At 66.5% G+C, this 55,367-nt stretch carries 54 protein-coding genes, 1 tRNA gene and 1 pseudogene (1 of these 56 running past the window's edge); 35 read left to right on the forward strand and 21 right to left on the reverse strand.

Annotation, left to right across the window (positions count from 1 at the left end; all coding sequences use genetic code 11):
- From NA2_RS21250 to NA2_RS08530, 3 genes and pseudogenes are all read right to left on the reverse strand, one after another.
- Window positions 1–725 (reverse strand): annotated as a pseudogene (locus tag NA2_RS21250) (hypothetical protein); the annotation flags it as partial.
- 109 nt (window positions 726–834) lie between these two features.
- On the reverse strand, window positions 835–2,142 hold the full coding sequence (locus tag NA2_RS08525) for a surface lipoprotein assembly modifier (RefSeq protein WP_008596206.1): 1,308 nt from the start codon (window positions 2,140–2,142) through the stop codon (window positions 835–837).
- 95 nt (window positions 2,143–2,237) lie between these two features.
- A complete protein-coding gene (locus NA2_RS08530; protein ID WP_008596208.1) occupies window positions 2,238–3,263 on the reverse strand; it encodes a transferrin-binding protein-like solute binding protein in 1,026 nt (341 codons plus the stop codon).
- Between the two features lie 174 nt (window positions 3,264–3,437).
- Between NA2_RS08530 and NA2_RS08535 the strand changes: the two genes are divergently transcribed.
- On the forward strand, window positions 3,438–4,565 hold the full coding sequence (locus tag NA2_RS08535) for a helix-turn-helix transcriptional regulator (protein WP_008596209.1): 1,128 nt from the start codon (window positions 3,438–3,440) through the stop codon (window positions 4,563–4,565).
- A gap of 242 nt (window positions 4,566–4,807) precedes the next feature.
- Here NA2_RS08535 and NA2_RS08540 read toward each other — a convergent pair whose 3' ends face one another.
- Genes NA2_RS08540 through NA2_RS08555 form a run of 4 tightly spaced genes read right to left on the reverse strand, consistent with a single transcriptional unit; the run spans window position 4,808 to window position 8,516 of the window.
- Entirely contained in the window at window positions 4,808–5,539 is a 732-nt protein-coding gene (locus NA2_RS08540) for an ABC transporter permease (protein ID WP_008596210.1), read from the reverse strand.
- Window positions 5,540–5,541: 2 nt separating this feature from the next.
- A complete protein-coding gene (locus tag NA2_RS08545) occupies window positions 5,542–6,252 on the reverse strand; it encodes an ABC transporter permease (RefSeq protein ID WP_008596211.1) in 711 nt (236 codons plus the stop codon).
- A 6-nt stretch (window positions 6,253–6,258) separates the two neighbouring features.
- On the reverse strand, window positions 6,259–7,089 hold the full coding sequence (locus NA2_RS08550) for a transporter substrate-binding domain-containing protein (RefSeq protein WP_157188173.1): 831 nt from the start codon (window positions 7,087–7,089) through the stop codon (window positions 6,259–6,261).
- A gap of 5 nt (window positions 7,090–7,094) precedes the next feature.
- On the reverse strand, window positions 7,095–8,516 hold the full coding sequence (locus NA2_RS08555) for a M20 family metallopeptidase (protein ID WP_008596213.1): 1,422 nt from the start codon (window positions 8,514–8,516) through the stop codon (window positions 7,095–7,097).
- Between the two features lie 103 nt (window positions 8,517–8,619).
- Here NA2_RS08555 and NA2_RS08560 point away from each other — a divergent pair, with 103 nt between their 5' ends.
- Window positions 8,620–9,570, forward strand: a complete 951-nt coding sequence (locus NA2_RS08560; protein WP_008596214.1) for a LysR substrate-binding domain-containing protein — start codon at window positions 8,620–8,622, stop codon at window positions 9,568–9,570.
- On the opposite strand, the gene NA2_RS08565 is transcribed toward NA2_RS08560, so the two are convergent.
- The 4 genes from NA2_RS08565 to NA2_RS08580 form a co-directional block, all read right to left on the reverse strand.
- The gene (locus NA2_RS08565) at window positions 9,551–10,291 is read right to left on the reverse strand and encodes a GntR family transcriptional regulator (RefSeq protein ID WP_008596216.1); all 741 of its coding nucleotides are present in this window, start codon (window positions 10,289–10,291) and stop codon (window positions 9,551–9,553) included. The two genes, NA2_RS08560 and NA2_RS08565, sit on opposite strands and share 20 nt — an antisense overlap.
- Before the next feature lie 95 nt (window positions 10,292–10,386).
- Window positions 10,387–11,292: a DMT family transporter gene (locus NA2_RS08570; RefSeq protein WP_008596218.1), complete on the reverse strand. Its 906-nt coding sequence runs from the start codon at window positions 11,290–11,292 to the stop codon at window positions 10,387–10,389.
- 7 nt (window positions 11,293–11,299) lie between these two features.
- Entirely contained in the window at window positions 11,300–12,319 is a 1,020-nt protein-coding gene (locus NA2_RS08575; RefSeq protein WP_008596219.1) for a histone deacetylase family protein, read from the reverse strand.
- A gap of 37 nt (window positions 12,320–12,356) precedes the next feature.
- A complete protein-coding gene (locus NA2_RS08580) occupies window positions 12,357–13,664 on the reverse strand; it encodes an MFS transporter (RefSeq protein WP_008596220.1) in 1,308 nt (435 codons plus the stop codon).
- 330 nt (window positions 13,665–13,994) lie between these two features.
- On the opposite strand from NA2_RS08580, the gene NA2_RS08585 reads away from it, so the two are divergent.
- From NA2_RS08585 to NA2_RS08610, 6 genes are all read left to right on the forward strand, one after another.
- Window positions 13,995–15,311 (forward strand): ABC transporter substrate-binding protein, encoded by a 1,317-nt coding sequence (locus NA2_RS08585; protein ID WP_008596221.1) that lies wholly within the window; start codon window positions 13,995–13,997, stop codon window positions 15,309–15,311.
- The gene (locus NA2_RS08590; protein WP_008596222.1) at window positions 15,308–17,317 is read left to right on the forward strand and encodes an ATP-binding protein; all 2,010 of its coding nucleotides are present in this window, start codon (window positions 15,308–15,310) and stop codon (window positions 17,315–17,317) included. The genes NA2_RS08585 and NA2_RS08590 overlap by 4 nt, the downstream gene beginning before the upstream one ends.
- Window positions 17,314–18,690 carry a sigma-54-dependent transcriptional regulator gene (locus tag NA2_RS08595; protein WP_008596223.1) on the forward strand — a complete coding sequence of 459 codons (1,377 nt, stop codon included), beginning with the start codon at window positions 17,314–17,316 and terminating at the stop codon, window positions 18,688–18,690. Before NA2_RS08590 ends, NA2_RS08595 begins: the two co-directional genes overlap by 4 nt.
- A 160-nt stretch (window positions 18,691–18,850) precedes the next feature.
- A complete protein-coding gene (locus NA2_RS08600) occupies window positions 18,851–20,209 on the forward strand; it encodes an extracellular solute-binding protein (RefSeq protein ID WP_008596225.1) in 1,359 nt (452 codons plus the stop codon).
- Between the two features lie 187 nt (window positions 20,210–20,396).
- Entirely contained in the window at window positions 20,397–22,124 is a 1,728-nt protein-coding gene (locus NA2_RS08605; protein ID WP_008596226.1) for an ABC transporter permease, read from the forward strand.
- Between the two features lie 2 nt (window positions 22,125–22,126).
- Window positions 22,127–23,257, forward strand: coding sequence for an ABC transporter ATP-binding protein (locus tag NA2_RS08610; protein WP_008596228.1), 1,131 nt, complete (start codon window positions 22,127–22,129; stop codon window positions 23,255–23,257).
- Window positions 23,258–23,580: 323 nt separating this feature from the next.
- Here NA2_RS08610 and NA2_RS08615 read toward each other — a convergent pair whose 3' ends face one another.
- Window positions 23,581–24,291, reverse strand: a complete 711-nt coding sequence (locus tag NA2_RS08615; protein WP_008596229.1) for a GntR family transcriptional regulator — start codon at window positions 24,289–24,291, stop codon at window positions 23,581–23,583.
- Window positions 24,292–24,461: 170 nt separating this feature from the next.
- Between NA2_RS08615 and NA2_RS08620 the strand changes: the two genes are divergently transcribed.
- The 10 genes from NA2_RS08620 (at window position 24,462) to NA2_RS08665 (ending at window position 33,813) form a co-directional block, all read left to right on the forward strand.
- Window positions 24,462–25,025 (forward strand): TRAP transporter small permease, encoded by a 564-nt coding sequence (locus NA2_RS08620; protein ID WP_210161290.1) that lies wholly within the window; start codon window positions 24,462–24,464, stop codon window positions 25,023–25,025.
- Window positions 25,022–26,293, forward strand: coding sequence for a TRAP transporter large permease (locus NA2_RS08625; RefSeq protein ID WP_008596232.1), 1,272 nt, complete (start codon window positions 25,022–25,024; stop codon window positions 26,291–26,293). The genes NA2_RS08620 and NA2_RS08625 overlap by 4 nt, the downstream gene beginning before the upstream one ends.
- The gene (locus NA2_RS08630) at window positions 26,293–27,243 is read left to right on the forward strand and encodes a 3-hydroxyacyl-CoA dehydrogenase NAD-binding domain-containing protein (RefSeq protein ID WP_008596233.1); all 951 of its coding nucleotides are present in this window, start codon (window positions 26,293–26,295) and stop codon (window positions 27,241–27,243) included. The genes NA2_RS08625 and NA2_RS08630 overlap by 1 nt, the downstream gene beginning before the upstream one ends.
- A 17-nt stretch (window positions 27,244–27,260) precedes the next feature.
- Window positions 27,261–28,229 (forward strand): TRAP transporter substrate-binding protein, encoded by a 969-nt coding sequence (locus tag NA2_RS08635; RefSeq protein ID WP_008596235.1) that lies wholly within the window; start codon window positions 27,261–27,263, stop codon window positions 28,227–28,229.
- A 61-nt stretch (window positions 28,230–28,290) separates the two neighbouring features.
- Window positions 28,291–29,145, forward strand: coding sequence for a VOC family protein (locus NA2_RS08640; RefSeq protein WP_008596237.1), 855 nt, complete (start codon window positions 28,291–28,293; stop codon window positions 29,143–29,145).
- 17 nt (window positions 29,146–29,162) lie between these two features.
- A complete protein-coding gene (locus tag NA2_RS08645) occupies window positions 29,163–30,020 on the forward strand; it encodes a VOC family protein (RefSeq protein WP_008596238.1) in 858 nt (285 codons plus the stop codon).
- 3 nt (window positions 30,021–30,023) lie between these two features.
- Window positions 30,024–30,707: a class II aldolase/adducin family protein gene (locus NA2_RS08650; RefSeq protein WP_008596239.1), complete on the forward strand. Its 684-nt coding sequence runs from the start codon at window positions 30,024–30,026 to the stop codon at window positions 30,705–30,707.
- Window positions 30,708–30,732: 25 nt separating this feature from the next.
- Window positions 30,733–32,187: a 2-hydroxymuconic semialdehyde dehydrogenase gene (locus NA2_RS08655; protein WP_008596240.1), complete on the forward strand. Its 1,455-nt coding sequence runs from the start codon at window positions 30,733–30,735 to the stop codon at window positions 32,185–32,187.
- Window positions 32,188–32,260: 73 nt separating this feature from the next.
- Window positions 32,261–33,043: a 2-oxo-hept-4-ene-1,7-dioate hydratase gene (hpaH, locus tag NA2_RS08660; RefSeq protein WP_008596241.1), complete on the forward strand. Its 783-nt coding sequence runs from the start codon at window positions 32,261–32,263 to the stop codon at window positions 33,041–33,043.
- 8 nt (window positions 33,044–33,051) lie between these two features.
- Window positions 33,052–33,813 carry an HpcH/HpaI aldolase family protein gene (locus tag NA2_RS08665; protein ID WP_008596242.1) on the forward strand — a complete coding sequence of 254 codons (762 nt, stop codon included), beginning with the start codon at window positions 33,052–33,054 and terminating at the stop codon, window positions 33,811–33,813.
- Between the two features lie 30 nt (window positions 33,814–33,843).
- Here the strand turns inward: NA2_RS08665 and NA2_RS08670 are convergent, their stop codons facing one another.
- A complete protein-coding gene (locus tag NA2_RS08670; RefSeq protein WP_008596243.1) occupies window positions 33,844–34,737 on the reverse strand; it encodes a LysR family transcriptional regulator in 894 nt (297 codons plus the stop codon).
- A gap of 124 nt (window positions 34,738–34,861) precedes the next feature.
- Here NA2_RS08670 and NA2_RS08675 point away from each other — a divergent pair, with 124 nt between their 5' ends.
- The 4 genes from NA2_RS08675 to NA2_RS08690 all read left to right on the forward strand — a co-directional run bounded on the left by NA2_RS08675 (window position 34,862) and on the right by NA2_RS08690 (window position 38,928).
- The gene (locus NA2_RS08675; RefSeq protein ID WP_008596245.1) at window positions 34,862–35,899 is read left to right on the forward strand and encodes a TRAP transporter substrate-binding protein; all 1,038 of its coding nucleotides are present in this window, start codon (window positions 34,862–34,864) and stop codon (window positions 35,897–35,899) included.
- Window positions 35,900–35,973: 74 nt separating this feature from the next.
- A complete protein-coding gene (locus NA2_RS08680; RefSeq protein WP_008596246.1) occupies window positions 35,974–36,447 on the forward strand; it encodes a TRAP transporter small permease in 474 nt (157 codons plus the stop codon).
- Window positions 36,444–37,736: a TRAP transporter large permease gene (locus tag NA2_RS08685; RefSeq protein ID WP_008596248.1), complete on the forward strand. Its 1,293-nt coding sequence runs from the start codon at window positions 36,444–36,446 to the stop codon at window positions 37,734–37,736. Before NA2_RS08680 ends, NA2_RS08685 begins: the two co-directional genes overlap by 4 nt.
- A 22-nt stretch (window positions 37,737–37,758) precedes the next feature.
- Window positions 37,759–38,928 (forward strand): amidohydrolase, encoded by a 1,170-nt coding sequence (locus NA2_RS08690; protein WP_008596249.1) that lies wholly within the window; start codon window positions 37,759–37,761, stop codon window positions 38,926–38,928.
- 228 nt (window positions 38,929–39,156) lie between these two features.
- Here the strand turns inward: NA2_RS08690 and NA2_RS08695 are convergent.
- From NA2_RS08695 to NA2_RS21915, 3 genes are all read right to left on the reverse strand, one after another.
- A tRNA-Ala gene (locus tag NA2_RS08695) sits at window positions 39,157–39,232 on the reverse strand.
- A gap of 174 nt (window positions 39,233–39,406) precedes the next feature.
- Entirely contained in the window at window positions 39,407–39,811 is a 405-nt protein-coding gene (locus NA2_RS08700) for a TIGR02300 family protein (RefSeq protein WP_008596250.1), read from the reverse strand.
- A 43-nt stretch (window positions 39,812–39,854) separates the two neighbouring features.
- Window positions 39,855–40,115: a hypothetical protein gene (locus tag NA2_RS21915; RefSeq protein ID WP_157188174.1), complete on the reverse strand. Its 261-nt coding sequence runs from the start codon at window positions 40,113–40,115 to the stop codon at window positions 39,855–39,857.
- A 16-nt stretch (window positions 40,116–40,131) separates the two neighbouring features.
- Between NA2_RS21915 and aroA the strand changes: the two genes are divergently transcribed.
- The 4 genes from aroA (at window position 40,132) to rpsA (ending at window position 44,739) form a co-directional block, all read left to right on the forward strand.
- Window positions 40,132–41,469 (forward strand): 3-phosphoshikimate 1-carboxyvinyltransferase, encoded by a 1,338-nt coding sequence (gene aroA, locus NA2_RS08705; RefSeq protein ID WP_008596251.1) that lies wholly within the window; start codon window positions 40,132–40,134, stop codon window positions 41,467–41,469.
- A gap of 32 nt (window positions 41,470–41,501) precedes the next feature.
- Window positions 41,502–42,206 (forward strand): SDR family oxidoreductase, encoded by a 705-nt coding sequence (locus NA2_RS08710; protein ID WP_008596252.1) that lies wholly within the window; start codon window positions 41,502–41,504, stop codon window positions 42,204–42,206.
- Window positions 42,207–42,213: 7 nt separating this feature from the next.
- Window positions 42,214–42,891 carry a (d)CMP kinase gene (gene cmk, locus NA2_RS08715; RefSeq protein ID WP_051011610.1) on the forward strand — a complete coding sequence of 226 codons (678 nt, stop codon included), beginning with the start codon at window positions 42,214–42,216 and terminating at the stop codon, window positions 42,889–42,891.
- Between the two features lie 141 nt (window positions 42,892–43,032).
- On the forward strand, window positions 43,033–44,739 hold the full coding sequence (gene rpsA, locus NA2_RS08720; RefSeq protein WP_008596254.1) for a 30S ribosomal protein S1: 1,707 nt from the start codon (window positions 43,033–43,035) through the stop codon (window positions 44,737–44,739).
- Window positions 44,740–44,843: 104 nt separating this feature from the next.
- Here rpsA and NA2_RS08725 read toward each other — a convergent pair whose 3' ends face one another.
- The gene (locus NA2_RS08725) at window positions 44,844–45,299 is read right to left on the reverse strand and encodes a GFA family protein (protein ID WP_040677286.1); all 456 of its coding nucleotides are present in this window, start codon (window positions 45,297–45,299) and stop codon (window positions 44,844–44,846) included.
- 168 nt (window positions 45,300–45,467) lie between these two features.
- Between NA2_RS08725 and NA2_RS08730 the strand changes: the two genes are divergently transcribed.
- Window positions 45,468–45,830, forward strand: a complete 363-nt coding sequence (locus NA2_RS08730; protein WP_008596256.1) for a VOC family protein — start codon at window positions 45,468–45,470, stop codon at window positions 45,828–45,830.
- A gap of 82 nt (window positions 45,831–45,912) precedes the next feature.
- Here NA2_RS08730 and NA2_RS08735 read toward each other — a convergent pair whose 3' ends face one another.
- Window positions 45,913–46,116 carry a SlyX family protein gene (locus tag NA2_RS08735; protein ID WP_008596258.1) on the reverse strand — a complete coding sequence of 68 codons (204 nt, stop codon included), beginning with the start codon at window positions 46,114–46,116 and terminating at the stop codon, window positions 45,913–45,915.
- A gap of 165 nt (window positions 46,117–46,281) precedes the next feature.
- Between NA2_RS08735 and NA2_RS08740 the strand changes: the two genes are divergently transcribed.
- The 8 genes from NA2_RS08740 to deoA are packed head-to-tail and all read left to right on the forward strand — an operon-like array spanning window position 46,282 to window position 53,714.
- Window positions 46,282–47,814 (forward strand): ABC transporter ATP-binding protein, encoded by a 1,533-nt coding sequence (locus NA2_RS08740; RefSeq protein WP_008596260.1) that lies wholly within the window; start codon window positions 46,282–46,284, stop codon window positions 47,812–47,814.
- A complete protein-coding gene (locus NA2_RS08745; protein WP_008596261.1) occupies window positions 47,811–48,407 on the forward strand; it encodes a BglII/BstYI family type II restriction endonuclease in 597 nt (198 codons plus the stop codon). The genes NA2_RS08740 and NA2_RS08745 overlap by 4 nt, the downstream gene beginning before the upstream one ends.
- Window positions 48,397–49,077, forward strand: coding sequence for an MT-A70 family methyltransferase (locus tag NA2_RS08750; RefSeq protein WP_008596263.1), 681 nt, complete (start codon window positions 48,397–48,399; stop codon window positions 49,075–49,077). The genes NA2_RS08745 and NA2_RS08750 overlap by 11 nt, the downstream gene beginning before the upstream one ends.
- A complete protein-coding gene (locus tag NA2_RS08755) occupies window positions 49,074–50,213 on the forward strand; it encodes an ABC transporter permease (protein WP_008596264.1) in 1,140 nt (379 codons plus the stop codon). The genes NA2_RS08750 and NA2_RS08755 overlap by 4 nt, the downstream gene beginning before the upstream one ends.
- Before the next feature lies 1 nt (window position 50,214).
- Complete coding sequence (locus NA2_RS08760; protein ID WP_008596265.1) at window positions 50,215–51,186, forward strand: ABC transporter permease; 972 nt, start codon at window positions 50,215–50,217, stop codon at window positions 51,184–51,186.
- Entirely contained in the window at window positions 51,186–51,581 is a 396-nt protein-coding gene (locus tag NA2_RS08765) for a cytidine deaminase (protein WP_008596266.1), read from the forward strand. Before NA2_RS08760 ends, NA2_RS08765 begins: the two co-directional genes overlap by 1 nt.
- On the forward strand, window positions 51,578–52,384 hold the full coding sequence (locus NA2_RS08770; protein ID WP_008596267.1) for a purine-nucleoside phosphorylase: 807 nt from the start codon (window positions 51,578–51,580) through the stop codon (window positions 52,382–52,384). Before NA2_RS08765 ends, NA2_RS08770 begins: the two co-directional genes overlap by 4 nt.
- Before the next feature lie 10 nt (window positions 52,385–52,394).
- The gene (gene deoA, locus NA2_RS08775; RefSeq protein WP_040677352.1) at window positions 52,395–53,714 is read left to right on the forward strand and encodes a thymidine phosphorylase; all 1,320 of its coding nucleotides are present in this window, start codon (window positions 52,395–52,397) and stop codon (window positions 53,712–53,714) included.
- 100 nt (window positions 53,715–53,814) lie between these two features.
- On the opposite strand, the gene NA2_RS08780 is transcribed toward deoA, so the two are convergent.
- The 3 genes from NA2_RS08780 to NA2_RS08790 form a co-directional block, all read right to left on the reverse strand.
- The gene (locus NA2_RS08780; RefSeq protein WP_008596269.1) at window positions 53,815–54,387 is read right to left on the reverse strand and encodes a TIGR02281 family clan AA aspartic protease; all 573 of its coding nucleotides are present in this window, start codon (window positions 54,385–54,387) and stop codon (window positions 53,815–53,817) included.
- A 97-nt stretch (window positions 54,388–54,484) separates the two neighbouring features.
- The gene (gene upp / locus NA2_RS08785) at window positions 54,485–55,114 is read right to left on the reverse strand and encodes a uracil phosphoribosyltransferase (protein ID WP_008596270.1); all 630 of its coding nucleotides are present in this window, start codon (window positions 55,112–55,114) and stop codon (window positions 54,485–54,487) included.
- A gap of 65 nt (window positions 55,115–55,179) precedes the next feature.
- Window positions 55,180–55,367: the 3' end of an adenosine deaminase gene (locus tag NA2_RS08790; RefSeq protein WP_008596272.1), read on the reverse strand. 799 nt of this gene lie beyond the right edge of the window; only the last 188 of its 987 coding nucleotides appear in the window; its start codon lies off the right edge, out of view; its stop codon occupies window positions 55,180–55,182.

Consider the following 55,367-nt stretch of genomic DNA (forward strand, 5'->3'; position numbering starts at 1 on the left):
GCCAGCGCCTGCAGCCGGCGGTCGCTGTCGGGTTGCAGGGCGCCGAGCCGGCCGTTCCTGATCACCAGCACGCCGCGGCAGCGCGACAGAAGATCCTCGGCGCGGCCGTTCATCTCAATCACCCGGCCGTTGTGGTCGAGCAGGAGCGCGGCGCGGTCGATCCGGTCCAGCGCTTCGAGCCCCGTCGCGTTCCTGGCGACGACGAAGCGCCGGTTGAGGCGGGCGATCCGGCTGAAATGGTGCGACAGCCGCGCGAGCGTTCCCGCCTCCTCCCGTTCGAAGAAGCCCTGTCGCACCGAGCGCAGCAGGGGGACGCACCACGGCTCGCCATCGATCTGAAAGCCGATCGCCGCAAAGCCCTTATAGCCCCATCGCAGATAGAGGTCGTTGTAGTGCGGCAGGCGCCGGCGTTCCTCGTCCGTGGCGAGATCGTGCTCCAGCACGACGGCGGTCGGGCTCTTCTCGAGCATCGGCCAGCCGCGCTCGGAGCGATAATGGCCGGCGTACCAGCCGCCCCTGACATAGTGTTCAAGGAACTCGACATAGTCCGGCGAAGCCGGCATGTGGGCCGCGTTCTCGTTGACGTCCTTGGGAAAGAACATGGCCGCGCTGGCGCCGACCGACCGGGACAGCGCCTGCAACGCCAGCGGCCAGTCGTCCGGCAACACGACCGCGTCATAGCAGGCGTCCAGCGCCCGACCGATGTCGTCCCCGTTGAACGACATGTCCCCTCCCGAAGCCACTGCACGGAGATTATCCACGAGCGGAAGGATTAAGCAACCATGGGAAGAATTAATTTGCCAGTTAAGGTAACTCAAGGTTGCTGAAACGGTGTCAGAAACGCATCCTTCCGCTGATGACGAGATCGTTGCTCTCATAGGCGTAGAAACCGACATTGGAGCGGTTCTGCGTGTAGCGGTAGCCGACATAGGGCATGACGCCGAAGATCTTCAGCCGCTCATGCGCGACGCCGACCTGAACCTGGAACTGATCGTCCCGGCGCGGCACGCTGGAGAGCGCGCCGGCTTCGTCGTAGGCCTTGGCCTGGTAGGACAGGGTGATGTCGGTATAGAGGCCGTTCGGCCAGTACTTCTCCAGTCCCGCGCTGATCTTCGCCAGATTGTGCGCCATGTGCCGCGCCTGCGTGTGCTGGCGTTCCAGCGCCAGCGAGACGGTTCCGGCGAGGTCGGGCGTGAACCTGCGGCGCAGGCCGATCTCGGCACTCGCCTTGTAGCCGTCGAGATAGTCCATGTCGGGATAGGTCTGCGACATCATGCGCAGCGCAAGGCTGATTTCGGTGTTGTCGAAGACCGCCCGCGAGACGTTCACCGCGCCTCCCATGCGATAGGCAAGCAGGTCCCCGTCCTGCCACTGGATTTCCGCGACCGGGCCGACCGACAGTTTCGTCGCGCCGAAATCATGCTGCAGGCGCAGGGCCGGCGCGACGGTCACCACGCTGCCGGAAGGGTCCTCCACGCCGCGCTCCAGCGTCGTGGTCACCGATGCCAGCAGGTCGCTGCGTTCGCCAAGGGCGAAGCGGCGATAAAGGGTGAGCCCGCCCGTCACCGTGCTGCCGCTCTTCTCGCGGCTTGCTTCGGCGACGCGGAACGGCAGGTCGTTCAGATAGACGATCTTCTGCTTGGTGCCCCGGGTCGCATTGGTGGACGGGGTGGCGGACATGGAGAGAGACAGCCCGAGCTGCGGATTGCGCTTCTCATAGGCGGCGAGCGCCGCCTCGTACTGCCGCACGATTTCGGGATCGTCGGCCAGCGCGAGGTTGCGGCGGATGTGATAGACGGCGGCGCGGTGCCGGCCCTGCGCTGCCAGCGCGTTGATCAGCAGGTGGCGCGCCCGCATGTTGCGTCGATCCTGCGCCAGAAGCCCGCGCGCGCGGCTTTCGGCGCAGGCGGCATCGCCCAGCGTGAGGCAGCGATAGCCGTCCACATAGGAAGGCAGCCAGGCAAGACCCGGCGAGAGCTGCGAGAAGCCGGCGGCCAGCACCCGCGCGCCGTCCACGTCGCCTGAAGCGATGCGCCGGTCGAGCAGGTCCACCGGACCCGCCGAGGCCGGTCTTGCCGCAAATGGGGCCGCGAACAGGGCCGCTAACAGGGCAATGAATGCAAGAATGAGTCTGATCTTCATAGACCGATCGCGGAACCGGCGCGCCGGGTCTTTTCAACCCGGGCGCGCCGGCGCCGTTGCTCCCCCACCCGTGGAAAGAATGGTCCCCGCCGGCGCTACTGGCGATCGCCGAACACCACGCCGCTGATGTCGTGGGTGGCGCTTTCGCCGGCGATCACGGCGCCGATCTGGCCGCCGTCCTTGCCATAGAAGCGGCCATAGGCTTCCGCCTCAACCTGTCCCAGGCCATCGTTCTGGATCATGGTGTTGAGCGCGGCATTGCCCTCGAGTTCGGACGTGAAGCCGTTCTGGACGATCTGGCCGGGCTTGAACATGACCACGGCGCCCTGGCCCGAGACATCGGTGGTCGTGTTGTTGCCGCCGACCTGGGCGCGATGCTCGTCCACCGCGATCGAGCCGGAAACGGTCTTGGCGCCGAAATCGGCCTCCATCGTCGCATCGCCGATATAGCGCACCCGCCACGTGTCGGTGTCGTAGTCATACGACTTGGCGCGCGCCTCGATCCGGCCGCGCCCCTGATAGGTGGCCTTGCCGGTGCTTGGGAGGGCGGTCGGCTTGGTTTCAAGTCCGACGATGGCGTAGCCGGCCACACCACCGCTATCGTCCGCAGTCGCCGCATCCGCACCGGGCTTGTAGCGCATGTAGTAGTTGAGCGGCACCATGCTGGAGGTCCCGGATTCCAGCGCTTCCTTGGTCTTGCCGTTCAGCGCTGCGACGCTGGCCATGGTCCGCATCTGGTTGTTGCTGTTCAGTGCGGAGGTCTCATAATAATCCCCGTTGCCCTGGAGGTCGGCGTCGGTGAAGCTCACCTTCTCGCCGGCGACCTCGAACGAATAGCCGTTGGCGGTCTTCTCGACCTTGACCGGTGTCGGGTCTCCGGCTTCGCTCTTATCCTTGTTCGCAACATCGTCATAGGTGCTCACGAACGGGGCCGTTCCGCCCTCGAGCTTCTTGCCCGCGGCGGAGAAGAGTTGCGCCATCGTGTCGGTCGCCTCGGTGGCATATGTCGCCTTGTAGACATTGGCATAGGGCGCCATCGGCGGCTCCGGATCGCCCGATTTGCAGCCCGCGAGCGCTGTCGCCGCCATCAGGGCAGGAAGCGCGATTGCCTTGTATTTCATCAAAATTCCCCTCCGCATGGATCACCTGACCGCATCCCCAGGATCGGCCACTCGACGAAACGTTAGCGGTTGGAAAAGCCACCGGCAGCTCCCATTTGGGAGGTGCGGTTGCATCTCAAGCCCGTCTAGGTTGTGGTATCGAAGACGAGGCTCGGGGCAGCGGGGAGGTCGCCCATGCGCACTTCGCGGGAGGGGGTGGACCGCATCGCCTCGACGATACGCGAGCAGATTCTGGACGCTTCCGCCGATCAGGCGCACTGGAACACGGTCGCGGCGACGCTTTCGGACGCGTTCCCGGGGTCCTTCACCGCGATCCACAGTCTGGATTTTGCCTGCCCGCGGATCAATTTCGACATCACCCGGAACGTCGATCCGGACTACCTGGCCTCCTATGGCGCGCATTACGCCTTCATCAATCCCTGGCTGGCGTTTTGGGAGGGCTGGCCGGCCGGCACCGTCGGCATCGCCGAGCGCGACTGCCCCGCGCATCTGTTCCGCGGCACGGCGTTCTACGAGGAGTGGCTCGTTCCGCAGGGCGATTTCCGGGGCGCGGCCGGCCTGAAGATAGACGGAGGACCGCATGACCTGCTGCATCTGGCGATGCACTACCCGCTCAAGCTGTGCGACGGCTATGACGACGCACTGGAGAAGATCCTGAAGTCCGTCCGTGGCGACATCCGAAGGGCGGTCGGCCATGCGCGGCGCGTCAACGACATGATGGGCCGGATGGCGGCTTTCGCGGCCGTGGTCGAGCGCTCTCCCGACATCGCGCTGGTGGTCGACCGGTGGATGAAGATCGCGGCGGCGAACGACATCGCGGAGGCGGCCCTGCGGGAAGGGCGCCTGCTTGCGGCGCGCCACGACCGGCTGGTCATCCGGGACATGCAGGCCAACGCGCTTCTGCGGCATACGGTGGAACAGCTCGTCGCCGGCCGCCCGGTCGACAGCGCGCATCACCTGATGGCGCATGGCGGGGCGACCTGGCGCGTATCCTTCGTCGCGCTGTCGCGCATCGAAAGCACCGCCATCGTTCCGGCGAAGCCGCTGGTCCTGCTGCTGTTCCGCGATCTGAGCCGCCCGCCCGGCGCCCGCAATTTCGATCAGCTCGGCCCGATCTTCGGTCTCACCAGGGCGGAGATCGACTTCTGCCGGCACATGGCCGAGGGACGCACGCTCTCGGAGACCGCGGATGTGCTGGGCATCACGGTGGGGACGGCGCGCCAGAGGCTCAAGCTGATCTTCCAGAAGACGGAAACGCATCGCCAGAGCGAGCTGGTGCTGCTCCTGGCGCGCTATGGCTGAGCCCGGGCCTCTTTCGCGCCCGCCATAGCCGCCTCCTATATGGCGCAGGGACTATTTCGATTATCCTCCGCCGCCGCGGCCCGACAGACCCTCATCCGTCCCGGAACGCATCATTGTTTGGGACGGGATGTTGCCTGACCCTAGACCGGTTCATCATTTCACGGAAACGCTGTCCCGTTCTGTCTCCTTGTTTCTTCGCGTTTATGCAGGCGTCAGGGGATTCCACCTGACTGCCAAACGCGCTACAGGGCCGCGTTCGGCCGGGCGACCCGTGCCGTGCGCTGCGGCTTCGGCCGCTCGTGCAGCGGCGTCAGGCGCAGCTCCAGCGCGCGCAGGAGCATGATCAGGATGGTGTTGATCGCCAGATAGATCGCGGCCACCATGCAGAAGACCTCGATGACGGCGAAGGTCTGGCTCATCAGGTCCTTGGCGACGCCGGTCAGCTCCATCACAGTGATCGTGCTGGCGAGCGACGTCGCCTTGAGCGTCACGACGATCTCGTTGCTGTAGGCCGGCAGCGCGCGCCGGACGGCGATCGGAACCGTGACGAGAAACAGAACCTTGAGCGGCGAGAGGCCCAGCGCGCGCGCCGCCTCGACGGCGCCTTTCGGCACGGCCGCCAGCCCGCCCCGCATCACCTCGGCGGTGTAGGCGCCCGTGCACAGGCTCATCGCCACCACGGCGCAGGCGAAGGGATCCTTCAGGACGATCCAGGCCGGGCTTTCGCGCAGCCATGCGAACTGGCTGAGGCCGTAATAGAGCACGAATATCTGGACCAGAAGCGGCGTCGAGCGGAAGGCGGTGACATAGGCCACGGCGATCATGCGCGCGACGCGATGGCGCGAGGCGCGGGCCCAGGTGGCGAGCGCCGCCAGCACGAAGCCGAGGGGCAGGGTGGCGGCGGCCAGCGCCAACGTGACCCAGATGGCGCCCGCCAGTTCGGTCAGCACGCGGAGCGTGGTTTCGAAATCCATCGTCAGCCCCAGCGCATTCTGCGCTCGGCGGCGACGAACGCGCGCGAGGACGCCGCCACGAGAACGAGATAGACGACCGCCGCCACGCCGTAGAAGAAGAAGGGCTGCCCCGTGGTGCGCCCCGCGAGGCCGACGACGCGCATCAGCTCGGCAAGGGAGATGACGGAGAGAAGCGTCGTTTCCTTGATGGCCATGATCCAGACATTGCCCAGTCCCGGCAGCGCATAGCGGAACATCTGCGGCATGATCACCAGGCAGAGGCCGGCGAGCGACCGCAGGCCGAGGGCGGCGAACGCCTCGAACTGCCCGCCGGGAATGGTGGCGTGGGCGCCGCGAAACACCTCGGAGCTGTAGGATGCCGAGACCAGCGTGACGGCCATGACGCCGACCGTGAAGGCGTCGACCTCGATATAGCCATTGTAGCCGAAGCCGCCGGCGATCCACATCAGGGCGCCGTTGGTCCCGAAGAACAGGAGGAAGATGACCAGGAGCGGCGGGACGCCGCGCACCACCGTCGTGTAGGCATTGGCCGCGGCGGCAACCCACCGGTTGCGCCCGAGCTTGGCCAGGGCGAGCGCGAAACCGAGGCCGACGCCCAGGACATAGCCGAGGCTGGCGCAGGCCACGGTGACGCCCAGCCCGACCAGGAGCGGCCTCGACCACCCCTGGTCACCCCAGGCCAGTATCTCCAGCAGCGATGCCTCCCCAGCCATGCGGGATCAGGCTCCGCAGACCGCCGGATCGGCCCTCGTCGAGATGTCGAAGCCGAACCAGTGCTCTGAGATGCGGCGGATCTCGCCTTCCTTCTTCAGCGCGCACAGGGCCACGTCCCATGCCTTGCGCAGCTCGTCGGAATCCTTGCGCATCAGCCCGCCGACGCCGACGCCCAGATAGTTGAACGTCTCGAAGTTGAGGTCGGGCGAGAGGATCTCGATGCCCTCGCCCTGCGTGGTGCCCGTCAACGCGATCCAGGGCGAGCGCCCGGCGAGCGCGGCGTCGAGGCGGCCGGCCAGCAGGTCGAGATTGAGGCTGTCCTGGTTGTCGTAGAGCCGGATGGTGACGTCGCCCTTCAGCTCGTTGTCCATGAAGCGCTGGCTCTGCGTGCCGGACTGGACGCCGATCGTCTTGCCGACCAGGGCCTCGCGCAGCTCGGGCCAGGCGCTCTTGCCGTTCAGGCCGGCGCTCTTGGCGGCGGCGAAGTTGATCGGGAGGTTGGCGTAGCTCTGCGTGAAGGCAAGGCGCTTCTGCCGTTCGGCCGTGATCGAGATTCCGCCGACGAGGATATCGTACTTGCCCTGCTCCAGCGCCGGGATCTGCCCTTCCCAGGGCTGCGCGGTGAAGCGGCACTTGCGCTCCATCCGCTCGCACACCAGTTTCGCCAGCTCGATGTCGAAGCCGGTCAGTTCGCCCGCCGGCGTCATCGAGCTCCAGGGCAGGTAGCCGCCATCGGTGCCGATGCGCACCTCGGGCTTCTCCTCCGCCGCGGCCGGTCCCGCCAGTGACGCCCCGAGCGCCAGCGCCGTCAACAGTCCCACCAGTTTTCGATACATGTCCTTCACCCCTCCGTTGTCGTTTTCCCGTACCCAGGGCGGCCAGGACGGCCGTCCGTTCCAAGATCCCAGAACAGGCCGGCCATGACGGCCAGGCCTTCCGCCACGAGCGGCCTGAGAAGATGCTCGTCCGGCGCATGCTGGGAGCAGCCGGAATAGGAATGCGGCACCCAGATCGTCGGAATGCCGAGAACTTCGGCGAAACAGTCGTTCGGCAGCGAGCCGCCCGCATTCGGCAGGATCGTCGGCTCGGCGCCGGTGGTCCGCCGGACCGATTCGGCCGCCCAGCGCATCAGCGGATGCTCCGGATCGAGGCGCGTCGCACCCCAGTCCAGCTCTGTCGATTTCGGCACGACCGCGACGTTGGCGAAGCCGTTTTCGTCGAGATGGGCGCGAATCGCCGGCATGAAGCGCTTCGGATCGCTATCGACCGTGTAGCGGATCTGCAACCGCGCCGAGGCGCGCGGCGGGATGGCGTTGATCGGCTGGGCCGGCGTTCCCGCCGTCATCGCCAGCACTTCGAGCGCGGTCCAGCCGAACACCCGCTCGGCCTGCGACAGGCCCGGCTCGCCCCACCAGGGGTCGAACGCGGGACCGCCTTCCTCGGCGACGAGATCGATGCGGCCGAGCGCGACGCTCACCGTCGGCGGCACCGCCGCCGGCACGATGGCGCGGACATTGATGCGACCGGTCGCCGTGATCAGGCTGGCGATGGCATTGGCGAGGATGACAGCCGGATTGGCGATCAGCCCGCCCCAGTTTCCCGAATGATGGGCGCCGGCCCTGAGGTCGCAGACCAGGTCGAAATCGACCGTGCCGCGCGTGCCGCCGTCGAGCGTCACGGCGTCCTTCGCAAGGCGCGGGCCGTCCGACGCGATCAGCCAGTCGGCGGTGAGCCTGTCGCGATGCTCCGCGCAGACCTGATGCAGCCCGGCCGAACCGGTTTCCTCGGAGGTCTCGATCAGCGCGACGACGTTGTAGCCGAGCGACCCCCGCGTCTCGAGGACTGCCTCGAGCGCCAGCATGACGATGGTGTGCTGGCCCTTGTTGTCGGCTGTGCCGCGGCCGTAGATGCGCTCGCCCTCGACGCTGACCCGCCAGGGATCGCGGCCGTTCGACCAGGCGCCTTCCATCCCCGCCACGACATCGCCATGGCCATAGACGAGCAGGGTGGGCAGGTCATCGCCCTCCTGGCGTCGGGCGATCAGCAGCGGCCCGCCTGCCGGATCGGGATTGTCGATCACCTCGCCGGCAAAGCCGATCCTGGCGAAATCCTCCATGATCCCGTCCAGATAGCGCTGGCAATCGGCGCGCCGGGCGGGGTTCTGGCTTTCCGTCGCGACCGCCACACGGCGGGTCAGGTCCGCCAGGAAACGGCCATTGTCCGCATAGCCGGCGGAGGTGCTGATTGCTTGGTCCCGAGACATAATTCTGCTCATTCCTCGTCTTGACAGAACGATGTCACGCCGAAGAATGTGGGGGCAAACCAAAAGTTCTCTCGGTAAGCCTTAGTTGAATTGAGTCTCGTCGATGGTCCGTCCCCTCCCGCCCCTGCCCGCGCTGCGCGCCTTCGAGGCCGCATCGCGCCATCTCAGCTTCGCCCGCGCCGGCGGGGAGCTCGGCGTCACGCCGGGCGCCGTCAGCCATCAGATGAAGCAGCTCGAGAAATGGGTCGGCGGGCCGTTGTTCGAGCGGCGCGCCAACGGCGTCTGCCTGACGGAGACCGGGCGCGTTTTCGCGACGCGCCTGAAGGCGATCTTCGACCAGCTCACCGCGGTCAGCGTCGCCGCGCGGGTTCCGGGCGGGCTGAGCGCCGTCACGGTGCGCTGCCAGTTCTCGCTGGCAACGAAATGGCTGACGCCGCGCATCGGACGGTTCCGGCAGAGCCATCCGGACATCTCCGTTGCCGTGATGGCCCTGCCGCATCGCTGGAGCGCCAACGAGCCCGATCCGGACCTTGCCATCTACCACAGCAGGGGGACGGTGATGGGCGTGCAGCAGGACACGCTCATCAACGGCAATCTGATCGTCGTCGGCACCCCGGCGCTGACCGCCACCCTGCCGCCCGCGCCCACCCCGGCGGACCTGCTCGCAAGCCCGCTGATCAAGGTGGATTTCACCGAGCCCGGCTGGCACGACGAGGGCTGGGAGGCGTGGTTCGCGGCGACGGGCTTCGGGCATCTCGAGCTGCGGTCGACCCTGTCGTTCAACCTCGTTCACCTGGCGATCGACGCCTGTCTCGCCGGCGCCGGCTTCGCTCTGGTGCCGGATTTCCTGGTGGAAGCGGAGCTCGGCGCGGGCCGGCTGGTGGAGGCGTTCGGCATTTCGCTGCCGATCAGGCAGCCTTATGTGATCATGACGCCGGAGGCGAGCCTTGTCCGGCCGGAAGTGGCGCTGCTGCGGAGCTGGCTTCTGGAGGAGGGGCTGACCTCGGCCCGGGCGGGCGGCCCGGCCATGGGCGCTACGGCTCCCGGGGCCTGATCGCGATGTCCGCCGCCAGGTTCTCCTGCAGGCTGCGCACATAGAGATCGACGAACGCCCGGGTGTGATTCTGGGCCAGCAGCTCGGCTTCCGCCGCGTCCCCCCGGCTGATCGCGGCGATGATGTCGCGGTGCTCGCGGGCCTGCCGCTGCAGGTCTGCCGCTTCCAGCCGGCCATAGACATGGCTGCTGCGCAGGACCCGCAGCCCCAGCGTCAGCAGATGGTTGTAGTGCGCCGCGAGATAGGGATTGTGGCAGGCGCCGGCGACCGTCGAATGAAACTGGCGGTTGGCCTCCGTCATCTGCAGCGGATCGCCCCGGCTGACCGCGGCCTCGAACTCCGTCGCGGCTGCATCCATGGCGGCGAGGTCGCTTTCGGTGCGGCGCCTGGCGGCCAGATGAACCACCGTGCGGTGCGCGATGTCGGTCGCCTCCACATAGAGCGGCAGGTCGCGGATATCGAGCGGCGCGATCTGCGCCTGGCGGTTGGGCTGCATGATGATCAGCCCCTCGGCGGCGAGCCGCACGAACGCCTCATGGATGGGCGTCCGCGACAGGCGCAGCCGCGCCACCTGCTCGCGCTCGTCCAGCAGCATTCCCGGCGACAGCGTCAGGTCGAGAATATCGGCGCGCAACCGGTCATAGGCCTCGCTGACGCTGGTGCCCTTGGCGCGCACGCGCTGCTCCGGCCGTCCCGCCGCATCCCGCTTTCCTGTCTTCATCAATCCACCTGCTGGCTCTCCCCACGCGCTATACCGCGACTGGCCGCGTGGCGACAAGCGCTGCGGCCGGCCGGCGATGCCGCGCGCGGCCCGTTTCAGCCGCGCCGGCGCAGCATGCCGGTCGCGTGGACCATGGCGACGCCGGCGATTGCCAGTGTTCCGCCCGCGAGAAGCTCGATGGACAGGGTCTCGCCGAGGAACAGCACGCCGAGCATCGTCGCCAGCGGCGGGATCAGGAACAGCAGCGACGCGGCGCGTCCGGCGGGGATCGATTTCAGGACCATCAGCCAGGCGATCTGGCCGAGCGCGCCGGGCACCAGCGCCAGAAGGATCACGAGAACCACCGCCGGTAGGGGCGCGGCCAGCGCCGCCGCGACGGCGCCGCCGGAAAAGGGCAGCAGGAACATGGCGCCGAGCACCATCAGCCATCCCGCCGTCTGCATCGGCGGAAAGGCATGCACCAGCCGCCTTTGCAGCACGATGTAGACGGCGGAGCAGACGGTGGCGGCGAGCACCAGCGTCGTGCCGGAGCCGAACGAGAAGCCGCCCGGCTGGCCGGACGCCAGGATGAAGATGCCGGCGAACGCCACCAGCATGCCGGCCCCGGACAGGCGGGTCGGGCGTTCGCCGTTCAGCGCCCAGGCAAGGAGGGCGGTGAAGATCGGAATGGTGTTGGTGAGGAAACTGGCCGCGCCCGCGCTCAGCGTGACCAGCCCCCAGGACAGGAGAAGATTGTAGACCGCGACGCCGAAGAAGGCGCAGACGGCCAGTCCCGCGAAGGCGCGCGGCGCGGGCAGCGGCGGCCGGGTGACAAGCAGCGCGCCGGCAAGGACGACGCCCGTGGCGATCAGCCGGAGGGTGACCAGCTCGAGCGGCGAGAACCATTGCAGGCACCACCGGGTCAGCGGGAAGATGCTGGCCCAGGACAGCACGGTGAAACCGGCCATCAGCGCGACGCCGGCATGGCCGCCGGCGGCGGTGTATCGATCGCTTGCCGACATGCCGCTCTCAGTCTTCGAAGCCGTTCAGGAAGGCCCCGAGACAGGCGGCGAGGTTGGGATTGAGGTACCCGCCCTCCTGCACGAGCAGGGTCGGCAGCGCCAGCGAAACGATGCGGCCGGCGATGGTGGCGAAGCCGTCATTGCTGAGCTTGAAGGTCTGGACCGGATCGTGCGCGGACGCGTCGAGCCCCGCCGAGACGACCACCGCTCCCGGCGCGAACTGCCGGACCCGGCCGAGCACGTGATCGAGCGCGGCGAGATAGGCGGCGTCACCGGTGCCGACCGGAAGCGGCATGTTCAGGGTCAGCCCGCGCCCGGCCCCCTCGCCGGTCTCGCCGGCATAGCCGGCGTAGTAAGGCGGTCCGTAGTCCGGATCGACATGCAGCGACGCGAACAGGATGTCGCCGCGCTCCCAGAAGATGTCCTGCGTGCCGTTGCCGTGGTGCACGTCGATGTCGATGATGGCGACGCGCCCGAGCCGGCGCGCCAGCCGCTCGGCAGCGATGGCGGCGTTGTTGAAGAAACAGACACCGCTCATCAGGTCTCGATAGGCGTGGTGGCCGGGCGGCCGGCACAGCGCATAGACCGGCCCTTGCCGTTCCAGCACGAGATCGGCGGCATGGACGGCGCTTGCAGCGCTGGCCCGCGCCGCCGCGAAGCTGCCTTCCCCGATCGGACAGGAGGTGGAGTTCGAATACCAGCCGAGTTCGCCGAGCAGGTCCTTCGGCCGGCGGCGCATGCGGTGCGTCGGGTGAACGCTGGGAATCACCTCCGGCCCGGCGCCCGGCACGGCGCGCCAGCGTTCCCAGACGGTTTCGAAGAACCGCACATAGTCTTCGTCGTGGACGGCAAGGACCGGCTCGAGATCCCCGAGCGGCGCCTCGACGACCCGGGAGGCATGCTTCCGCGCCTCCCGGAGGAAGATGTGGTACCGCTCGGCCCTGTCCGGCTGGGGCAGGAACTGCCCCATGCGGAACACGAACTCCGGATCGTGGAGCGCCTGGTCGGGGTGATGAACGACGATCATGAACACTGTATCCTTGCAGAAGCCGCAGCCGGACCGGTTAGTCCAGCGCCCGTCCCTTGGTTTCCGGCGTCAGGAAGATGTGCACCAGGATCGAGATCAGGCAAATCGCCATGACGTAGTAGGCGATGAAATGATCCTGCCCGTTCTTCAGGAAATAGGTGGCGATCAGGGGCGAGGTGCCGCCGAAGATCGCCACGCAGATCGCATAGGGAAGCCCGATGCCGGTGGCCCTGAGACGCGTCGGAAAGATTTCCGAGAACACGGTGCCGATGACGGAGTTGTTCATCGCGATCAGGAAGACGCCGGCCATCTGGATCATCAGGAAGCTGGTGAAATCGGCCGTCTTCAGCATCTGCAGCATCGGATAGACGAGCAGCAGGAAGCCGAGCGCCGAGCCGATCAGCATCGGCTTGCGGCCGATCCGGTCCGAGAGCGCGGCCAGCGGCGAGACGACGATGGTGTAGAAGGCGAGGCTGATCATGCCGGCGGTCAGGCCCTCGCTGATGGGCAGCCCGCTGGACAGGTTGGCGTAGGTCGCCAGGAACACCATCCAGAGATAGAATTGGACGCCCGACGACTGGATCACGACGACGATCAGCGATTCCTTCGGGAACTCGATGAAGCCGGCGAACACGGAACGCAGGGTGAGCGGGTCGCGCCGGGTGCGCGCCTCGAAGGACGGCGTTTCCGGGATCGCCCGGCGCAGCCACACGCCGTAGAGCGAAAGCACCGCGCCCAGCAGGAACGGAACGCGCCAGCCCCAGGACTGGAGGACGTCCGGCGCGAAGACCCGCGTGGTCACCGCGGCAACGGCCATGGCGAACAGGATCGCCAGCCCCGTCGAGACCATCTGGCTCGATGCGGCGAAAGCGCGCCGTTCGCGCGGGGCGTGTTCGTTGAGAAACGCCGCGGCCGTCTGGTACTCGCCGCCCGTCGCGAAGCCCTGCAACAGGCGCGCGGCAAGCAGGGTCAGCGGCGCGATGAGGCCCGCCTGCTCGTAGGTCGGGGCGAGGCCGATCATCAGGCTGCCCACCCCGGCCAGGATGATCGTCAGCGCGAGAACGCCGCGGCGGCCGTAGTGATCGGCGAGCGGCGACAGGACGAAGGAGCCGACCGGCCGCATGAGGAAGCCGGCGGCGAAGGTGCCGTAGGCGGCGAGAAGCGCGACCATCGGGTCGTGCCCCGGGAACATCTGGGCCGCGAAGACCGCCGAAAGCAGCCCGTAGATGGTCCAGTCGTACCATTCGATGAAATGGCCGGCGGCGCCGGCGATCACGGTCGAGCGGCTGCTTTTCGTCTTTCCGCCGAGATCGCTCCCGGCCTCCATTGCCTTGTCAGAAACCATGAAACCCTCCCCAGTGCAGTTGCCGACGCGCCCGAACGCGCCGGCTATCCTCGAGGACAGAATATACCTATGGCCCGCACTGTCAATGCACAGTGCATGCAATGAGCGTGCAAGAAGATTGCCCGCCGCGCCGTCCTGCCCCGAAATGGCGCGCGATGCGGGAAACTGGAAATGCGCGTCGATTTGAGCGAGAAAGACGACAGCGTGTGTGACGCGGTTCACTTCCTGGGGAGGAGCGACTTGATCCGCCGGATGCCCGGCCATGCGACGAGAGCGTCGCCGATCCTCGCGTGTGCGGCGAGGAAGGCGCGCCCGGGAGGCCGGGCGTGCATGGCCCTGCTGTGGCTGGCGCTGTCGTGCACGGCGGGCGCCGCCCAGTCGTCCGCGGGCGCGGAGGCCTGCCGGCTGCAGGTCCTGACCTCCTTTCCGGAGAGCTTCTTCCATCCCTTCGTCGAGCTGTTCTCGGCGGCCAGCAACGCGACGGTCTGCGTCACCAACAAGAACACCATCTCGCTGCTGCGGCACGTGCAGGAGAACCGGCTCCCGGCGCCGGACGTGATCTGGGCGAGCTCGCCCGTCGCCTTCGCCGTTCTCGACGCGGAGGGGATGCTCGTCCACCGGCCGGACAAGGTCCGGCCCGCGGCGGATTTCAGCGGGATCGAGGTGGACGATCCGAACGGTTCGCGGTTCGGCTTCGCCCTCTCGCACATGGGCGTGATGTGGAAGCAGCGCGCCGACGATGACCTGCCGAAGCGGCTGGACGAGCTCGCCGCGCCCGGCTACGCGGGCAAGCTCGGCATCAGCTCTCCCGCGCGCAGCGGCACGACGCATCTCTTCGTCGAGACGATCCTGCAGGAATTCGGCTGGGACGCCGGCTGGGCGCTGCTGTCGCGCATCGGCGCCAATGTGGCGACGGTCACGGCGCGCAGCTTCGGCGTCCGCGACGGCGTGGCGAAGGACCGGTTCCAGCTGGGCGTCGGCATCGACTTCCTGGCCAAGGCGGAGGGGCGGGGCCAGCCCCCGCTCGGCTTCGCGCCGCTCTCGCCGCACGTGGTGTTTCCGGCGAGCGCGGGCATCTTCATCGCCGGGGAAAACAATCCCCTGTCGGAGGCCTTCATCGATTTTCTCAGATCCGAAGCCGGGCAGAACCTGCTGCTCAGGCCGGACATCGCCCGCATACCGGTCGCGCCGGCGCTCTGGAGCCAGGCGGGGTTCGCGGCCGATCCCGACCCGGCGCGGCCGCTCGACATGCGGCATGCGGCGCGGCGGCTGCCGGTGGTGACGGCGCTGTTCGACGAGATGATCACCTATCGCCACACGGAGCTGGCCGAGCTGTGGTCGGCGGTCGACCGCTTCGCCGGTGACGAGCGCATCGGCCGATCGCAGACCATGCGCGCGCTGCTCGCGGACGTGCGCGATCTCCTCGAATCCGTTCCCGTCGCCTCCTTCATGTCTGACGCGGACGAGCTGGTCGCGCTGCTCGCGCGCGGCACGGCGGAGCGGATGCGCGACCTGCGGACGGCAGAGGGCACCGACCTGCGCGACAGCTGGTCGCGCGATTTCTCGAGCCGCTTCCGCAAGGCGCGGGAGATCGTCGCACGCATCGACGCCTATCTCGGCGCGCAGGCGGAGCGGACCGCGCCGTGAAGCCCGATTTCACGTCCCTGCGCTCGAAGCTCACCGTCTCGCTGGCCCTGATCGCCGGCGTGGCGATCGCCGCGACGCTGGTCACGGCCCTGACGCTCGACCGGGTGGGGCGCACGGTGGCCGACCGCGCCTCGGAGGATCTTGCCGTTTCGGCCGCGAGCGCCCGTTTCGCCGAGATCGGCCAGGCCATCCGCGTCGACGTGCCGGCGCTCGGCAACGCGCAGACGCAGTTCGAGCGGCGCAGCGCCCTCGCGCGCCTGCAGGAGCATTTCCGCGTCGTTGGCACGCTCGCGCCGCAGACGCGGGGCGCCGATGCCGGTTATTTTTCGGGGTTGGACGATGTCCAGTCGAACCTGGAGGCGAATGTCTGGGCGCTTGACGACAATGTTTCGCGGCGCTTCGTGCTGGACGGTGCGATCCGCGAAAACATCGCCCGGATCAACCGCCTGCATGGCGACTTCCTGCTCGAGGTGGACCCGCTGCTGGTCGACGCCAAGTTCAACGTCGAGGCGGCCTTGCAGGCGGGCGACGCTTCCGGCGGCGCCGGAAGCCAGCAGCGCGAGCGGGTGGTCGAGGAAATCCGCATGACGGAGGCGCTGGGGCGGCTGCACGCCAACGCCAACCTGGCGGTCGGCATCATGCTGCGCGGCGCCAGCGAAACGGGATTTCGCGAGATCGAGCATCTCCAGGCGCGGCTGGTCGAGGTGATCGACGACGGCAACGAGAATGCCGAGGCGCTCGCCAACAACAGCAGCGCCATCACCCTGCGCCAGATCTGGCGCAAGATCGCCGGCCACGGAGACGGGCCGGACAGGTTCCTCGACCTCAAGGCGCGCAGCAGCGGACTCATGAACGAGAGCATCCAGCTGCAGGAGACCAACAGCGCGCTTCTCGGCCGGCTGGGCGAGGTTGTCGCGGGCGCGGTGCGCGCGAGCGGGCAACGCTCCACCGCCGCCTCCGGCGAGATCGGCGACATCGTCTCGCGCGGCCAGGTCTTCAACGCCGCGAGCACGGCGCTGCTTCTGGCGCTGCTTCTGGCGTTCCTGATCCTGTTCGTGCGCGGCCAGCTCTTCCAGCGGCTGATGAAGGTTCTCTCCTCGATGCGGCTGATCGCCGACGGCACAGCCGGCGTCGTGGTGGGCGTGTCGGGCCGCGACGAGATCGGGCAGCTCGCCGATGCCGTGCGGCTGTTCCGCGACAGGTCCCACGCCCTCGACCTGCATGCCAAGGAACTGAAGAAGACGAACCGGACGCTGCTCAGGGAGGTCGACCGCCGGCGGCGGGCGGAAACCGATCTGCGCGAGACGCAGGCCGAGCTCGTGCAGGCCGCCAAGCTTGCGGCGCTCGGGCAGCTCTCCGCCGGCATCGCCCACGAGTTCAACCAGCCGCTGATGGCGATGCGCTCCTATGCGCACAATGCACGCCGCTACATCGAGCTGGGCGAACTGGACAAATGCGGCGACAAGATCGCCGACATCGAGCGGCTGATCGAGCGGCTTTCGAAATCGTCCAACCACCTGAAGACCTTCGCCCGCCGCCCGCAGAAATTCCTGTCGCGGCACGATCCAGTCGAGGTGGTCTCCAACGCGCTGTCGCTGTTCGAGGAGCGCATCCGCAGCGAGCGCGTGGCGCTCGAGGTGAACCGGCCCGACCATGCGGTCCATGTGATGACGGAACCGGCGCTGCTCGAGCAGGTGGTGGTCAACCTGGTGAGCAACGGTCTGGACGCGATGAAGGGCGTGCCCGCGCCCCGGCTGACGGTCACGATCAGCGAGACCGACAAGCTCGCGCGCATCGGCGTGGCGGACAACGGAACGGGCTTCGCGGACGCGGCCGCCGCGGAAAAGGCGTTCGATCCCTTTTTCACCACCAAACCGCCGGGTGAAGGCTTGGGTCTCGGCCTCTCCATCTCCTACAATGTCATCCGCGATCTCGGCGGGAGGCTGGAGGTCAGGGCCGGGGCGGAGGGCGGTGTGTTGGCGACAATCGAGCTGTTCAAGTCATGAGCGAGGGCGCGCGGGGAGTGCCGGTCATCCTTGTGGACGACGACGCGGAGATCCGCGACGCCTGGGCGGAGACGCTCGCCCTGGAACGATACGAGCCGCTGGCCTTCGCGGACGGCAGGCAGGCGCTGCGCGTTCTCGACACGCGCTGGCCCGGCGTCGTCGTCGCCGATCTCAGGATGCCCGAGATGGACGGGATGGCGGTGCTGAAGGCCGTTCGCGGGATCGACCCCGACATCCCCGTCATCATCGTCACCGGCCATGGCGACATTCCGCTGGCGGTCGATGCGGTGCGCGCCGGCGCCTATGATTTTATCGAGAAGCCGGCCGACCCGCAGGCGTTTCTCGCGGCGATCGCGCGCGCCGTCCAGCTGCGCTCCCTGGTGCTGGAGAACCGCCGGCTCCTGCGGAAGAGCCAGGACGGCTACGCGCTGGAAAAGCACCTGGTCGGCAACAGCGAGGCGATGCGCCGGCTCCGGCAGAAGATTGCCGCCGTCGCGGCGGCGGACGTCAACACCGTGGTCTATGGCGAGACCGGCTCCGGCAAGGAACTCGTCGCGCGGGCGCTGCACAATATGGGGCCGCGCAGGGCCGGACCCTTCGTTGCGCTGAACTGCGGCGCGCTGCCCGACACGCTGGTCGCCAGCGAGCTGTTCGGCCACGAGGCCGGCGCCTTCACCGGCGCGGACCGGCGGCGCATCGGCAGGCTGGAGCAGGCGAGCGGCGGCACGCTGTTCCTCGACGAGGTGGAGAGCATGGAGCTTTCCCACCAGACGCAGCTGCTGCGGGCCTTGCAGGCGCAGGTGATCGAGCGTCTGGGCGGCAAGACGGAGATCCCGATCGACGTGCGGGTCGTCGCGGCCTCGAAGGTGGAGCTGGAGGAGGCGGCGACGCGGAAGCTGTTCCGGGCGGATCTCTACTACCGCATCGCGGTCGCGACGATTTCCATCCCGCCGCTGCGCGAGCGGACCGGGGACATTCCCCTCCTGTTCATGCATCACGCGGCGCGGATCGCGGCGCGCAGCAAGGTCGAGGTCAGGGAGCCGGGGCCGGCCCTGTTCAGCGAACTCGCTGGCCGGCCCTGGAACGGCAATGTGCGCGAGCTGGTCAACTTCGCCGAACGCTTCACCCTCGGCATCGACGGGGACCCGTTCGAGGAGGGGGATGGAGACGGGGAGCGCGCGACGCTGCCCGCCCAGCTCGACGCGTTCGAGCGGCGTCTGCTCGACGAGGCGCTGCGCCGTACCAACGGCCACATGCAGCAGGCGGCCGACCTGCTCGGCGTGCCGCGCAAGAAGCTCTACCTGCGCCTGCGCAAGCATGGCCTGGAGCGGCGCGGCTATCTGGGCGAAGAGCGGGTCGATAGTGACACATAGCGCCGTATATGCGGGTCATTTCTGACCCGATTCTGAGGTCCGGCTGGTTCAGCTCGCAAGTAGAATCAATTGGTTAGGCGGTTTCAGCGCTTTGGCACGAAGCTTGCCATACAGGGGGATGGTGGCCGGCCGGCCACCGCATTCTGTTTGGGAGGAAACAATGCCAACACAGTCCCGGAATCATTTCCGCAAGCTTGGCCTCGGCATCGCCGCGGTGGCGCTGCTGGCGGCGTCGCAGGTGGCGCGCGCCGCCGACGACCGCCTGGTCGTCGTCACGTCCTTTCCGTCCGATCTGACGGACGTCTTCAAGACCGCCTTCATGAAGGAGCATCCCTCGATCACCGTGGAGGTGGTGAACAAGGGAACGTCCTCCGGCGTGAAATACCTGATCGAGACCAAGGACAACAATCAGTCGGACATCTTCTGGGCCTCGGCGCCGGACGCCTTCGAGGTGCTGAAGGGCCAGGGGCTTCTGGCCAGCTATTCGAAGGAGGTGGACGGCATCCCGACGGATCTCAACGGCTATCCGATCAATGATCCCGAGGGCAAGTATCTCGGCTTCGCCCTGTCCGGCTACGGCATGATGTGGAACACCCGCTACATGGAAGCCTTCAACGTTCCGGTTCCGAAGGAGTGGGACGATCTGGAGAAGGCGGAGTATCACGGCCATGTGGGCCTGTCCTCGCCGTCGCGCTCCGGCACGACGCACCTGACCATCGAAACGATCCTGCAGGGCGAGGGCTGGGAAGAGGGCTGGAACACGGTGAAGGCCATTTCTGGCAATGCCAAGACCATCACCGAGCGCAGCTTCGGCGTGCCGGACGGCGTCAACAGCGGCTCGTTCGGCATCGGCATCGTCATCGACTTCTTCGGCTTCTCGTCGAAGGCGTCGGGCTTCCCCGTCGAGTTCGCCTATCCGAGCGTGACGGCCCTGGTGCCGGCCAATATCGGCGTCGTGACGAACGCCCCGAACGAAGGTCCGGCGCAGAAGTTCATCGACTTCCTGGTGTCCGAGAAGGGACAGGCGCTCCTGTTCGATCCGAAGATCATGCGCCTGCCGGTGAACCAGAACGCCTACAAGGGCGCGCCGGAAGGCCTGCCCAACCCCTTCGACGGGACGATCAAGACCGAGGTGCAGTTCGACAGCGAAGCCTCCGAGCGCCGCTACAACGTCGTCAACTCGCTGTTCGACGTGATGATCACCTATCGCCTCGAGGACCTGCGACAGGCGACGGCGGCGATCCAGGCCGCCGAGAAGGCGCTGGCGGAAGCCGGCGGCGACAATGCCGAGGTGAAGGGCATGATCGAGGAGGCCAGGGCGCTGGTCAACAAGCTGCCGGTCGATGCCGAGCAGGCGATGGATGCCGATTTCAACGCCATCTTCACCGTCGAGCGCAAGGAGGCCGACACGAAGGTCGAGGGCCGCCAGGCGGAGATCGAGCAGCAGTGGGACACGATGGTCGTCGAGAACTACCAGAAGGCCCGCGAACTCGCCGAGCAGGCGAAGGCCAAGCTCTAGGTCGTCACGCGTCCATTCGGACGCAGAAAGACGATCCAGATCATTGATGGACCATCGGGGCAGAGGCCCCGTCCGCTTGCCGCTGAAGGCCGGGCGCTTCTCCGGAAACGCCAGCCCCTGCCTGCCGAAAGCCGGCAGGGGCGCCCGGCCCGACGGCTGCCTTAAGCCCCCTGATCGGAGTACAACCATGTCGTCCGCAGCGCTCCGGCGACCGGCGCTCACATCCTCGTTCGGCCCTTATCTGGTGGCCGGCGCGGTGTTCCTGTTCCTCGGCGCCTTTCTTATCATTCCCGTCCTCAAGGTGATCCAGGTCGCCTTCCAGGATCCCGCGACCGGGTCGCTGACCCTCGTCAATTTCCAGGACTTCTTTGCCAGCACGCTGTTCCGGCAATCGTTCTTCAACTCGCTCTACGTGGCGTCGATGTCCGTGGTCTTCGCCTCGGCGGTCGCGCTGCCGCTCGCCTATCTCACCACGCGGTTCAACTTCTCCGGCTCGGTGGTGATCCAGACGCTCGCCTTCGTGCCGCTGATCATGCCGCCCTTCATCGGCGCGGTGGCGATGCAACTCCTGTTCGGCTCCAACGGCAGCCTGAACCTCTTGCTGCGCAACCATTTCGGCGTCACCCTGCCGATCATGGAGGGGCTGAACGGCGTCATCTTCGTCCAGAGCCTGCACTACTTCCCGTTCATCCTGATCAATCTCTCGGCGAGCCTGCGCAACATCGACCGTTCGATGGAAGAGGCGGCGCAGATGCTGGGTTCGAGCGGCCTGCGCCTGTTCCGGCGCATCGTCTTTCCGCTCGCCATGCCGGGCTACATCGCCGGTGCGTCGCTGGTCTTCGTCAAGGTGTTCGACGACCTCGGCACGCCGCTCCTGCTCAACGTCAACACCATGCTGGCGCCGCAGGCCTATCTGCGCATCTCGTCGGTCGGCATCAGCGACCCGATGGGCTACGTCATCTCGTGCATCCTGATCCTGTTCTCGATCTTCGCCATGTGGGTGTCGTTCCTCGGCATGCGGGGCAAGGACTATTCCACCACCCAGAAGGGCGGCGGCGGACTGGCGAAGCGGGACCTGCGGCCCTACGAGGCGGCGCTCTGCTACCTGGTCGTGCTGTCGATCCTGGCGATCGTGCTCGCCCCCCATCTCGGCCTGCTGCTCCTGTCCTTTGGCACGATCTGGTCGTTCAGCGTGCTTCCGGACGGGTACACGCTGGCGCATTATGAAACCGCGCTGACCTCCGCTTGGGGCTTCATCCAGAACACGCTGCTCTATGCGGGCCTCGCCGGGCTGATCGACATTATTCTCGGCACCGCCATCGCCTATGTGGTGATGCGGACGGGCGTGATCGGCCGCAAATGGCTCGACTACATCGCCATGGCCGCGCTGGCGGTGCCCGGCGTCGTCCTTGGCATCGGCTATCTGCGTGTCTTCTACAGCGTCGAGATGCCCGGCAGCGGGCAGCCGCTCGCCACCTGGTGGGGCATCATCGTGATCGCGCTCGCCGTGCGGCGCCTGCCCTACGCGCTGCGGTCCTGCACGGCGGCCCTGCAGCAGATCTCGCCGTCGCTGGAGGAGGCTTCCGAGAATCTCGGCGCCTCGAAATTCGCAACGGTGCGCCGGATCGTCATTCCGCTGATGGCCGGCGGGCTCGTGGCCGGCTTCGTGACCAGCTTCGCGACGGCGGCCGTCGAGCTTTCGGCGACCATCATGCTCGTCGCGAGCGAGCGTGACGCGCCGCTGGCCTACGGGCTTTACCTGTTCATGCAATCCGCGGCGGGCCGCGGCCCGGGCGCTGCGCTCGGCATAATCGCCGTGATCATCGTCGGCCTCGCCACCTATTTTTCGCACCGCCTGATCGACAACGCCCGGCGCTCGCGCACCGACGTTGCCAATAACGGGGGAGGACATTGAGAATGAACCAGACCAGCACGCCCATCGCCGCGGAAACCGCCGTGGCCGAAACACTTCCCGACGCCCTGCAGAACCGCCTGCAGCCGATCGGCATCGACATCCGCGACCTGTCGCTGTCCTTCGGGGCCACGCAGGTCCTGAAGGGGATCGACCTGAAGATCGAGCCGGGGGAGTTCTTCGCCTTCCTCGGCCCGTCCGGTTCGGGAAAGTCGACCCTGCTGCGGGCCATCGCCGGCTTCGGCCCGACGCCGAAGGGAACCATCGCGCTCGACGGACAGGATGTCGTGGGCCTTGCGCCCTGGAAGCGGAATGTCGGCATGGTGTTCCAGAACTATGCGCTGTGGCCGCACATGTCGGTTGCCCGGAACGTTGCATACGGGCTGGACGAACGCCGCGTGCCGAAGCGCGAAAGCGTGGCCCGCGTCAATGCCGCGCTGGAGCTGGTCGGGATGCGCCAATATGCCGACCGCTACCCCTCGCAGCTCTCGGGCGGGCAGCAGCAGCGCGTTGCGCTGGCGCGGACCATCGTCGTCGAGCCGCGGGTCCTGCTGCTCGACGAGCCGCTGTCGAACCTCGATGCCAATCTCAGGGTGCAGATGCGCCAGGACCTCCTGAAGCTCCAGCGCCGCCTCGGCATCACCACCATCTTCGTCACGCATGACCAGGAGGAAGCCAACACGATCTGCGACCGCATTGCGGTGATGGCCGACGGCGTGGTGCAGCAGATCGGCAAGCCCGACGACGTCTACGACAACCCGGCCAACAGCTTCGTCGCGAATTTCCTCGGCACGGCGAACGTTCTGGAAGGCCATGTGGAGAAGGCCGCCTCCGGCCCGGTGTTCCGCAGCGCGGGCGGTCTGGAACTGCCCTGCGGCGACGGCAAGGCGGGGGCAGCCAAGCTGGTCCTGCGGCCGCAGAGCATCGCGTTCGTCGATGGCGGCGCGGCGGACGGGCTGCAGGGCAGGGTCCGCTCCGCCGAGTTCCTGGGCGGCATGATCCGCTATCTGGTCGATGTCGGTGGCGAGGCGCTGCTGGTCGACGAGCTGCACGCGCGCGGCAGCGGCCGGCGCCGCGAGGGCGAAGCGGTGCATGTCCGGATCAACCATGAACAGGCCGTCCTGATCCATCGCTAGAGCGTTTTGCAGTCGGGTGGAATCACCCGACGCCCGCATAAACGCGGAGAAACAAGGAATTAGTCCGGTTCAGCGTTTCTGTGAAACGATGAACCGGACTAATGCGACATGCATCACTTCAAAGTGCTACAGCGTCGCGCGTCTCAGAAGATGCGCGGCGCTGTAGGGTTTTTCAGTCAGGTGAGACCATCTGACGCCCCACGGAAATCAGGAAAATGGGAGACAGACCCGCGCTGCGTTTCGGCGAAACGTTGCCGGGTCTATCTTCTTGTTTTTCCGCATTTATGCGGACGTCAGGTGATTCCACCTGACTGCAAAATGCTCTAGCGCGCCAAAGCGCGTTCTCCGGGCGCGAAGGACTGAAGCACGGCGTCGGTGGTCCGCCCGATATGCGTTTCCATCACCGTGACGGCCTTTTCCGCGTTGCGGTCGAGCGCGGCCTCGAAGAGGGCGCGGTGCTCGAGGCTGATGTCGCGGGTGGCGACGGTCTTGACGCGGGAGAGGCGGCGGTACCGCTCGTGCTGGTCGAACATGAGCTGGCGCATGCGCAGCAGCCATTCGGAATCGCAGGCGGCGACCAGCGCCTTGTGGAACTGGTGGTTGAGACTTTCCCATTCGGCCAGGTCGCCGATGCCCTGATCGATGGTCCGCTCGAGCCGCTCCAGCCGATGAAACGCGGCGGCAAGGGCGTTCTCCCATTCGTCGCCGCCGTTGCGGATCGAGATGCGCAGGGCCTCCACCTCGAGCAGCTTGCGCATGTTGCCGATGTCGCGCGCATCCCGGACGGACATCGGCACGACCTCGCAACCGCGCTGGCCCTCGAGCTTGACCAGATGGTCGCTGGAAAGCCGGGCGAGCGCTTCCCGGATCGGCGCGGCGCCCAGACCGTAGCGCGCGCGCAGCATTTCGATCTTGAGCTTCAGCCCGGGCGCGAGCGCGCCTGAAATGATGTCCTCGCGCAGCAGCCGATAGGCGCGCTCGGCGATCGTTCGTTCCGGTCCGTCATACCGCATGCTGACGAGGATCTCTGCCATTCCGCTCGTTTGCTCCAGTTAACCGGCCCGCGGCGCCTACGACAAGCGGGTTGTCTCGATCCTCAAAATATCGATATTTTTATTGACTTGCAAATAATATCGATATTTTATCCGAGGAATTGGAGGACGGAGCCTTGAGGAGGCGGCGAATTCTGCCGATGTCGAGCGTATTGTCTGAAGAGCGAACCGAGCGGGAAGGCGTGCTGGCGCGCGCCAGCGCCCGCCTTGCTGCCGCCGAGTGGTATTGCGCCGGGCTGCTGCTCTGCGTCGTGTTCGCGCTGCTGCTTCTGAACGTTGTCACGCGCAGTCTCGGCACACCGCTGATCTGGGTGGACGAGCTGGCGATCTACGTCATGATCTGGGCGGCGCTCATCGGCGCGTCCATCGGCATCCGCAACCGCGACCACATCGCGATGACCCTCGTCACCGACCTGCTGCCGGCGGGAAGCCGCAGGGCGCTTCTGATCGGCGTCGATGTCGCGCTGCTGGTCTTCTTCGCCATCTTCGGCGTCATTCTCTGGAACTGGTTCGACCCGGTCGGCGTGCTTTCCGCCGAAACGCTTTCCGGCTTCAGCCAGACGAGCTTCAATTTCATCTATGAGGAGCCGACCACGACCATCGGCATGCGCAAGGTCTGGTTCTGGCTGATCCTGCCCGTCTTCTTCGTGAGCGGCACGGTCCACGCATCGGCCAACCTCGCGACCCGCCTGCGGGGCGGGGAGGGCAAGCCATGACGATTGCCGGCTCTTTCCTCGCCTTCCTGCTCGTCGGCCTGCCCATCGCCTTCGTCCTCGCCGCGACCGCGCTGGTGTTCATCGCCGTCAGCGGCAACACGGTGCTGCTCCAGTCCTATGCGCAGCAGCTCTTCGGCGGGCTCGAGAACTACGGCCTCCTGGCCCTGCCCATGTTCATCCTGCTCGGCGAGTTCATGAATGCGGGCGGCATCGGCAGGCGTCTGATGAGCCTGTCCCTTGCCCTGCTTGGATCGGTCCGGGGCGGTCTCGCCTATGTCAATCTCATCGCCAACATGCTGATGGCCTCGATCCTCGGCTCGACCGTGGCGCAGATCACCATCATGTCGAAGATCGCCGTGCCGGAGATGGAGAAGGCCGGCTATCCGCGCGACGTGTCGGTGGGCATCACAGCGGCCGGCGGCCTCCTGGCGCCGATCATCCCGCCGTCCATGCTGTTCATCATCTTCGGCGTCGTCGCGCAGATGCCGATCGGCGACCTGTTCATCTCCGGCATCGTGCCGGGCGCGATGATGTTCCTTGCCTTCATCGTGGTGATTGCGGTCTTCAGCAGGCTCTACGCCTTCCCGCGCTCGGAGCGCCTTTCGATCGGGAAGCGTTTTGCGGCATTGTTCGATGCGCTCCCGGCGCTGGCCATTCCCGCCGTCATCATCGGCAGCATCCTGGGCGGCCTGGCGACGCCGACCGAAGCCGCCGCCATCGCCACGCTGGCGGCGATGCTGACGGGCCTCTTCGTCTACCGCGAGATGAGCGTAGCCGACATCTTCCCGGCCTTCGCCAATGCCGCGCGTAGCGCCGCCGTGGTGCTGTTCCTGATCGCGGCCGCGCAGGTGTTCAGCTGGGTGATCACCTTCGAGAACCTGCCGGCGCGGGTGGCGGACGGGCTGCAGCTCATCACCGCCTCGCCGATCGTCTTCCTGCTGCTCCTGAACCTGCTTCTCCTGATGCTCGGCATGGTCACGGACCCGATTCCCGCCATCATCCTCGTGGTCCCGGTGCTGCTGCCGGTGGCGACCGATGTCTACGGCATCGATCCGTTCCAGTTCGGCGTCATCGTCTGTCTCAACCTGACGCTCGGCCTCCTGACGCCGCCGGTGGGGACGGGCCTGTTCGCCGCCGCCCTGATGGGCGGGGTGAAGGCGGAGCGCATCGCCTGGCTGGTCACGCCGTTCTTCCTCGCCGTCGCTGTGGTTCTCGTTCTCCTGGCCTTCTTTCCATGGCTGGCAACGGGCCTGAAGGAGCTGCTGTGATGGCCGAGGCGAAAGCACCCGTCCTGATCGTCGGCGGCGGAACCATCGGCTGCGGATGGGCGGCTGCGTTCGCGGCCGCCGGGCACCCGACGCAGGTCTTCGACCCGGCACCCGAAACGGCCGCGCGCGTCGAACTGGTCTGGCGGAAAGCCCTGCCCGTTCTGGAACGGCTTGGAAACGTCGGCGCCGACGTGGCACCGCCGTCCCACATCGCCCGGCTCGATGAGGCTGCTGAGACCGTGGCCTTCGTGCAGGAAGCCCTGCCGGAGCGGCTGGAACTCAAGCGGCAGGTGCTCGCCGCGCTGGAGCGGCATGTGCCAGCCGATGCGGTGATCGCATCGAGCACATCCGGCCTGTCGCCGAGCGACATACAGGATGCGCTGGCCCATCCCGAACGCCTTGTGGTCGGCCATCCCTGCAACCCGCCCTATCTCATGCCGGTGGTGGAAATCTGCGCCGGCGCGAAGACCGACGCTCCGGCGATGGACAGGGCCGACGCCTTCTATTCCGCCATCGGCAAGACGGTGCTGCGGCTGCGGCGCGAGATGCCCGGCCATCTGGTCAACCGTCTTCAGGCGGCGCTGTGGCGCGAGGCCGTTCATCTGGCGGCGGAGGGCGTCGCCTCGGTCGACGATATCGAGAAGGCGGTCACTAAGGGGCTGGCGGCGCGCTGGTGCGTGACCGGCCCGACGGCGATCTTTCATCTGGCCGGCGGCGAGGCCGGCCTGGCGAAGTTCTTCGACGATCTGGGGCCGGAAGTCGAAAAGTGGTGGGCTTCGCTCGGCACGCCGCGCCTCGACGCTGAAACCCGCGCCGCCCTTATCGAAGGCGTCGCGCAGAGCCCCGGCCTGGCGGATGCCGAAGCGCTTGCCGGCCTGCGGGACGCGCGGGTGCCTGAAATTCTCAACCTGCTGTCCGGCACGGAAGACCGGAACGGATCTTTGCATTGAAAACGGGAGGAAGACACATGCTGAAACAGATTGCGGGCGCGCTCGCCATTACCGGCCTCATGCTGGCGGCTCAGGCGGCAAGCGCCGCCGAATACCGGCTCGGCCTCATCACGCCGCCGCCGCATCAATGGACGGTCACGGCGAACACCATCGCCGGCGAACTGAAGGAGAAGACCGACGGACGCGTCGAGCTTCTGATCTTCCCGAGCGGCCAGCTCGGAAACGAAGCGCAGATGCTCCAGCAGTTGCAGACGGGCGCGCTGGACTTCGCCTTCCTGACGCTCGGAGAGCTTGCCAACCGCGATCCGAACTACGGCATTTTCCTCGCGCCTTACATCGTCAAGGACGTCGCCGGCGCGCAGAAGCTGCTGAAGGGCGAGACCGCCGGCGAGCTGCTCGACGGGGTCAGCAAGTTCGGCCTGAAGGGTTTTGGTTACGCGATGGCCGGCCTGCGCCAGATCGTCATGCGCGGCGAGGTCAAGGATGCCGCCGGGCTTTCGGGCAAGAAAATCCGCACCGTGCCCCTGGCGCCCGAACTCGACTTCTGGGTCAAAGTGGGAGCCGCCCCGACCCCGATGCCGCTGCCGGCGCTCTACGACGCCTTCGCCAACGGTCAGGTCGACGGCATGCAGATCGACTTCGAAGGCACCTGGAACAGCAAGTATTACGAGCATGCGGGCACGATCATCGAATCCAACCACATGATGTTCCCCATGATCGCGGTCGGGTCCGGACGCAAATGGGGCGCGATCCCCGCCGAGGATCAGGCGATCATCGAGGAGGTGCTCAGCGCGCATCTCGACACGCTGGTGGGATCCTATGCGAAGATCGACGCGGACTATCTCGAGAAGCTGAAGGGCACCGAGGTGCCGGTCGTCACCATCGACCGCGCGTTCTTCGGCGAGTCCATCGACAACTGGTACAAGGAATGGCGCACCAAGGCGCCGATGCTGGAAAAGCTGGAAGCCGAGGCATCGGGGCTCTGAGGCCATCGACATGAAACGGCGGGGCGCGCGAAGCGCTCCGCATCGGAACCTGGAGGATATTGTGAGCGGGACCTATCGCGACCTTCGCTATGTGCGGCTGGCGACCGGCGACCTGAACAAGGCTGCCGACTTCGCCACCGGTCTGGTCGGGCTGCAGGAGTTCGCGCGCGACGAGCAGCGCGCCTACTTCCGCTCCGACGCGCGCGCCTATTCGCTCTGCTTCAGCGCCGCCGACAAGGGCGACGCGGTCGCCCTGACCGTCGCGCGCGACACGGACCTGACGGCGATGGCCGAGCGGCTGCGCGCCGAGGGGTTTGCCGTCTCCGAGCTGGATCAGGCGGCCTGCACCGCCCGCAAGATCAAGAAGGGCATCGCGACCAGCGCGCCCAACGGTGTGGCGGTCGAACTCGTCTGGCGTCCCCTCACCTCCGGCTGGCGCTATCACGGTCCCCGCGACGCGGGCATCACCGAAATCTCCTCCGTCTCGCTGGCCTGCACCGATATCGCCGCCAACGAGGATTTCTGGACGCGCGTCCTCGGCGGCGCCGTCTCCGACTGGGCCGGCGATGCCGCCTATATCCGCATCGACGGCGCGCATCACCGCATCGCGCTCTATCCCTCCGCCCGCGACGGCATTCTGGGCGTCGACTTCGCCGTGGAGTCGATCAACAACGTGATGCAGAACCACTATTTTCTGCAGGCGCGGCAGATGCCCATCGTCCAGGGGCCGGGCCGCCAGCCGGCATCGGAAAAGATCTTCGTCGCGACCCGCGGGCCGGGCGACGTGCTGTTCAGCTATTCCACGGGAATGAGCCAGGCCGATCCCGAGCGCACGCCGCGCCAGTTTCCCGACGCGGCGCTTTCCCATTGTGCGTGGGGTTCCCCCACGAACGAGCCCGAGTTTCGGGGCGCGTGAACGACAGGAGAAGCGAAATGATCGAGTTGAAGGACGTGGTCTACTGCCGTCTCGGCACGCGCGATCTGGAGGGAGCGGTCTGGTTTGCGCAAAACATCCTCGGGCTGGAAGTGTCCGAGCACCGCAAGGGCGCGGTGCATTTCAAATCCGACAGCCGCGACCACACGCTGTGCTATTTCGAGGGCGACCCGGAAGACCAGGTGACGGCGTTCGAACTTGGCTCGTCAGCCGATTTGCACGCGGCGGCGGCCACGCTCGAATCGTTGAAGCAGCAGGTCTATTACGGCACGCGCGAGGAATGCGACGCGCGCCATGTGCGTGAGTTCATCCGCTTTCGCGACCCGACCGGCAACAACATCGAATTCGTCGTGCGCCCGGCCTTTTCCGGCCAGCGCTACCACGGCACGCGCGACGCGGGCATCACCGGCTTCAGCCATGTGGGCCTGTGCTCCAGCGATCTGGAGCGCGACGAGAAATTCTGGACCACGGTCTGCAACGCGCGCGTCTCCGACCGCATCGGCGATGCGCCGCTGATGCGGCTCGGCTCGATCCACCACACGATCGCGCTGTTCCCCTATCACAAGGCCGGCATCCAGCACATCAACCACCAGGTGGAATCGACCGACGACATCCAGCGCTCGACCAACTTCATCCGCGACCGGCAGATCAACATCACCTTCGGTCCCGGCCGTCATCCGACGTCCTCCGCTCAGTTCCTTTATTTCAGCGGTCCCGACGGCATGACGTTCGAATATTCGACCGGCGTCTGCGAGATCCACGACGAGCCGCTGTGGCGCGACCGGCAGTTCGCGTTCGAGCCGGTCGGCTTCTGCCACTGGGGCGCGAAGCCGAACATCGCCGCGTTCGAGGACTGAGCCGTGACGCAGACCGACAGGGACGATCTGGCGCGCCGGGTGCGCGTGGCGGCAAGGGCGCTCGGCCGGCATGGGCTCGCCCATGCCTACGGCCATTGCTCGGCGCGCATCGACGCGGAGCGCTTCCTCGTCTGTCCGCCGCAGCCCATGGGGCTGGTGGCGCCGGGTGAGGCCTGCACGGTGGTGCCGGTCAGCGGACCGCTGCCCGATGGCGTTCTGGGCGAGGTGCGCATCCATCAGGAGATCTATCGCAACCGGCCGGCGGTCGGCGGCGTGGCGCGCTTCATGTCGCCGAAGATGATGGCGCTTGCGGCACTCGGCAGATCGCCGAAGGCGCGCCACGGCTTCGGAGCCTATTTCGCGCCGGAGCCGCCGCTCTGGGACGACCCGCAGCTCGTGCGCGACGACGCGAAGGCGAGGGGCGTCTTCGCCGCCATGGGCGATGCGCGCGCCGTCCTGATGCGCGGCAACGGCGCCGTTACGGCGGGCGACACGCTGGAAGAGGCCATCGTGCTCGCCTGGTATCTGGAGGATGCGTGCCGCATCGAGCTGGAAGCGCTGGCCGCGGGCCTTGCCGACGCGCCGCCGACCTTTTCCGCCGAAGGGGCGAATGAGCGGGCCACCAAGGCCGGCCGCATCTTTGAACGCATGTGGGATTTCCTCACCGCAGGCGATCCCGAACTCTGAGTTTCCGCAAGAAGGACGAGATTACGTGAAGCGCATTCAGAATTTCATCAACGGTCGCTTTGTCGACGGCACGGGCGAACTGTTCGAGAACCGTTTCCCGGCAACGGGCGAGGTGCACTCGCTTGTCTCCGCCGCGGGCGAGCAGGATGTGGATGCCGCGGTTTCGGCGGCGAAGAAGGCGCTCAAGGGGCCATGGGCGCGGCTGAGTGTGCAGGAGCGCATCACGCTCCTGCGCCGGGTGGCCGACGGCATCAATGCGCGCTTCGACGAGTTCCTGCGTGCCGAGATCATGGATACGGGCAAGCCCGCCTCCATCGCCAGCCACATCGACATTCCGCGCGGCGCGGCCAATTTCAACGTCTTCGCCGACCAGATCGCCAGCGTCGCGACGGAGGCGTTCGAGATGGCGACGCCGGACGGCGCCGGGGCGCTGAACTACGCGATCCGCATGCCGCGGGGCGTCATCGGCGTTGTCTGCCCGTGGAACCTGCCACTGCTTTTGATGACGTGGAAGGTCGCGCCGGCACTGGCCTGCGGCAACACGGTGGTGGTGAAGCCCTCGGAGGAAACCCCGGCCACCGCCACGCTGCTCGGCGAGGTGATGAACGACGCCGGCATTCCCGAAGGCGTCTACAATGTGGTGCATGGTTTCGGCGGCGGCAGCACGGGCGAGTTCCTGTCGAGCCACCCCGACGTGGACGCGATCACCTTCACCGGCGAAACGACGACGGGCGAGGCCATCATGGCGGCGGCCGCGCGCGGCGTTCGCCCCGTCTCGCTGGAGCTTGGCGGCAAGAATCCGGGCATCGTGTTCGACGATGCGGATATCGACATCACCATAGAGGGCCTGGGCCGCTCCTGCTTCGCCAACACGGGGCAGGTGTGCCTCGGCACCGAACGGCTTTACGTGCAGCGCGGCATCTTCGATCAGGTGGCGGAGAAGCTCGCCGCCAGGGCGAGGACCTATGCCTTCGGCGATCCGTTCGACCAGAGCACGACCATGGGGCCGCTGATCAGCGAGGAGCACCGCCGCAAGGTGCTCGCCTATTACGAGAAGGCGAAGGCCGGCGGCGCCGAGATCCTCGCCGGCGGCGGCGTGCCCTCCATTCAGGGCTATGAGGGCGGAAGCTGGGTGGAGCCGACCGTCTGGACCGGCCTGCCGGAGGATTCGCCCGTGGTGCGCGACGAGATCTTCGGCCCCTGCACGCACATCACGCCCTTCGACGACGAGGAGGAGGCGATCCAGCTCGCCAACAACAGCCCCTACGGGCTGGCGACCTCGATCTGGACGACGAACCTGTCGCGCGGCCATCGCGTGGCCGGCCGGATCGACGCCGGCATCACCTGGGTCAACTGCTGGTTCCTGCGCGATCTGCGCACCCCCTTCGGCGGCTCGAAACGCTCGGGCATCGGCCGCGAGGGCGGCGTCCACTCGCTCGAATTCTACACCGAACTGCGCAATGTCTGCGTGAAGCTCTAACTTTCTGATTTGCGCGATTACGGACGGAAGCGGGTCCCCGCTTCCCCCGTAATTGCCTTGGAGGATATCCATCATGCTTAGCGAAGAACAGCGCGGGGAAGCGGTTCGCTCCCTGCTCGAAAGCCACCGCACGAAGGTGCAGGGCCGCCGCCCCTCGGAAATGTTCCCGGATATCCGGATCGAGGATTCCTATGCCATTTCGTCCGCTGTGGCCGCGGAACGGGTCAAGGCGGGCGCCAAGATCATCGGCCACAAGATCGGCCTCACCTCCAAGGCGATGCAGGCGAGCTCGAAAATCGACGAGCCCGACTACGGCTATCTGTTCGATGACCTGATCCTGAACGACGGCGCGAAGGTTCCCTTCGAGAACTTCTGCGTGCCGCGCGTCGAGCCGGAGCTGACCTTTATCCTGAAGGAACCGCTCAAGGGGCCGAATGTGGGCCTGATCGACGTGCTGCGCGCCACCGAATATGTGGTGCCGTCCATCGAGATCATCGATGCGCGCGTCACCGAGCCGCGCAAGATTTTCGACACGGTGGCCGACAATGGTGCCGCCGCCGGCATCGTGCTCGGCGGCCGGCCGGTGCGCCCGGACGAGGTGGATCTGCGCTGGGTCGGCGCGGTCTTCTACCGCAATTCCGAGATCGAGGAGACGGGCCTCGCCGCCGGCGTGCTCGGCCATCCGGCCATGGCGATCGCCTGGCTCGCCAACAAGCTCGCGCCCTTCGACATCACGCTGGAGCCGGGACACATGATGCTGTCGGGCTCCTTCACGCGGCCCGTCTGGGCGCAGAAGGGCGATACGCTGCACGCCGATTTCGGCCCGCTCGGCAGTGTTGCCGTGCAGTTCGTCTGAGGTCCGCCGTGAAGAGCCTGGAAAACACGTTCAAGAAGCGTCTTCTGGCCGGCGAAACGCTGGTCGGCCTGTGGAACAGCCTGTGCAGTCCCATCGCCTCCGAGGCGCTGGCGGATGCCGGCTTCGACTGGCTCCTCTTCGACAGCGAGCATTCGCCGGTGGAAGTGGCGGGCCTCTATCCGCTGCTGCAGGCGGCTTCCGGCGGGTCCGCCGAGGCCATCGTGCGCCCCGCCTGGAACGACAAGGTGCTGATCAAGCGGGTCCTCGACATCGGCGCGCAGACCATTCTCGTCCCCTTCGTCCAGAACGCCGCCGAAGCGCGCGCCGCCGTTGCGGCCACGCGCTATCCGCCGGAGGGCATTCGCGGCGTCGCGGGCAGCACGCGCGCCAGCCGCTACGGCCGCGCGAAGGACTATTTCAAGGTCGCCAATCGCGAGGTCTGCCTGCTCGTGCAGATCGAGACGGGCGAGGCGCTGGAGGCACTGGGCGAGATCGCCGCCGTCGACGGCGTCGACGGCGTCTTCATCGGTCCGTCCGATCTCGCCGCATCGCTCGGGCATCTGGGCAATCCCGGCCATGACGACGTGCAGAACGCCCTGCGCCGGGCGGTGGAGCAGCTCAGGGAGACGGGGAAACCCGCGGGCATCCTCGCCACCAATCCGGAGGATGCGAAGCGCTACCGCGACTGGGGCTACCAGTTCGTTGCCGCCGGCGTCGATCTGGGGCTGCTGGTGAAGGCCGCGGATGCTCTGGCGACGCAGATGAAGTAGCCGCGCATGCGGCCGCAGGTCCCGCGAGGTTCAGAGCCAGGCCGCCCGCGCGGCGCTCTCGATCTCGCGGACCTGGCGCAGGGAGGCCGAAGCGGCCTCGTAGAACATGCCGAATGTCGGGCTCCAGTAATCCGTCTCCAGCGGGACGCGGATCATGGCGTCGGCGGGCGCGGGCTTTCCGACCGGCGACATGTTGAACGTCGCATAGCCGAAGCCGCCCTCCACCAGCCTGCGCGCCATTTCCGTGGAATCGACGACGAACCGGGTGTTCGGCGTGATCCTGTGATGGTCGAACAGCCCGCTGTAATAGGCGCGCGCGCCCGGAAAGTTGAGGAAGATATACGGTTCCTCCGCGAGTTCGTGGAGCGAGAGCGAACGGGCTTCGGCCAGGCGATGGTTTCGCGGCAGGGCGATGTGAAGCTGCGCGCGGAACAGGCTGACGAAGGTCAGGGAGGGATGCAGGAAATCGTTGAAGCCGAGGCCGACGAGATGCGCTCCGGCGCGCACCGCATCCACCAGCGCCTCCGAGTCCAGCTCCGCGATCCGGTAGCGGGCGACAGCCCCGCGACGGTCGAGTTCGGCGATCAGCCGCGGCATGATGATCGGGCTGGCATTGGCGAGAATGCCGATGGTGATCTCGCGCTCCTGCGTATGGGCGATGCCCGCCGCCTTCTTCTCGAACAGCTCGTGCGCCTCGAAAAGCGGCTCCGCGAAGCCCAGGAACCGCTGGCCCTCGGGCGTCGGGCGCATGCCCTTGGCGCGCGACCTGACGAACAGCTGCGCGCCGATCTTGCTCTCCGCGTCGCTGAGTGCCTCGCGGATGGAGGACGCCGACAGGTTGAGTTTTTCCGACGCGCCGGCGATCGAGCCGGCCGAGGCGACGGCCGCGATGTAACGCAACTGCTTGTAGCTGAAACCCTTCATGTGCCCTCAAGCCCTCCCCCGGCGCTTCATATATACAAAATATGTCCTTCTCAGTTTCAAAAAAAGCATTTTTTACATGATTTGGATTTCGCTAGATTGCTCCGAGATCAAAAGGGGGAATGTCATGAACAAAGTTCTGTCGGGAATGGCCGCCGCTGCCTTCACCCTGCTCGCCTCGCACAGCGCCTCGGCGCAGGAGCTCTCGGTTTCCACCTGGCTGCCCATGGGGCACCACATCAATGCCGGGATTCTGGAGCCCTATGCGAAGCGCGTCAGCGAAGCGACCGACGGTCGCGTCACCTTGAATTTCCTCGGCAAGCCGCTGGGCTCTCCCGCCGAGCATTTCGAGCTCGCCCGCAAGGGTCTGGCCGACATCACCTGGAGCAATTTCACCTACGAGCCCAAGCGCTTCGCCGTGTTCACGCTGTTCGAACTGCCGCTTCTCAGCGACAGTTCGGAGGTCAACTCCGTCGCGGCCTGGAACACCTACGAGAAGTTCCTCGCCTCCAGCCTGTCGGTGCTTGAGGGCGTCGAGATCCTCGGCCTGATGCAGCTCGACCCCGGCATGATCAACATGCGCGACACCGCCGCCGTGAAGCCGGAAGACCTGGCCGGCAAGAAGATGCGCGCGGGCGGCCCGATCCAGTCGGCGCTGCTGGAGAAGGCCGGCGGCGTTTCCGTCTCCGCGCCTCAGTCGAAGTCCTACGAGCTTCTTTCGACCGGCGTGGTCGACGGCACCTTCGCCAATACCGAAGCCCTCTACGGCTTCAAGCTCTTCGAGGTGGTCAAGCACCAGACCGCGGTGAAGGGAGGTGCCTATAACGGCATCTTCTTCATCGCGATGAACAAGAAGCGCTTCGACAGCCTCTCCGAGGAAGACAGGCAGGCCATTCGCGGCGTCTCGGGCATCGAGCTGTCGCGCGCGGCCGGGATCGACTGGGACCAGTCCAGCGCGGCCGGCGGCAGCGCCGCCGAGAAGGCCGGCATGACCTTCTCCGAACCCTCCGAGGAACTGCTTTCGCTGATCCGCGAGGTTCGCACCGAGCAGGAGCAGGTCTGGATCGAAAGCGCCAAGGCCGCGGGGGTCGAGAACCCGCAGGAGGTCATGGACTTCTTCTACGCCGAGATCGAGCGCCTGGACGCAGAGCGCGCCAGCCGTTAATCCGTTGCGCCCGACCGCCTCGCGGTCGGGCGCGCTTTCGGATGAAGGCCTCACACTCTTCCGGAATCCAGGAAATGAAATCTCGCAACGGTATCGACCGGCTGGCGCTTCTGCCAGCCCTGCTCCTGCTCGCTCTTGCCGTGATCACCTTTGTCGATGTGGTCGGCCGCAACCTCCTTGCCATGCCGCTCACCGGGTCGTTCGACATCATCTCCTACATGATGGCCGTTCTCGTCTTCGCGGCGGCTCCGGCGGTAACCCGCTCGCGCAGCCATGTGGTGGTCGATCTTCTGGACCCGTTCTGTCCCGCCTGGCTGGCGCGCATCCGCGGCGCGGCGATCGAACTGCTGTCGGCCGGGATCCTGTTCCTGCTTGCCTGGCGGCTGGGCCTGTATGGCATCGAGGCGCATGAATTCGACCGGGTCTCGCCGGACATCTACCTGCCGATCTGGCCGATTGCCGGCTTCTGCGCCGCCGTTGCGGCGGTCACCGGCTTCATCCACCTGGCGAACGCCGCCCGTGACATCCTGGGGGAGCCGGAACAATGATCGCCACCCTGAGTGCCTGCGCCATCGTCGTGGCGCTCGTCTTCCTGCGCATCCCGGTCGGCTTCGCCATGCTCGTCGTCGGCCTTGCGGGCATCGCGATGTTCCGCGATCTCGCCGTGGCGCTCGACCTGCTCGGCTCCACGACCATGGAGACGGTCGCCTCCTTCGAACTGTCGGTCATTCCGCTGTTCCTCCTGATGGGCAATGTCATCAACCGGTCGAACATCTCGCGCGAGCTGTATGACTGCGCCAACACCTTCGTCGGCCACCGGCGCGGCGGGCTGGCGCTGGCGACGGTGCTGAGCTGCGGCGTCTTCAGCGCCATCTGCGGATCGTCGCTCGCAACGGTGGCCACCATGTCCAAGGTGGCCCTGCCGGCCATGCGGCGGCACAATTACGGGGACGAACTGGCCGCGGGCGCCATCGCCGCCGGCGGCACGCTGGGCGTGCTCATTCCGCCATCGGTGATCCTGATCCTCTACGGCCTTCTCACCGAGACAAGCATCGGCCAGCTCTTCGCGGCGGGCTTCATCCCGGGCCTCGTCGGTATCGGCTTCTATCTCCTGGCCGTGCAGGCCGCCGTCGCGTTGAAGCCGGAGCTCGGCCCGGCGGGCGAGCGGCACGGCTGGCGGGAGCGCCTGCGTTCGGCGCGCGGCGTCCTGCTGCCCATTCTGCTCTTCGTCATCGTCATCGGCGGAATCTATGCCGGCTTCTTCACGCCGACGGAATCGGCGGGCATCGGCGCCGTCGCGGCGATCATGATCGCCTTCGCGCGCCGCGCCATCACCTGGAGCGACCTGCTCGACGTGCTCGGCGAGACGGTGCTGGTGAGCGCCGCGCTGTTCTTCATTCTCATCGGCGCGCTCTACTTCTCGCACCTCGTCACGCTGTCCGGTTTCTCCTACGAGATCGTCGAGTGGCTCGAGGGCCTGAATGCGACGCCGATCATGGTGCTCCTCGGCATCCTCGCGATCTACCTGCTGCTCGGCTGCATCATGGACAGCATGGCCATGATCGTGCTGACAGTCCCGATCTTCTTCCCGCTGGTGACCGGCCTCGGCTTCCACCCCGTCTGGTTCGGGATCATCGTCGTCGTCGTTTCCGAGATCAGCTTCATCACGCCGCCGATCGGCATCAACATCTTCGTCCTGCGGTCCAACCAGCCCGATCTGTCGATCGCCACCATCTACCGGGGCGTAACGCCTTTCTGGATCTCCGATATCTTCCGGCTCGCGGTCCTGACGGCCTTCCCGGCGCTCTCGCTGTGGCTGCCGTCCCTGCTTTTCTGACATCTTCCAACACGAGGTTCTCATGTCCACGCTCGACTATTTCCGCAACGCGGCCGGGGAGATCGGGGATTGGCGGCGCACGCTCCATTCGATGCCGGAACTGCTCTACGACCTGCCGCGCACGAGCGCCTACGTCGCCGACAAGCTGCGCTCCTTCGGCGTCGACGAGATCACCGGCGGCGTCGCCCAGTCCGGCATCGTCGCCGTGATCGAGGGGCGGAAGGGGCCTGGCGGAACGGTCGGCCTGCGCGCCGACATGGACGCCCTGCCCATCGCGGAGACCACCGGCCTCGCCTATGCGTCGGACACAGACGGGCACATGCATGCCTGCGGGCATGACGGACACACGGCGATGCTTCTGGGTGCAGCCCGCTATCTCAGCGAGACGCGGGATTTCGCGGGCCGGGTCGTGCTGGTGTTCCAGCCGGCCGAGGAGGGCGGCGCGGGCGGCGAGGCGATGCTGAAGGACGGCCTGCTGCGGCGCTGGCCGATGCAGCAGATCTACGGCCTGCACAACCAGCCGGGCATTCCGGTCGGCCGCTATGCGATCCGCGAGGGCGCGATGCTGGCGTCTTCCGACATGTTCGACGTCACGATCACCGGCAAGGGCGGCCATGCGGCGGCGCCGCAGACGGCGACGGATGCGCTGGTCACCGCGGCGACGATCATCGCCTCGGCCCAGAGCGTCGTTTCGCGCAACCTGTCGCCCTTCGACGCGGCCGCCCTCTCCGTCACCCGCATCTCCTCAGGAGACAGCTACATCACCATCGCCGAAACCGCGTGTTTCTCCGGCACAATCCGCACGCTCGACGAACGAACGCGCGGCATGATCAAGTCCCGCCTCGAGGAGATCGTCCATGCCGGAGCGAAACTGCATGGCGCGAAGGCCGAGATCGATTTTCTGGGCGGCTACCCGGTGCTGAAGAACCACCGGGAACACACGGTACGGGCGGCCGAGGCCGCAAGGTCCATCGTCGGAGCCGACGCGGTCGATGCCGACTGCGCGCCCATCCTGGCAAGCGAGGACTTTGCATTCATGCTGAACGAGGTCCCCGGAGCCTATATCTTCATCGGCAATGGCGACACGGCCTCGCTGCACAATTCGGCCTATGACTTCAATGACGACGCCATCCCCTATGGCTGCGCCTTCCTGGCCGAGGTGGCCCGCAGCGCGCTGTCCGACATGAAATGACGGCGTGGCCGGGACCCCTCTCACGGGGTCCCTCATCGCTTCAGAGAAGGCCGCGGATGGCGTGAACGCCTGTCCATTGACGGCGCCGTCGGCGCGCCGTGATTGGAAGCGCTCGTGGCCGCTCCCGGTTACCGCTTCGACTGAAACGCGCGCGACGGCGCTTAACGCCGCAATCCGGTCACCGATGGCAACCGTCGGATTCTAAATATCTGAGATATTGAAGGAATTTGGTGGAGCCAATCGGAATCGAACCGACGACCTCTTGAATGCCATTCAAGCGCTCTCCCAACTGAGCTATGGCCCCACACTCCGGCGATATGCCGGCCGCCGTCTCCGGCGAAGAGGTTCCGGCGGCCCTTCCGGGCCAACCGTGTGGGCGGCTTCTAAACCCGCCCGGCGGGAAGATCAAGCCCCGTTTTTCGCTTGTTCGCCGCAGATCGACGAAGGCCGGGGCTTTCTTCCGCGAAGTCCCCGCGGATCAGCGGTCGTCGTCGTCGTCGCCGACGCCGATGAAGTCCTTGACGTCGTCGTCGTCCTCATCCTCGTCTTCCTCGAGGAAGGTGTCGTCGTCGTCATCGTCGCCGAGATCGACATCGTCGTCATCGTCGCCGTCGAGATCCGGAATGTCCGTCTTGTCGCTGCCGGAAGCCTCGTCATCGGCGTCCTCAAGCGAAACGACCTCCGGAGCATCCTCTTCGGCGTCCAGCTCCTTCTCCTCAACCTCGTCTTCCTCGTCCACCGAGTTGTCGACGCTGGAATCGAAATAGCTGCGCGGATAGGACTGGCCCGTATAGGGCGATACGATCGGATCCTTGTTGAGATCGTAGAACTTGCGGCCCGTTTCCGGGCAGACGCGTTTTGTTCCGAGTTCCGGTTTAACCACCTTGCTGCCTCATCGTCTTGCGGTCGGCCCAGCCTGCGACGGCTCAATCGCTGCCGGCACCTGAAGCGCACTCTGCCTTTTCGAAAATTTCGGTCCCCTTAACGGCAAGTCGCGCACCTGTCAAAGCATAATAGACCGGCGTCGCAAATCGTTCCGGGAACACTTCTTCTCCCTTGCGCACCTTCTCTTTCAACCCCGACAGCGTCGATCCGTCAACCGGGGGATGACCCGCTATCACCATCATGCTAGAGCCTGCCGCGGAAAACGCGACACCGATACGCCGTTCGGCAGGCAGATTCGCCATCGTCAAGGACCAGACAATGCACAACGCTTCACCGCGCCCGCTCAGCGCCGCAAAATCCGAAGCCCTGACCGGGCGCGCCCGCGTGCCGGGCGACAAGTCGATCTCGCACCGGGCGCTGATGTTCGGCGGGCTCGCCGCCGGCGAGACGCGCATCACCGGCTTGCTGGAGGGCGAGGACGTGCTGCGCACCGGCGAGGCGATGCGGGCGATGGGCGCGCGCATCGAGAAGCAGGGCCAGGAATGGATCGCCGTGGGCACCGGCAACGGGGCGCTGCTGCAGCCGAAGGACGCGCTCGATTTCGGCAATGCCGGCACCGGCGTGCGGCTGACCATGGGGCTTGTCGGCTCCTACGACATGGAAACGCGCTTCGTCGGCGACGCCTCGCTGTCGAAGCGGCCGATGGGCCGGGTGCTCGATCCGCTGCGGGAAATGGGCCTGCAGGTGGTTTCCGCCGAGGCCGGCGACCGCCTGCCGATCACCCTGCGTGGCCCGAAGCACGCCGCGCCCATCTCCTACCGCGTGCCGATGCCGTCCGCGCAGGTGAAATCGGCGGTGCTGCTCGCGGCGCTCAACGTGCCGGGCGTGACCACGGTGATCGAGCCGGTGGCGACGCGCGACCACACGGAGAAGATGCTGGCCGGCTTCGGCGCTTCGCTCGAGGTCGAGACCGATGCGGACGGCGTGCGCCATATCCGCATCGAGGGCCAGCCGAAGCTGACTGGCCAGACCATCGCCGTGCCGGGCGACCCCTCCTCGGCGGCGTTCCCGCTGGTTGCCGCCGTCCTCGTGCCGGGGTCCGACGTGGTGATCGAGAACATGCTGATGAACCCGACGCGCACGGGGCTCGTGACGACGCTCCTTGAAATGGGCGCCGACATCACGATCCTCGAGCGGCGCAACGAAGGCGGCGAGGACGTGGCCGACCTGCGCGTGCGCGGCTCGGAGCTGAAGGGCGTCACCGTGCCGGCGGAACGCGCGCCGTCGATGATCGACGAGTATCCGGTGCTGGCCGTCGCCGCCAGTTTCGCCGAGGGCGAAACCAGGATGCCGGGACTGGAAGAGCTGCGTGTCAAGGAATCCGACCGGCTGTCGGCGGTCGCCGAGGGGCTGAAGGCCAATGGCGTCGATTGCGTCGAGGGCGAGGCGAGCCTGAGCGTCACCGGCCGTCCGGGCGGCCGGGGTCTGGGCGGCGGCACGGTCAGCACGCATCTCGACCACCGCATCGCCATGAGCTTCCTGGTGATGGGGCTGGCCGCCGAAAAGCCGGTGACGATCGACGACCAGGCGATGATCGCGACGAGTTTCCCCGATTTCACCGACCTGATGCGCCGTCTCGGCGCGCGGATCGGCTGAACGGCAGGCATTCAGGCAGGAGGAGAACCGGTATGAGCGCAGAGAAAGTGGCGATGATCGTCGGCGGCGGCAGCGGCATGGGCGCCGGCGCCGCGCGGATCCTGGCGGCGAACGGCTATTCGGTGGCCATCCTGTCGTCGTCCGGCAAGGGCGAGGCCCTGGCGGGCGAACTGGGCGGGCTGGGCTTCACCGGCTCCAACCGCTCGGTCGAGGACCTGACGCGTTTCACGGAAAAGACCATGGAGCGCTACGGCCGCATCGACGTGCTGGTCAACGGCGCCGGCCATGGGCCGAAGGGCGCGGTGCTGGAGATTTCCGATGCCGACTGGCAGCTCGGCATGGAGTTCTACCTGCTCAACGTGGTGCGCGCGACGCGCCTCGTGACGCCGATCATGCAGGCGCAGAAATCCGGCTCCATCGTCAACATCTCGACCTATGCGACCTTCGAGCCGGAGGAAGCGTTCCCCACCTCCGGCGTCTTCCGGGCCGGGCTTGCCGCCTTCACCAAGCTGTTCTGCGACAAATACGCCGCCGACAACATCCGCATGAACAACGTGCTGCCGGGCTTCATCGATTCCCTGCCGGAGAAGGAAGACCGCCGTGCCCGCATCCCGATGGGACGCTACGGCAGCGTCGACGAGGTATCGGAACTGATCCTGTTCCTCGCCGGCGGGAAATCGGGCTACATCACCGGCCAGAACATCCGCATCGACGGCGGCATCACGCGCTCGGTCTAGGCCGGCCATGCGGGATCGTCCAGCCAGCCACGCACAGGAGCCTCAATTGCTGATCGCCATCGACGGACCTGCAGCCTCCGGCAAGGGCACGCTGGCCCGCAGGCTGGCCGCCCATTACGGGCTGCGCCACCTCGACACCGGGCTGACCTATCGCGGCGTGGCCAAGACCCTGCTCGACACCGGCCGGCCGCTCGACGACGAGGCGGTTGCCGAAGAAGCGGCGCGGGCGCTCGATCTCGGCGCGCTCGACCGCGCGGTCCTCTCGGCGCATGGCATCGGCGAGGCGGCGTCGAAGGTCGCGGTGATGCCCTCGGTGCGCCGGGTCCTGGTCGACAAGCAGCGCGCCTTCGCCGCCGCGCCGCCCGGCGCCGTGCTCGACGGGCGCGACATCGGCACGGTGGTCTGTCCCGATGCCGACGTAAAACTCTATGTCATCGCCACCGCCGCGGTGCGCGCCACCCGCCGCTGGCGCGAGATCGAGGCCGCGGGCGGTAGCGCCGACTACGCCGGAATCCTGGCCGATATCGAGCGGCGCGACGCGCGCGACACGGAACGCGCGGCAAGCCCGATGCGGCCCGCCGAAGACGCCCACTTGCTCGATACGAGCGAAATGGATATAGAGACGGCGTTCCGGGCGGCCTCAGCCGTCATCGACGCCAGGCGCGCCGAACGGGACGCGAACTGAAGAACCGCCTGCCTCGCATTCTCATGCGCCGGATCAGCCGCTTCGCGGCTCCAGAGCGATCCGCTCGGATGCATGGCAGGTGAAACGCAACACGAACCACCGGCGCCGCCCCGATCCAGAAGGGGCAATTCAGGAGCATCAATGTCAGAACTCAATCCGTCTCGCGATGATTTCGCGAGCCTTCTCGAAGAATCCTTCTCCGAACGCGACGCCACCGAAGGCGCCGTCGTCAAGGGCGTCGTCACCGCCATCGAAAAGGACATGGCGATCATCGACGTCGGCCTGAAGGTCGAGGGCCGCGTGCCGCTGAAGGAATTCGGCGCGAAGGGCAAGGACTCCGACCTCAAGGTCGGCGACGAAGTCGAAGTCTATGTCGAGCGCATCGAGAACGCGCTGGGCGAGGCCATGCTGTCGCGCGACAAGGCGCGCCGCGAGGAAAGCTGGGTCAAGCTGGAAGTCAAGTTCGCCAATGGCGAGCGCGTCGAGGGCTTCATCTTCAACCAGGTCAAGGGCGGCTTCACCGTCGATCTGGACGGCGCCGTGGCGTTCCTGCCGCGTTCGCAGGTGGACATCCGCCCGATCCGCGACGTCACCCCGCTGATGCACACCCCGCAGCCCTTCGAAATCCTCAAGATGGACAAGCGCCGCGGCAACATCGTCGTGTCCCGCCGCACGGTTCTCGAAGAGAGCCGCGCCGAGCAGCGCTCCGAGATCGTCCAGAACCTCGAAGAGGGTCAGGTGGTCGAAGGCGTGGTCAAGAACATCACCGATTACGGTGCGTTCGTCGACCTCGGCGGCATCGACGGCCTGCTGCACGTCACCGACATGGCATGGCGCCGCGTCAACCATCCGACCGAGATCCTCAACATCGGTCAGACGGTCAAGGTGCAGATCATCCGCATCAACCAGGAAACGCACCGCATCTCGCTGGGCATGAAGCAGCTCGAGGCCGATCCGTGGGACGGCATCGGCGGCAAGTACCCGCTCGGCAAGAAGGTTCTGGGCCGCGTCACCAACATCACCGACTACGGCGCGTTCGTCGAGCTGGAGCCGGGCATCGAGGGCCTGATCCACGTTTCGGAAATGTCCTGGACGAAGAAGAACGTCCATCCGGGCAAGATCCTGTCGACGACGCAGGAAGTCGAAGTGGTGGTGCTCGAGGTGGATCCGGTCAAGCGCCGCATCTCGCTGGGCCTCAAGCAGACGCTGGAAAACCCGTGGGAAGCCTTCGCGCGCACCCATTCGGCGGGCTCCGTCGTCGAGGGCGAGGTCAAGAACAAGACCGAGTTCGGCCTGTTCATCGGCCTGGAAGGCGACGTGGACGGCATGGTCCATCTGTCGGATCTCGACTGGAACCGTCCGGGCGAGCAGGTGATCGAGGAGTATAACCGCGGCGACGTGGTGCAGGCGCAGGTTCTCGACGTCGACGTCGAGAAGGAGCGCATCTCGCTCGGCATCAAGCAGCTCGGCCGCGACGCCATCGGCGAGGCCGCAGCCTCCGGCGATCTGCGCAAGGGCGCCATCGTCACCTGCGAGGTCACCGCCGTCAAGGATGGTGGACTCGAGGTCAAGCTGGTCGATCACGACGTCGATGCCTTCATCAAGCGCAACGACCTGTCGCGCGACCGCGACGAGCAGCGCCCCGAGCGTTTCTCGGTCGGTCAGAAGGTCGATGCCCGCGTCACCATGTTCGACAAGAAGACGCGCAAGATCAGCGTTTCGATCAAGGCGCTGGAAATCGCCGAAGAGAAGGAAGCGGTTGCCCAGTACGGCTCGACCGACTCCGGCGCTTCGCTCGGCGACATTCTCGGTGCCGCGCTGAAGAAGCAGGGCGGCGACGACGAATAAGTCTCAGCGCCCAGGCGTGAAACGAGAAGCCCCGCCGGCCAGTTCATCCTGGCCGGCGGGGCATTTTCTTTGTGTATCTACGGTCGTGCGGGGCCGCTTCCGCCTCACAGGGTGCTGGCGAACTCCTCCAGCAGCTGCGGGAAGGCCTCGACCGGCGGAAAGCGTTCGTAACGATGGCGGGCCGGCGTTTCCACCCAGGGCAGCTTGTCCACCGTCATCGTCTCGATGAAGGGGGTGCTCCAGGGCATGTCGTCGAACATGGTCGGACGCACATTGACGAAATCGTCGATGCCGGTGATCCGGGTGAACATCCACGACATGCACGAGGGGCAGCAATAGTGATCGAGCTGCGGTCCCTTGATGCCGCCCTTGACCGGTTCGCCCTTCGTCACGCGGAACGCGGAGGGCGGGACCATCATCGTCAGGGAAAAGGCGCTGGAGCTCATGCGCTGGCACCCTCTGCAATGGCAGGCGGCCGTCATGATCGGCGGGGCCGAAATCTCGATGCCCACCGCGCCGCAGCGGCAGGCGCCGGAGATCGGAAGTCGGGGTTTTTCCATGGCTTGATCCTCTTTCGATGAAGGGCGGCGGCCCGGTGCGACCGCCCCTGCTTTTTAGAGCGGTCATCGCCCCGCGGGAATACGGTCTCGAGGGGGCGGGAGATTTTCTCCTGAGAAGACGTTATCCTTCGTCTATATTTCGCCTTCGGGTAGAAACGGAACATCCTCATGAAACAGAAAGTCACCGGCATCGGCGGCCTGTTCTTTCGCGGGCGCGACCCGCAGGAACTGGCAAACTGGTATCAGGAGCATCTGGGCGTCGACAGCCTGTTCGACAGCGTGTGGAAACAGGAGGCCGGGCCGACCATCTACGGCCCGTTCTCGCACGACACCGAGTATTTCGGGCGGAAAGAGCAGCAATGGATGGTCAATTTCCGGGTGGGCGACCTCGATGCGATGATCGCCCAGCTCAAGGCCGCCGGCATTGCCGTCGAGACCCGCGCCGAATGGGATTCGGAGGTGGGCCGCTTCGCCCGCATCCATGATCCGGAAGGAAACCCGATCGAGCTGTGGGAGCCGGCGGGGTTCTAGAGCGGTTGCGCGAAGCCTGTCGAACCACGCGGGCAGGATGGCGTGTGCAAAGGGTCAAATGCCCTGCGGCACCCGCCTCCGCTCACCAGTGCGGCGGCTTGGTCACCGGCACGTCAGGCGTGGTCTGCTCTTCCAGGGCGAGGAAGCGGTCCGTCAGGCGGTCGAGCTTGGTCTGGAGCCGCTCCATCTCCCTCCATTGGCGCGTCAGCTCGGCGGAAAGCTCCTCGATGGTCTTTTCCTGCTCGGCGGCCAGCATTTCCAGCTTTGTCAGCCTGTCTTCTTCCATGGCCCCGCAGTCTCCGAATGTTGTGGCGCAGATCGGTCCGGAAATTGACAATCATGCCCGCTTTTGTCGAGAGTGTTTCCTCTGTATCCGTCCGCGGTTGGCATGGAACAACCCGCATGTTAGTTCATTGACCAAACGATAAAAAAACGGGGAAGCGGGCCGCCGATGGCGCAAACGGCAATCGAGCTCAAAGGCATCAGCAAGAGCTTTGGCGCGGTTCACGCAAACCGCAACATCGACCTCAGGATCGAGGCCGGAACGATCCACGGCATCATCGGCGAGAACGGCGCCGGCAAGTCGACGCTGATGTCGATCCTCTACGGTTTCTACCAGGCCGACCGGGGCCGCATCCAGGTGGGCGGCAAGCCCGTCACCATCAACACGCCGAGCGCTGCGATCGCGCTGGGCATCGGCATGGTCCATCAGCATTTCATGCTGGTCGAGAATTTCACCGTCCTGGAGAACGTCATCCTCGGCGCCGAGGGCGAGGCGCTGCTCAACACCTCGATCGCCAAGGCCCGCGCCGAGCTGGAACGGCTTGAGCGCGACTACGGGCTGGAGGTGGATCCCGACGCGGTGATCGAGGACCTGTCCGTCGGCCTGCAGCAGCGCGTCGAGATCCTCAAGGCGCTCTATCGGGGCGCCGAGATCCTCATCCTCGACGAACCGACCGGCGTGCTTACCCCGGCGGAGGCCGACCACCTGTTCCGCATCCTCAGGCAGCTGAAGGACGAGGGGAAGACCATCATCCTCATCACGCACAAGCTGCGCGAGATCATGGCCGTGACGGACAGCGTCTCGGTGATGCGCCAGGGGGCGATGGTGGCCACCCGCGCGACCGCCGGGACGACGGTGGAGGAACTGGCCGAGCTGATGGTCGGCCGCCGTGTCCTGCTGCATGTCGAGAAGGGCGAGGCCAGCCCCGGCGACGTGATCCTGTCCGTGAAGAACCTCACCGTGCGGGATTCGCGCGGTGTGGTCATGGTCGACGATGTCTCGCTCGACGTGCGGGCGGGCGAGATCGTCGGCATTGCCGGCGTGGCGGGCAACGGCCAGTCGCAGCTGCTCGACGCCATCACCGGCGTGCAGAAGGCCGTTTCCGGGACGGTGACGCTGGATGGCGCCCCCGTGGCGCTGACGGGCGAGGCGGACCCCGCCGACCTGCGCGAGCGGGGCATGGCGCATGTGCCCGAGGACCGGCACCATGTGGGCCTCGTGCTGCCCTTCGAGGAGAACGAGAACGCCATGCTGGGCTATCACCGGCAGGCGAAATATCTGAAGGGCCCGTTCCTCGACATCGAGGCGATCCGCAACGACGCGCGCGAGAAGATCGAGAAATACGACATCCGCCCCGCCGACTGCCGGCTGAAGACGGCGAATTTCTCCGGCGGCAACCAGCAGAAGATCGTGCTCGCCCGCGAGATGGAGCAGGACCCGAAGGTGCTGATCGTCGGCCAGCCGACGCGTGGCGTCGATGTCGGCGCCATCGAGTTCATCCACAAACGGCTCATCGACATGCGCGACCAGGGCAAGGCGGTTCTGCTGGTCTCGGTCGAGCTGGACGAGATCCGCTCCCTGTCCGACCGCATCCTCGTCATGTTCGCCGGGCGGATCGTCGGCGAGCGGGGGCCGGACGCGAGCGAGGGCGAGCTTGGCCTGCTGATGGCCGGCGTCGAGGAGAAGGAGGCCGCGGAATGAGATCGGCGGACGATCTGCCCGTGGAAATTCAACAGTTGTACCAGGTATTCGACTGGCGAAACGCTGTTGCGATTCTATCGACGGTTCATTCGTCGGACTTCTCCGAGATACTTGATGTTCTTTCCAGGTTCCGCCTTCGCTATTCGGATGTTTCTCAAGGTGGAGGAAACAAGTCGCAGATCTCGAAGTTTATCGATTCCAACCTTTATGCGTCCGGTTGGAAGGAGGTGTCCTTTGATACAAAGTTCGTTGTCGACGGCACGGAGTATCCCTCACCGACGCACAGCGTCGACTGCTTCAAGGGAAAGATCGCGCTTGAAGTGGAATGGAACAACAAGGATCCGTTCTTCGACAGGGACCTCAACAATTTTCGCTTGCTTTATGATCTCCGCATCGTTGATGTCGGCGTCATCGTAACACGAGCGACGTCGCTTCAAACGACGCTCACTGGGGTTGGCCGAGCCGCGACGACATTCGGCAAGGCTACGACTCACACTGAAAAGCTCTATCCGAAGATAAGAGGTGGAGGCGCCGGTGGGTGCCCTGTGCTAGTCTTTGGAATCAAACCGGAGGCCTATGTCGATGACCGATGACGTTCTTGATACCATCATCGACTTTTCGCAGCATCTACGCGGACGCAAGGTGAAAACCGTGCTGGCCGATCCTCCGTGGCGTTTTACGAATCGAACCGGAAAAGTGGCTCCCGAGCACAAGCGCCTCAGCCGCTACGGGACCATGACCACGGATGAGATTTGCCAACTCCCGGTCGTGGAGGCGCTCGCGCCGACGGCGCATCTCTATCTATGGACGCCCAATGCCCTGTTGCCCGATGCGCTGAAGGTTATGGAAGCGTGGGGTTTCACCTACAAGACGAACATCATCTGGCACAAGATCAGGAAGGATGGCGGCTCGGACGGTCGGGGGGTAGGGTTCTATTTTCGCAACGTTTCGGAATTGATTCTCTTCGGTGTAAGAGGCCCAAACGCGCGCACCTTGGCCGCCGGGCGCAGCCAGGTTAATTACATCGCTTCCAGAAAACGAGAACATTCCCGGAAGCCTGATGAACAGTATGACCTGATCGAGGCATGTTCACCGGGTCCATACCTCGAAATGTTTGCGCGCGGCACGAGGCCCGGCTGGATATACTGGGGAAATCAGGCCAACGACGAATACGCTCCAACCTGGGACACCTATTCATACAACTCTCGGAGTGACCCGGCTCCCGACAGGAAGGAGTCCTCCGTCAAAGAAGCCGCGGAATGAGCGCGCCATACGCCAAGCTGCCGGCCTGGGCCGATTATGGGCTGATCCCGCTGATCAATCTCTGCGTCGCCTTCCTGGTCGCCGGGCTGGTGGTGATGCTGGTCGGCGAGAATCCGTTCCGCGCCGCCGCGATCCTGGTCGAGGGCGCGCTCGGGCGCGGCCAGAACATCGCCTACACGCTCTATTACGCGACCAGCTTCATCTTCACCGGCCTTGCGGTCGCCGTCGCCTTCCATTGCAGCCTGTTCAACATCGGCGGCGAGGGACAGGCCTATGTCGGCGGGCTGGGCGTCGCCGTGGTGTGCCTCGCCTTCGACAGCATCCTGCCCTGGTGGGTGGTGTTCCCGCTCGCCGTGGCGGGCGCGGCGCTGTTCGGTGCCGCCTGGGCGTTCATTCCCGCCTATTTCCAGGCGCGGCGCGGCTCGCACATCGTCATCACGACGATCATGTTCAACTTCATCGCCGCGAGCCTGATGGTCTACCTCTTGGTCAACGTGCTGAAGCCGGCCACCAGCCAGGCCCCTCAGACGCGCACCTTCCTCGAGGGCGGGCAACTGCCGAAGCTGAACTTCGTCCTCGAGGCGCTCGGCTTCTCCGTGCGCTCGGCGCCGTTCAACCTGTCGTTCCTGCTGGCGCTGCTCGCCGCTTTCCTGGTCTGGGTGCTGATCTGGCGGACGCGGCTCGGCTACGAGATCCGCATGCGCGGGTTCAGCCCGAAGGCGGCGCGCTATGCCGGTGTCAGCGACACGAAGATCGTCATCGTCGCCATGCTGATCTCCGGCGCGCTGGCCGGCATGATGGCGCTCAACCCGGTGATGGGAGACCAGAACCGGCTGCAGATCGACTTCGTCACCGGCGCCGGCTTCGTCGGCATCGCCGTGGCGCTGATGGGCCGGTCGCACCCTGCCGGCATCGTGCCGGCGGCGATCCTGTTCGGCATGCTTTACCAGGGCGGCGCGGAACTCGCCTTCGAAATGCCCAACATCTCGCGCGACATGATCGTCATCATCCAGGGGCTGGTCATCCTTTTCGCCGGCGCGCTGGAGCACATGTTCCGGCCGTCGGTGCAGGCGGCCATCGCCACCCTCAGCCCGCGCGCCGTCGGCGCCGAGGCGCGCCAGGGGGAGGGTGGCTGAGATGGATTTCTTCAACACACTGATCCTCCTGCTCGATTCCACCGTGCGGCTTTCCGTGCCGTTGCTGCTGGCGGCGCTGGCGGGCCTCTACTCGGAACGCTCCGGCGTGTTCGACATCGGCCTCGAGGGCAAGATGCTGGCCGGCGCCTTTGCCGCCGGCGCGGCCGCCGCCGTGACCGCCTCGGCCTGGGCCGGACTGGGGGCAGCCATCATGGTCTCCGTCTTCCTGGCGCTGGTGCACGGCTTCGCCTCGATCACCCATCGCGGCAACCAGATCGTCTCCGGCGTCGCCATCAACTTCATCGCCGCCGGCTCGACCATCATCCTCGGCCAGGCCTGGTTCCGGCAGGGCGGCCGCACACCGTCGCTCCCGGCGGACGGCCGTTTCGGCGCCATCGAGCTGCCCTTCGCCGACGCCGTGCGCGATGTGCCGATCCTCGGCCCGATCTATGCGGAGCTCCTGTCCGGCCACTCGCTGCTGGTCTACGCGGCGTTCCTGTTGGTGCCCTTCACCTGGTGGGTGCTGTTCCGCACGCGCTTCGGCCTGCGCCTGCGCGCCGTCGGCGAAAACCCGGCGGCAGTGGACACGGCGGGCATCTCCGTTTCCTGGCTGCGCTACCGCGCGGTGATCTGCACGGGGATCCTGACCGGCATGGCCGGCAGCTATCTGGCGCTGGCGCAGAATGCCGGCTTCGTGAAGGACATGACGGCGGGCCGCGGCTTCATCGCGCTGGCGGCGCTCATCTTCGCCAAGTGGAAGCCGGTGCCGGTGATGTTCGCCTGCCTCCTGTTCGGCTTCCTCGATGCTTTCGCGATCCGCATCCAGGGAACGCCGCTGCCGCTGATCGGCCAGGTGCCGGTGCAGTTCATGCAGGCGCTGCCCTATATCCTGACCGTGGTGCTGCTCGCCGGCTTCATCGGCAAGGCCATTCCCCCGCGCGCCGGCGGCGTGCCCTATGTGAAGGAGCGCTGATGAGCGCCGACCAGCTTTTCGCGGCGGCCAGGGCCGCCATGGCCAGGGCCCATGCCCCCTATTCGCGCTTCCCCGTCGGCGCGGCGGTGAAGACCGAGGCCGGCGCGATCCATGCGGGCTGCAACATCGAGAACGCGTCCTATCCCGAAGGCTGGTGCGCCGAGACGACGGCGCTCGGGCACATGGTCATGGCGGGTGGCGGCCGGGTGACCGAGATCGCCGTCGTGGCGGAGAAGATGGCGAAGATCATGCCCTGCGGCGGCTGCCGTCAGCGCCTCGCGGAATTCGCCGCCGACGATGCGGTGCTGCATCTGTGCGACACGGAGGGCGTGCGGGAAACGATCCCCTTCTCGGCGGTTTTCCCGCGCGGCTTCTCGTTCGAGGATGGCAAATGAGGGAAGCGATCGACCTCCTGACGGAGCGGCTCGAGGGGCTTGCCCCGCGCCTCGGCCTGGTACTCGGCTCCGGCCTCGGCGGGCTGGTGGACGAGGTCGAGGACCCGGTGCGCGTCCCCTACGCGAACTTACCGGGATTCCCCCGGAGCGGCGTCACCGGCCATGCGGGCGAGATCGTTGCCGGAACGCTGGCCGGCACGCCAGTCGTGATGCTGGCGGGGCGCGCGCATTACTACGAGCACGGCGACCCGGCGGCGATGCGCCCTGCGCTCGAAACCTTATGGGGCATCGGCGTGACGACCCTGATCCTGACCAATGCGGCGGGATCGCTGAGAGAGGACATGCCCCCCGGCTCCGTGATGATGCTCGACGACCACATCAATTTTTCGGGCGCCAACCCGCTGATCGGCGAGGCGAGCGACCGCCGCTTCGTCGGCATGAGCGAGGCCTACGACCCGCACCTGCGCGCCGCACTTGCCGCGGCCGCCGGCGAAGCCGGGGTCGAGCTGCACCGGGGCGTCTACATGTGGTTCTCCGGACCGAATTTCGAGACGCCTGCCGAGATCCGCATGGCGCGGGTGCTGGGCGCGGACGCGGTCGGCATGTCGACCGTTCCCGAAGTGATCCTGGCGCGCTATTTCGGCCTCAGGGTCGCCGCCTGCTCGGTCATCACCAATCTCGGCGCCGGCATGAGCGCCGGCGAGCTGTCGCATCAGGAGACCAAGGACATGGCGCCCATCGGCGGCCAGCGCCTCGCCAGGATCCTCCGGCAACTCCTTGCCGGCGGCCTGCCGGAAGGTTGAGGCGCGGGCGATGCTGCCGCAGGAGATCATCCGCAGCAAGCGCGATGGCGGTGTCCTGTCGAAGGCCGACATCGCCGATTTCGCGGCCGGCCTGACCCATGGCACGTGGAGCGAAGGCCAGGTGGCCGCGCTCGCCATGGCGATCTTCCTCAACGGGATGAATGCGGAGGAAGGCGCCGCGCTGACCTTGGCCATGCGCGATTCTGGCAAGGTGCTGGACTGGTCCGGCCTGCCCGGCCCGGTGACCGACAAGCATTCGACGGGCGGGGTGGGCGACAATGTCTCGCTGATGCTGGCGCCCATCGTCGCCGCCTGCGGCGCCTTCGTGCCGATGATTTCCGGACGCGGCCTCGGCCATACGGGCGGGACGCTCGACAAGATGGATTCCATCCCCGGCTACACGAGCCAGCCGGACGACCGGCTGTTCGCGAGAACCGTTCGCGACGTGGGATGCGCCATCATCGGCCAGACCGCGGACCTCGCGCCCGCGGACAAGCGCTTCTATGCGGTGCGCGACGTGACGGGCACCGTCGAATCGATCCCGCTCATCACCGCGTCGATCCTCTCGAAGAAACTCGCCGCTGGCCTCTCCTCGCTGGTGCTCGACGTGAAGTCAGGCAACGGCTCCTTCATGGCCGAGGCGCGCGACGCGCGAAGGCTGGCGGAGAACCTGGTGACGGTGGCCGGCGCCGCCAGCCTGCCGGCGACGGCGCTGCTGACGGGCATGAACGAGCCGCTGGCCTCCGCCGCCGGCAACGCCGTCGAGGTGCGCAACGCGGTCGACTTCCTCACCGGGGCCGGACGCGACAGGCGTCTGGAGGACGTGACGCTGGCGCTGGCGGCGGAGATGCTCGTGGCCGCACGCATCGCCGCGACGGCCAAGGAGGGACTGGCGCGCGCGCGGGAAGCGCTTTCCGGCGGCGCTGCCGCGGAGCGTTTCGGAAAGATGGTGCGGGCGCTCGGCGGTCCCGCCGATTTCGTCGAGAACCCGGAGCGATACCTGCCAGCGGCGGCCATCGTCGTGCCGGCGACTGCGGGGCGCGACGGCTTCGTCGGCCGCATCGAGACGCGGGCGCTCGGCGTGGGGGTGATCGAGCTGGGCGGCGGCCGGTCGAAGCCCGAGGATGCGATCGACCATTCGGTCGGCCTGACCGGATGCCTGCCCGTCGGCGCGGAAGTCCGGCGCGGCGAACCGCTGGCCATGGTGCATGCCCGGACCACGGACGACGCGGAGCGGGCGGTGGCGGCGGTGCGCGCCGCCTACCGGATGACGGACGAGAAGCCGCGCGCGGGAAAGGCGATACTGCGGCGGATCGCCGGGGCCGCGTAACCGCGCATCCGACGCGAACGCCCCGTCGCTCGGCCAATCCCGTTCACCACGCGCCATGGCGAGGCTCTTGATCGGAAGCCGCAGCCCAGACAGCCAACCGCTATTGTTCGAGGATGAGCTCGCCGTTCTCGACCTGATAGCGCGCAAGGCGCTTGAGGAAGCTCATCCCGATCAGCACGCCGTCCAGTGCCTGGTCCTCGAGCACCACCGCATCGACATTCTCCAGGAAGATGCGTCCGATCTGCAATGTCTCGATTGTGGCCGCAGCGGCCTTCGCCTGCCCGTTGGCAGTGTTGACCTTGTACTTGAAATCGCTCGCCGAGAGCCGGACGCCGATGCGATGGGCCGTCGATTTGTTGAGGGCGATATAGGTGGCGCCGGTATCGACCATCGCCCTGATCTCGCGGCCGTTCAGCTTGAAGCGGCCCATGTAATGGCCCCGTCCGTCGGCGGCGATGCTGACCTTCTTGCCGAGCAGGACCGAGGTCTCGCCGTTCATTTCCAGGCGGTTGACCGCCACATGGCGCGGGGGCGCGCTCTTTGCCTCGTCCGGCTTCTCGGCGAGTGTCTCGCGCAGCCAGCTCCGGTAGACATCCGGATTGTTCTGATAGAGCGCCGGCACGGCGGCGGCGGATCCGACCACGGCGCCCAGCATGAGCAGTTTGCGAAACATCGACCCCATCCAGACTGTAAGCAGGGTCAGCCTAGATGCATATGGTCAGCAGAACTCTAACGCCTTCGGAGAACCGCGCTGCTTGGTTAAGCCGCGGTTATTTCGTGCCGTACATGCGGTCGCCCGCATCGCCGAGGCCGGGGACGATGTAGCCCTTCTCGTTGAGGTTCCGGTCGATCGAGGCCGTGAAGACCGGCACGTCCGGATGCGCGGCGCGGAAGCGCTCCAGGCCTTCCGGGGCTGCCAGCAGGCAGAGGAAGCGCAGATTGGTGGCGCCGCGCTCCTTCAGCTTGTCCACCGCGGCGATGGCCGAATTGGCGGTCGCCAGCATCGGGTCGACCACGATCACCAGCCGGTTGGCGAGATCGCTGGGCGCCTTGAAGAAATACTCGACCGCCTGCAGCGTCTCGTGGTCGCGGTACATGCCCACATGGGCGACGCGGGCGGCCGGCACGAGGTCGAGCATGCCGTCGAGCAGGCCGTTGCCGGCGCGCAGGACGGAGGCGAAGACCAGCTTCTTGCCCTCCAGTGTCGGCGCGTCGATCACCTCGAGCGGCGTCTCGATCTTCCGGGTCGTCAGCTCCAGGTCGCGCGTGACCTCGTAGCAGAGCAGCAGGGAGATCTCGCGCAGCAGCCGGCGGAACCCGGCGGTCGAGGTTTCCTTGTCGCGCATGATGGTCAGCTTGTGCTGGACAAGCGGATGATCGACGACGGTGACGCCCTGCATGTGCTGTTCCCTGCTTTCTCGTTCTGATGGACGATCTTAGCCCCTTGGCGCCGGGCGGCATACCGTCAGGCTTCGGGAGCCACAGCTTTGTCGCCCAGGCGGCGCAGCAGCATGGCCCGCGTCGCCTCGTCGAGGAAGGCTGCTTCGAGCGCCGTTCGCGTCAACCCGGCGAGCGCATCGTCGTCGAGGCCGAATGCCTCTGCCGCGACGGCGTATTCATGGGCGAGCGAGGTGTGGAAGTGCGGCGGGTCGT

Origin of the sequence: Nitratireductor pacificus pht-3B (assembly GCF_000300335.1) — a bacterium.
GTDB classification, from domain to species: domain Bacteria; phylum Pseudomonadota; class Alphaproteobacteria; order Rhizobiales; family Rhizobiaceae; genus Nitratireductor; species Nitratireductor pacificus.

Excerpts from the sequence above, each read along its gene's own strand:
- NA2_RS08525 (WP_008596206.1), bottom strand. The coding sequence starts at position 2,142 with ATGAAGATCAGACTCATTCTTGCATTCATTGCCCTGTTAGCGGCCCTG.
- NA2_RS08530 (WP_008596208.1), bottom strand. The coding sequence starts at position 3,263 with ATGAAATACAAGGCAATCGCGCTTCCTGCCCTGATGGCGGCGACAGCG.
- NA2_RS08535 (WP_008596209.1), top strand. The coding sequence starts at position 3,438 with ATGCGCACTTCGCGGGAGGGGGTGGACCGCATCGCCTCGACGATACGC.
- NA2_RS08540 (WP_008596210.1), bottom strand. The coding sequence starts at position 5,539 with ATGGATTTCGAAACCACGCTCCGCGTGCTGACCGAACTGGCGGGCGCC.
- NA2_RS08545 (WP_008596211.1), bottom strand. The coding sequence starts at position 6,252 with ATGGCTGGGGAGGCATCGCTGCTGGAGATACTGGCCTGGGGTGACCAG.
- NA2_RS08550 (WP_157188173.1), bottom strand. The coding sequence starts at position 7,089 with ATGTATCGAAAACTGGTGGGACTGTTGACGGCGCTGGCGCTCGGGGCG.
- NA2_RS08555 (WP_008596213.1), bottom strand. The coding sequence starts at position 8,516 with ATGTCTCGGGACCAAGCAATCAGCACCTCCGCCGGCTATGCGGACAAT.
- NA2_RS08560 (WP_008596214.1), top strand. The coding sequence starts at position 8,620 with ATGGTCCGTCCCCTCCCGCCCCTGCCCGCGCTGCGCGCCTTCGAGGCC.
- NA2_RS08565 (WP_008596216.1), bottom strand. The coding sequence starts at position 10,291 with ATGAAGACAGGAAAGCGGGATGCGGCGGGACGGCCGGAGCAGCGCGTG.
- NA2_RS08570 (WP_008596218.1), bottom strand. The coding sequence starts at position 11,292 with ATGTCGGCAAGCGATCGATACACCGCCGCCGGCGGCCATGCCGGCGTC.
- NA2_RS08575 (WP_008596219.1), bottom strand. The coding sequence starts at position 12,319 with ATGATCGTCGTTCATCACCCCGACCAGGCGCTCCACGATCCGGAGTTC.
- NA2_RS08580 (WP_008596220.1), bottom strand. The coding sequence starts at position 13,664 with ATGGTTTCTGACAAGGCAATGGAGGCCGGGAGCGATCTCGGCGGAAAG.
- NA2_RS08585 (WP_008596221.1), top strand. The coding sequence starts at position 13,995 with ATGGCCCTGCTGTGGCTGGCGCTGTCGTGCACGGCGGGCGCCGCCCAG.
- NA2_RS08595 (WP_008596223.1), top strand. The coding sequence starts at position 17,314 with ATGAGCGAGGGCGCGCGGGGAGTGCCGGTCATCCTTGTGGACGACGAC.
- NA2_RS08600 (WP_008596225.1), top strand. The coding sequence starts at position 18,851 with ATGCCAACACAGTCCCGGAATCATTTCCGCAAGCTTGGCCTCGGCATC.
- NA2_RS08605 (WP_008596226.1), top strand. The coding sequence starts at position 20,397 with ATGTCGTCCGCAGCGCTCCGGCGACCGGCGCTCACATCCTCGTTCGGC.
- NA2_RS08610 (WP_008596228.1), top strand. The coding sequence starts at position 22,127 with ATGAACCAGACCAGCACGCCCATCGCCGCGGAAACCGCCGTGGCCGAA.
- NA2_RS08615 (WP_008596229.1), bottom strand. The coding sequence starts at position 24,291 with ATGGCAGAGATCCTCGTCAGCATGCGGTATGACGGACCGGAACGAACG.
- NA2_RS08625 (WP_008596232.1), top strand. The coding sequence starts at position 25,022 with ATGACGATTGCCGGCTCTTTCCTCGCCTTCCTGCTCGTCGGCCTGCCC.
- NA2_RS08630 (WP_008596233.1), top strand. The coding sequence starts at position 26,293 with ATGGCCGAGGCGAAAGCACCCGTCCTGATCGTCGGCGGCGGAACCATC.
- NA2_RS08635 (WP_008596235.1), top strand. The coding sequence starts at position 27,261 with ATGCTGAAACAGATTGCGGGCGCGCTCGCCATTACCGGCCTCATGCTG.
- NA2_RS08645 (WP_008596238.1), top strand. The coding sequence starts at position 29,163 with ATGATCGAGTTGAAGGACGTGGTCTACTGCCGTCTCGGCACGCGCGAT.
- hpaH (WP_008596241.1), top strand. The coding sequence starts at position 32,261 with ATGCTTAGCGAAGAACAGCGCGGGGAAGCGGTTCGCTCCCTGCTCGAA.
- NA2_RS08670 (WP_008596243.1), bottom strand. The coding sequence starts at position 34,737 with ATGAAGGGTTTCAGCTACAAGCAGTTGCGTTACATCGCGGCCGTCGCC.
- NA2_RS08675 (WP_008596245.1), top strand. The coding sequence starts at position 34,862 with ATGAACAAAGTTCTGTCGGGAATGGCCGCCGCTGCCTTCACCCTGCTC.
- NA2_RS08680 (WP_008596246.1), top strand. The coding sequence starts at position 35,974 with ATGAAATCTCGCAACGGTATCGACCGGCTGGCGCTTCTGCCAGCCCTG.
- NA2_RS08685 (WP_008596248.1), top strand. The coding sequence starts at position 36,444 with ATGATCGCCACCCTGAGTGCCTGCGCCATCGTCGTGGCGCTCGTCTTC.
- NA2_RS08690 (WP_008596249.1), top strand. The coding sequence starts at position 37,759 with ATGTCCACGCTCGACTATTTCCGCAACGCGGCCGGGGAGATCGGGGAT.
- NA2_RS21915 (WP_157188174.1), bottom strand. The coding sequence starts at position 40,115 with ATGGCGAATCTGCCTGCCGAACGGCGTATCGGTGTCGCGTTTTCCGCG.
- aroA (WP_008596251.1), top strand. The coding sequence starts at position 40,132 with ATGCACAACGCTTCACCGCGCCCGCTCAGCGCCGCAAAATCCGAAGCC.
- NA2_RS08710 (WP_008596252.1), top strand. The coding sequence starts at position 41,502 with ATGAGCGCAGAGAAAGTGGCGATGATCGTCGGCGGCGGCAGCGGCATG.
- cmk (WP_051011610.1), top strand. The coding sequence starts at position 42,214 with ATGCGGGATCGTCCAGCCAGCCACGCACAGGAGCCTCAATTGCTGATC.
- rpsA (WP_008596254.1), top strand. The coding sequence starts at position 43,033 with ATGTCAGAACTCAATCCGTCTCGCGATGATTTCGCGAGCCTTCTCGAA.
- NA2_RS08725 (WP_040677286.1), bottom strand. The coding sequence starts at position 45,299 with ATGGAAAAACCCCGACTTCCGATCTCCGGCGCCTGCCGCTGCGGCGCG.
- NA2_RS08730 (WP_008596256.1), top strand. The coding sequence starts at position 45,468 with ATGAAACAGAAAGTCACCGGCATCGGCGGCCTGTTCTTTCGCGGGCGC.
- NA2_RS08735 (WP_008596258.1), bottom strand. The coding sequence starts at position 46,116 with ATGGAAGAAGACAGGCTGACAAAGCTGGAAATGCTGGCCGCCGAGCAG.
- NA2_RS08740 (WP_008596260.1), top strand. The coding sequence starts at position 46,282 with ATGGCGCAAACGGCAATCGAGCTCAAAGGCATCAGCAAGAGCTTTGGC.
- NA2_RS08745 (WP_008596261.1), top strand. The coding sequence starts at position 47,811 with ATGAGATCGGCGGACGATCTGCCCGTGGAAATTCAACAGTTGTACCAG.
- NA2_RS08750 (WP_008596263.1), top strand. The coding sequence starts at position 48,397 with ATGACCGATGACGTTCTTGATACCATCATCGACTTTTCGCAGCATCTA.
- NA2_RS08755 (WP_008596264.1), top strand. The coding sequence starts at position 49,074 with ATGAGCGCGCCATACGCCAAGCTGCCGGCCTGGGCCGATTATGGGCTG.
- NA2_RS08760 (WP_008596265.1), top strand. The coding sequence starts at position 50,215 with ATGGATTTCTTCAACACACTGATCCTCCTGCTCGATTCCACCGTGCGG.
- NA2_RS08765 (WP_008596266.1), top strand. The coding sequence starts at position 51,186 with ATGAGCGCCGACCAGCTTTTCGCGGCGGCCAGGGCCGCCATGGCCAGG.
- NA2_RS08770 (WP_008596267.1), top strand. The coding sequence starts at position 51,578 with ATGAGGGAAGCGATCGACCTCCTGACGGAGCGGCTCGAGGGGCTTGCC.
- deoA (WP_040677352.1), top strand. The coding sequence starts at position 52,395 with ATGCTGCCGCAGGAGATCATCCGCAGCAAGCGCGATGGCGGTGTCCTG.
- NA2_RS08780 (WP_008596269.1), bottom strand. The coding sequence starts at position 54,387 with ATGTTTCGCAAACTGCTCATGCTGGGCGCCGTGGTCGGATCCGCCGCC.
- upp (WP_008596270.1), bottom strand. The coding sequence starts at position 55,114 with ATGCAGGGCGTCACCGTCGTCGATCATCCGCTTGTCCAGCACAAGCTG.